The organism is Bacteroides sp. AF20-13LB (assembly GCF_003603065.1).
In the GTDB taxonomy this organism is placed as follows: Bacteria; Bacteroidota; Bacteroidia; order Bacteroidales; family Bacteroidaceae; genus Bacteroides; species Bacteroides uniformis.
The window spans coordinates 288,357-339,748 of the sequence record NZ_QTMH01000003.1; the positions used below are offsets into that span (position 1 = coordinate 288,357).

Annotated in this window: 31 protein-coding genes; 18 read left to right on the forward strand and 13 right to left on the reverse strand. The window is 46.7% G+C overall.

Annotated elements, in window-relative coordinates; translation table 11 throughout:
• Positions 1-29 precede the first annotated feature (29 nt).
• From DWX62_RS04785 to DWX62_RS04805, 5 genes are all read right to left on the reverse strand, one after another.
• Positions 30-986 carry a toprim domain-containing protein gene (locus DWX62_RS04785; RefSeq protein ID WP_117682177.1) on the reverse strand — a complete coding sequence of 319 codons (957 nt, stop codon included), beginning with the start codon at positions 984-986 and terminating at the stop codon, positions 30-32.
• Positions 987-1,218: 232 nt separating this feature from the next.
• Complete coding sequence (locus DWX62_RS04790; protein WP_004291344.1) at positions 1,219-2,409, reverse strand: primase-helicase family protein; 1,191 nt, start codon at positions 2,407-2,409, stop codon at positions 1,219-1,221.
• A gap of 4 nt (positions 2,410-2,413) precedes the next feature.
• The gene (locus tag DWX62_RS04795) at positions 2,414-2,728 is read right to left on the reverse strand and encodes a helix-turn-helix domain-containing protein (protein WP_004291341.1); all 315 of its coding nucleotides are present in this window, start codon (positions 2,726-2,728) and stop codon (positions 2,414-2,416) included.
• Positions 2,729-2,897: 169 nt separating this feature from the next.
• Positions 2,898-3,839, reverse strand: coding sequence for a DUF6043 family protein (locus DWX62_RS21860; protein WP_165859001.1), 942 nt, complete (start codon positions 3,837-3,839; stop codon positions 2,898-2,900).
• 7 nt (positions 3,840-3,846) lie between these two features.
• The gene (locus tag DWX62_RS04805) at positions 3,847-5,181 is read right to left on the reverse strand and encodes a site-specific integrase (protein ID WP_117682176.1); all 1,335 of its coding nucleotides are present in this window, start codon (positions 5,179-5,181) and stop codon (positions 3,847-3,849) included.
• A gap of 284 nt (positions 5,182-5,465) precedes the next feature.
• Here DWX62_RS04805 and DWX62_RS04810 point away from each other — a divergent pair, with 284 nt between their 5' ends.
• On the forward strand, positions 5,466-6,275 hold the full coding sequence (locus DWX62_RS04810; RefSeq protein ID WP_034525383.1) for a Fic family protein: 810 nt from the start codon (positions 5,466-5,468) through the stop codon (positions 6,273-6,275).
• A gap of 229 nt (positions 6,276-6,504) precedes the next feature.
• Complete coding sequence (locus DWX62_RS04815; RefSeq protein WP_005824402.1) at positions 6,505-7,893, forward strand: PAS domain-containing protein; 1,389 nt, start codon at positions 6,505-6,507, stop codon at positions 7,891-7,893.
• Positions 7,894-7,903: 10 nt separating this feature from the next.
• Here DWX62_RS04815 and DWX62_RS04820 read toward each other — a convergent pair whose 3' ends face one another.
• Complete coding sequence (locus tag DWX62_RS04820; protein ID WP_005833650.1) at positions 7,904-8,863, reverse strand: FimB/Mfa2 family fimbrial subunit; 960 nt, start codon at positions 8,861-8,863, stop codon at positions 7,904-7,906.
• Between the two features lie 347 nt (positions 8,864-9,210).
• Here DWX62_RS04820 and DWX62_RS04825 point away from each other — a divergent pair, with 347 nt between their 5' ends.
• The 4 genes from DWX62_RS04825 to DWX62_RS04840 are packed head-to-tail and all read left to right on the forward strand — an operon-like array spanning position 9,211 to position 18,740.
• The gene (locus DWX62_RS04825) at positions 9,211-12,405 is read left to right on the forward strand and encodes a TonB-dependent receptor (RefSeq protein ID WP_005824407.1); all 3,195 of its coding nucleotides are present in this window, start codon (positions 9,211-9,213) and stop codon (positions 12,403-12,405) included.
• 13 nt (positions 12,406-12,418) lie between these two features.
• Complete coding sequence (locus tag DWX62_RS04830; protein ID WP_009037356.1) at positions 12,419-14,098, forward strand: RagB/SusD family nutrient uptake outer membrane protein; 1,680 nt, start codon at positions 12,419-12,421, stop codon at positions 14,096-14,098.
• Between the two features lie 41 nt (positions 14,099-14,139).
• Positions 14,140-16,110 (forward strand): hypothetical protein, encoded by a 1,971-nt coding sequence (locus DWX62_RS04835; RefSeq protein ID WP_005824411.1) that lies wholly within the window; start codon positions 14,140-14,142, stop codon positions 16,108-16,110.
• Between the two features lie 8 nt (positions 16,111-16,118).
• On the forward strand, positions 16,119-18,740 hold the full coding sequence (locus DWX62_RS04840; RefSeq protein ID WP_057256747.1) for a hypothetical protein: 2,622 nt from the start codon (positions 16,119-16,121) through the stop codon (positions 18,738-18,740).
• 394 nt (positions 18,741-19,134) lie between these two features.
• Here the strand turns inward: DWX62_RS04840 and DWX62_RS04845 are convergent, their stop codons facing one another.
• Positions 19,135-20,703, reverse strand: coding sequence for a glycoside hydrolase family 43 protein (locus tag DWX62_RS04845; protein WP_057256746.1), 1,569 nt, complete (start codon positions 20,701-20,703; stop codon positions 19,135-19,137).
• Positions 20,704-20,955: 252 nt separating this feature from the next.
• Between DWX62_RS04845 and DWX62_RS04850 the strand changes: the two genes are divergently transcribed.
• The 11 genes from DWX62_RS04850 to DWX62_RS04900 all read left to right on the forward strand — a co-directional run bounded on the left by DWX62_RS04850 (position 20,956) and on the right by DWX62_RS04900 (position 43,488).
• Entirely contained in the window at positions 20,956-22,737 is a 1,782-nt protein-coding gene (locus DWX62_RS04850) for a cellulase family glycosylhydrolase (RefSeq protein ID WP_057256745.1), read from the forward strand.
• 220 nt (positions 22,738-22,957) lie between these two features.
• The gene (locus DWX62_RS04855; RefSeq protein ID WP_207806017.1) at positions 22,958-27,037 is read left to right on the forward strand and encodes a hybrid sensor histidine kinase/response regulator transcription factor; all 4,080 of its coding nucleotides are present in this window, start codon (positions 22,958-22,960) and stop codon (positions 27,035-27,037) included.
• 138 nt (positions 27,038-27,175) lie between these two features.
• The gene (locus DWX62_RS04860) at positions 27,176-30,058 is read left to right on the forward strand and encodes a TIM-barrel domain-containing protein (protein WP_120137831.1); all 2,883 of its coding nucleotides are present in this window, start codon (positions 27,176-27,178) and stop codon (positions 30,056-30,058) included.
• Positions 30,059-30,221: 163 nt separating this feature from the next.
• Positions 30,222-32,741, forward strand: a complete 2,520-nt coding sequence (locus DWX62_RS04865; RefSeq protein ID WP_120172618.1) for a glycoside hydrolase family 2 TIM barrel-domain containing protein — start codon at positions 30,222-30,224, stop codon at positions 32,739-32,741.
• Between the two features lie 47 nt (positions 32,742-32,788).
• The gene (locus DWX62_RS04870) at positions 32,789-35,002 is read left to right on the forward strand and encodes a glycoside hydrolase family 3 C-terminal domain-containing protein (protein WP_120172619.1); all 2,214 of its coding nucleotides are present in this window, start codon (positions 32,789-32,791) and stop codon (positions 35,000-35,002) included.
• A gap of 174 nt (positions 35,003-35,176) precedes the next feature.
• Positions 35,177-37,639, forward strand: coding sequence for a glycoside hydrolase family 95 protein (locus tag DWX62_RS04875; RefSeq protein WP_120172620.1), 2,463 nt, complete (start codon positions 35,177-35,179; stop codon positions 37,637-37,639).
• A 195-nt stretch (positions 37,640-37,834) separates the two neighbouring features.
• Positions 37,835-39,331: a 3-succinylated cholic acid synthase gene (gene bas-suc / locus DWX62_RS04880; protein WP_057258765.1), complete on the forward strand. Its 1,497-nt coding sequence runs from the start codon at positions 37,835-37,837 to the stop codon at positions 39,329-39,331.
• Between the two features lie 4 nt (positions 39,332-39,335).
• Positions 39,336-39,968: a hypothetical protein gene (locus tag DWX62_RS04885; RefSeq protein ID WP_008661954.1), complete on the forward strand. Its 633-nt coding sequence runs from the start codon at positions 39,336-39,338 to the stop codon at positions 39,966-39,968.
• A gap of 104 nt (positions 39,969-40,072) precedes the next feature.
• Positions 40,073-40,627 (forward strand): cob(I)yrinic acid a,c-diamide adenosyltransferase, encoded by a 555-nt coding sequence (locus DWX62_RS04890; protein WP_005824436.1) that lies wholly within the window; start codon positions 40,073-40,075, stop codon positions 40,625-40,627.
• 70 nt (positions 40,628-40,697) lie between these two features.
• Positions 40,698-40,919 carry a DUF2795 domain-containing protein gene (locus tag DWX62_RS04895; protein WP_002558131.1) on the forward strand — a complete coding sequence of 74 codons (222 nt, stop codon included), beginning with the start codon at positions 40,698-40,700 and terminating at the stop codon, positions 40,917-40,919.
• Between the two features lie 133 nt (positions 40,920-41,052).
• Complete coding sequence (locus DWX62_RS04900) at positions 41,053-43,488, forward strand: DEAD/DEAH box helicase (protein WP_009037345.1); 2,436 nt, start codon at positions 41,053-41,055, stop codon at positions 43,486-43,488.
• Positions 43,489-43,558: 70 nt separating this feature from the next.
• On the opposite strand, the gene DWX62_RS04905 is transcribed toward DWX62_RS04900, so the two are convergent.
• The 3 genes from DWX62_RS04905 to DWX62_RS04915 form a co-directional block, all read right to left on the reverse strand.
• Entirely contained in the window at positions 43,559-43,918 is a 360-nt protein-coding gene (locus DWX62_RS04905; RefSeq protein ID WP_035447724.1) for a DUF488 family protein, read from the reverse strand.
• Complete coding sequence (gene ric / locus DWX62_RS04910) at positions 43,915-44,643, reverse strand: iron-sulfur cluster repair di-iron protein (RefSeq protein ID WP_005824443.1); 729 nt, start codon at positions 44,641-44,643, stop codon at positions 43,915-43,917. Before ric ends, DWX62_RS04905 begins: the two co-directional genes overlap by 4 nt.
• A gap of 280 nt (positions 44,644-44,923) precedes the next feature.
• Entirely contained in the window at positions 44,924-45,421 is a 498-nt protein-coding gene (locus DWX62_RS04915; RefSeq protein ID WP_008661945.1) for a hypothetical protein, read from the reverse strand.
• Between the two features lie 161 nt (positions 45,422-45,582).
• Here DWX62_RS04915 and DWX62_RS04920 point away from each other — a divergent pair, with 161 nt between their 5' ends.
• Complete coding sequence (locus DWX62_RS04920) at positions 45,583-46,143, forward strand: porin family protein (RefSeq protein ID WP_035447725.1); 561 nt, start codon at positions 45,583-45,585, stop codon at positions 46,141-46,143.
• Between the two features lie 73 nt (positions 46,144-46,216).
• On the opposite strand, the gene DWX62_RS04925 is transcribed toward DWX62_RS04920, so the two are convergent.
• The 3 genes from DWX62_RS04925 to DWX62_RS04940 all read right to left on the reverse strand — a co-directional run.
• On the reverse strand, positions 46,217-46,777 hold the full coding sequence (locus DWX62_RS04925) for a hypothetical protein (protein WP_034532595.1): 561 nt from the start codon (positions 46,775-46,777) through the stop codon (positions 46,217-46,219).
• A 111-nt stretch (positions 46,778-46,888) separates the two neighbouring features.
• Positions 46,889-50,155 (reverse strand): PL29 family lyase N-terminal domain-containing protein, encoded by a 3,267-nt coding sequence (locus DWX62_RS04930; RefSeq protein ID WP_227212783.1) that lies wholly within the window; start codon positions 50,153-50,155, stop codon positions 46,889-46,891.
• Positions 50,156-50,590: 435 nt separating this feature from the next.
• Positions 50,591-51,392, reverse strand: an 802-nt coding sequence (locus DWX62_RS04940; protein ID WP_120172621.1) for a tyrosine-type recombinase/integrase, incomplete at its 5' end; no start/stop codon positions are given.

Here is a 51,392-nt window from a genome sequence, read left to right on the forward strand (position 1 = left end):
ACGAAAGCGGAGCGTGTAGTTATAGTGGGCTATAACCGAAAGCCGTTTTTCTTTTTCGGTGACTGGCTGCTCACTCCTTTGACGGATTGGACTTGCCTTTTTCTTTCAACCTGTTTCTGTAAGTATTCGTTCAAGTCCTTACATCCGCTGTAAGTCTGTGAAGCGTCACGGATGTATCGGTCTCTGCCGTATTCCTTGCGGATTTGTTGGAGGGCTTCCATGCCTGCATGGTCGTTGTCGAAAAAGCAGTGGATGCGTTCGTAATTGCCCAACGGATAGAGAGCCTTGTTTACATTCGATACGGAGTTCAATACGATGTAGTCCTGCCCGTCCAACTCCGGATAATTTGGGCAGCTCTCCTGTCTCAATGTCAGAAAGGAGAGGTAGTCCATAAATCCCTCGAACACATAACAGGTATTCCTCGCTTTCCCAGACTGTCTGATGTGGGAGATTTCCTTTGGAGCGATGCAGCCCTTGAAATAGCGGTTACGAACCTCAAACCCACCCGAAGCATTGAGAAAGGCGATGGCAAAGTACCGCTTGCCGTTGTGGGTGAAACGGGCTTCACTACATTCTCTTTTCGCCAGTTCTATGTTAATTCTTCTGCTTTGTAAGTAGGCAAGCAGGGCAGGAGATGACAGCGGAACAATCTCCAACTGTTGGAAGCTTGGCTCAGAAGAGCTTTGCTTGCCAAAAGAGAAAGATACCGGGCGCACGTGCGGTGTCTGCTCTGCTATCCGTTTCAAGATGTAAGGTATATGGTCGGTAGCGTACAGATGTGCAGCCAGTGCAATGATGTTTCCGCCCTTTCCCAAACCGAAGTCATACCATTGTTCACGTTCGGTATTCACTTTGAACGATGCTTCACTCTCTTCCCTAAACGGAGATTTGTACCAAAGGTTGATACCTTGTTGTTTTACTGGTGAATAACCTAAGCTGTATAGATAGTCGGCTATTCGTATGCTTTTAGCTTCTTCTATTGTCATTTTCTTGCGGATTTGTTGGTGAATGAAAAAATGATGATTTGATGAATTGGGAATTTAACACACTGTTAAACAGCGTTATATCGGCTCATCTTTTTCTCATTAGATTGCTTGCCAAAAGAGAAATGATGTTTTCTTTTTTCATCAGCAATCGTTGTTGATGAGTGTTTGATGAATACATATCTATCTGTAAGGCAATATATTACTTCCCTTATTCATCATTTCATCAAAATAATTAGATAGCGGTCAGTTGTTCTTTCGTTACCGTATAAAACCGACCAGTTTTCCTTTTCGGCTCATAGTGGCACTCACGATGGGGTGCGAACTCATAAGCGGTGTAGGATAACGAATTGTGTGCGGAAGTAAGTTTCCATACTTCCTGCACAACTTTCCTCACTTGATACTTTTCAACCTTGACCTGTGAATAGAGTAGCAAGGTTACAAGGTCGTTCAGGCAGAATGATACGCTTTCCACGTTCATGTTCGACATGATGTCAAGCAACAACTCGGTCATTTCTATTTCCAGTCGGTTGCGGTTGCTTCGGATTATTTTCTGCAAGGCTGCGGTATGTGTCAGTCTTGGGTTGAACCACATACGGCTTTCCTGTGTCGTGGATAGTTCCCTTTGGGTCAGGAAATAAAGAAATGCAGGTATTTCCGCTTTTAGCTTTTGCAGAAAGTTGGTATCATCACTCTGTAACGGCATTATCTTCCGCACCCAGTAGCGTGTTTCTCCTGCGTCTATGAGTATTGGCAGATATTCGTTGTTGGAACATAGCACGAACTTGGCAAAGAAAGCAATCTCCGTTCGGTCTTTGCCTTTGGCTTCCACCTTGTAGGTGAAAGTGGTGCTCAGGTTTTTCAACCGTTCGCTGTCTTCCCTGCGGTTGAGCAAAACTTCGTCCACAACGATTAGCAGCTTTCCTGCCCAGTCGGAATTGAACTGGCTGCGGAAATCTTCGTTGGTGTTGAAAGTCACGTTGTTCTCAAACACGGCTTTCAGGAAGTTCAAGAACGTGCTTTTGCCAGTGTTGCGTTCTTCTGAAACGAGCAGGACAATGGGCAACTTCTGTGTCGGCTGTAGATACAGCAGTTGCATATAATCCATGCCCAGCTCGTATTGCTCTCCGAAGATGTGCCGCATCAAGGATTGGATGTGGGAGAAGTCCCCCTGCTGCGGTTTATGCTCTATCGGCTCGTAAAGGTTCAGAAACCCCTCAATCTCCTTTTGGTAGTTCAGATGATTGGGAACGGTGCAAAAGCCGTCATACTTGGGGACGGTGGCAAGATAGTTCTTTCCATAGTCCTGCCGTAATGTGCTGTTGTTCCATACGACACGTTTCTTTTCATAACCGCCATTGGCGCATGGCTGATTGACCACCTTGTACAAAGTTGTTCCTACGCGCATATATTCTTCCTCCTTCATAGGCTTAGATTAAAGGGTTGTGTTCACCTAAGATTCTCTGAATGTCGGATTGTCGGTATCTGACCTTGTTCCCAACCTTTACAGGCTTCAGATAGTTTTTCTTAGACCAGTGCCAGAGTGTGGTATCACAAACACCACACATCTTTTTCACTTCCTCTTTGGTTAGATACTTCTCCTTTCTTGCTTCCGCAATGGCGGTAGAAAGTTCATGCTTCGCACGGCTGATTAACTGGTTGGAGAATAATAGCAAATCTTCTCCTGTTACTTCCAACTTGATGTTGCCGTTTCCGTTTTGGATAATTGCCAATATGTCTGTCATAGGCTTCTTGAAACTGCCGGTTGTAAGACTTCCCGTTTCGGCAGTATTATAAACGAAAAGCCACTACCCCGATTAGGATAGTGGCGCAAATATATAATGAAAATCAATCGTAAAGCAATGATATTCAATTCGTTAAATTCGTAAAAACGAAAAGCGAATTAAACGAACTTCAATTGGATAGATAGGCTTTCAATTCCTCGATGGCTTCATGGTCTTCACCAATGTCTTTTACCAGTTTCTTGCTGTTTCCAAACGGAGAAGTGAGATTTCTGTATGCTTTCTGGATGCCTCTTTCGTGGACGATTTCTTGTTCCTTGAACTGCTCGTGCAGTGCATTTCTGAAAGTCTTGATGGGACACTTCCGCATGAAGCGGTATTCCACCAGTGCGATAAACAGCCGTGCTATATCTGTTTCCGTAGCATGGGTTTTCAATCGTGTGCCAATTCTTTCAATCAGTATGTCATGCCTTTCTATCAGAAGTTCTGGCAACGTGCGTGTGTCGGCTTTGCGTCCTGCGGTCTTTGGCTGTTCTTCCTGCAACATATCTGTTTCTTCCTCGTCCATGTCTTCATCTTCTTCTATTGCCCATTCCACAAGAGAGTTTTCCTCAATGGCTTTCTGTTGCTTCCTGAACACTTGCCAATCCTCTTTGGTTCTCATGCCATTGGCGATGCTTTTTCTGATAATGAATTTGACCATGCCGGAAACAAGCCATTTGTATAAGGTGGGAATATCCTTTCTTTTGGTCAGTTCCTCACCCTGTTCCACCATGCACTCATAGCTTCGTCCGTAATAGAGCCATGCAAGCATGGCAGGAACAATGCTTCTCTTGTTCGGGGTATGAAACTCATTTACTATCTTCTCAGCAAGGTCTGATTGTAAAAGAACATTTTCCAGTTCCTCGAAATCAGGGTTTCTATCATCACCTATTCTCTTGCGTGCTGCTTCTTTATATTTCGGAACAAGCCTTACAGCCGTATTGAAAATATTGAAGAATCCTTTGAACTTCTTGTCGTTCATTTCTTCTACGAAATCGGCATATTCATCCGGATGGCTGTCGAGCCATTCCTTTATCAGTCTTTTGAAATTATCATATTCTTGTTGTCCCATACAAGTATCAATCTAATAGTTTTACAAGGTCTTTCTTCATTTCTTCGTCAATATCCCTGTATCGTCTGAAAGCTTTACTTCCCTCCTTGTGTCCCGACAGTGCGGAAACGAGGTTCGGGTCTTTCACTTTTTTATAGATATTGCCGATAAATGTACGTCTTGCCAGATGGCTACTTGCCACTTCATAAATTGGTCGTTTGATTTCGTTGTGCGTCAACGGATCTAAGATTGTTACGATGCGGTCAACTCCAGCCAACTTGAATATCTTTTTTATGGCGTCATTGTACTTTTGTTCGGATATGAATGGCAACAGTTTCCCCTCATATTCTTTGTAGCGTTCAAGGATTTCTTTCGCTTTGTCGTTAAGTGGAACACGTACCGTAACCGGATTCCCCTCTTTGGTTTTCTTGGGAATATACTCTATGGCTTCATTGACCACATTTAGTTTGGTCATTCGGTACAAGTCGCTCACTCTGCATCCTATCAGTGTCTGAAATATGAATATATCTCTCTGTATTGCCAGTTGTGGGGTAGCTGAAAGGTCGGCATTGAAAATTCTATCTCTCTCTTCAAGTGTTATATAATAAGGTGTACCGTATGTACATTCTTCTATCGGGAATTTGTCGAAAGGTCTGTTTGTGGTACGCTTGTTATCGAAGCACCACAGGAAGAATGTACGTATTCTTGAAAAACAGTCTATCAGCGTGTTCTTGCTTCTGGGCTGTGGTGTCCTCTTTTCGGGAATGGCTTCATAAATGCTCGGGTAAAGTTCATAGTACTGGTATTCGTTCTGAAAGAAATCCCACATATCCCGAAGCGTGTCAGGTGTTACCAAATCCACGTCAAGGATAAAGCCCTTTTGTCCTCTCTTCGTTGCCTTTACATATAGTTCATAACGTGCTAACGCACGTTGTACTACTCGAAAGTTCTTGATGCGAACTTCTGATAATTTATGCTTGACAAGAAATTCGGCAAACAAATCCAGCAAGGTGGGTTTGGTTTCCGCTGCAATCTCTTCTTCTGTTTTATATCTGTTTGGATGATGATATTTGTCTATGAGTGTGCTTAGCCATTCGCTGTCAGCTTCCGGTGTGTACTCTTGACTTATCAGGTTGATGATGTTCTGTACTTCGTTGTTCAGTGCCAGTTTCTTTTCTTCATGAACAAGGGCTACTCTGTCTTTATACCCTTGCTTCTCGCTACTCCAGTGATTTGGGTTAATTGTCAGCTCACTGGCAGCTTTAATGTCCTTTTTACCATCTCTTAATCGGAAATAGATTGTAGCTACACTATTGGTGTCGTTTTTACTTGCGGATTTTCGGATAAAGGCTGTTGCTTTCATAATCGGGATTTTTAGTAACGGTACAAATATATAAATTGTTCCCAAATTGTTCCCAATCATCCCGAATTTATTTCAATCCGATTAAATAGGATTAACTAAGTGTGTGTTTGTAATATATTGAATATTAGTGTATAATGCTTTATTTTTCTTTGATTTTCTATTTAATAGGATTGTTCCCAATTTATATATTTCAAATGCGGGTCTGGGTACGAAATAAAGAAGCGGGGAAAGTTTTAATGCTTTTCCCGCTTTCTTTTTATACTTATCTTTTATGCCCTTTGCTCATGGGAACAGATATCTGGCAAGAGATAGAAGTACTGAATCAAGAATTTGTGAGGCTTGGTATCAGTCAGTCGGTAGACTATGAAAAGTACTACCTCTATTCGCTTATTACCCATTCTACTGCTATTGAGGGCTCTACACTTACCGAATTGGATACCCAGTTGCTTTTTGATGAGGGGGTAACAGCCAAAGGAAAGCCGTTGGTCTATCATCTGATGAATGAGGATTTGAAGAAGGCATACGAACTCGCCAAAGAAGAAAGTGCACAAAATGCGGAAATTACGCCTGTTTTCTTACAAAAATTGAATGCTGCTCTAATGCGTACTACTGGGAGTGTATATAATGTAATGGGCGGTTCTTTTGATTCTTCTAAAGGTGAATTTCGTTTGTGCGGCGTTACTGCTGGGGTGGGCGGGTGTTCTTATATGAGCTATCCTAAAGTTCCCGCTAAAGTAGAAGAACTTTGTTCTATATTGAGAGAAAAGCAAAAGAATATGGAAACATTTCGGGAACGATATGAATTGAGTTTCAATGCTCATCTCAATTTGGTAACCGTTCATCCGTGGGTAGATGGCAATGGGAGAACGGCTCGTTTGTTGATGAACTATATCCAGTTCTGCCATCATCTTTTTCCGACGAAAATCTTTAAAGAAGATAGGGGCGACTATATTCTTTCTTTGCGGCAGTCGCAAGAAGATGAGAACAGTCAGCCTTTCTTGGACTTTATGGCAGCGCAGCTGAAAAAATCATTTGCGTCAGAGATTGAGAAATACAATACTGGACGTAAAAAAGGTTTTAATCTCATGTTTTGAAAAGCGACGATTCCTTCCTGATAAGCTCATATAGGCATTAGCTGATTGTGCTGTATCATCCTTTTGTATTGGGTTATTCTCAAAATATTCTCTTCTCGGCATTAAATACAAAATAATGGGTGTAAAATGCAAATTTATTTCGTAGATACTGTTTTCGCATTTATTTTTTTCTAAATTTGCAGTAGCTGGAATCTTATCTAACTATTTAATTATTAAATGTTTGCCAATTATGACAAAACATGTTCCTCTTTTTTTACCTCTCGGAAGTATTCGGTTACTGACGATATTCTTCTCTTTTTGTATAATCTTTGTTCATCCGGCATTGGCTGACAAAATGGCTGAAAGCCCCGAACTTTTCGATACTGCTTTCACCTTGCAGGAAAGGCTTGATATTCCCGACGGGTTTGTTCAAAGAGAGATGGTCTATATTTCCATTCTTTTAGGTACATTGGTGCTGTGCCTCTTCTTTTTCTTCATGCAGAGGCGGATGAAGAAATTGAGGGAAAGGGACCGGGAGAGGTATCTGCAACTGTTGGAAGGCATTCTTGATAATCTTCCCATTGCGGCAAAAGTGAAGGATGTGAATGATGGGATGCGCTATACTTTTTGGAATAAAAAGGCAGAGGAACTCTTTGAATGTTCGGCCAGAGAGGCTATAGGCAAGACGGATTTTGAAACAATGCCAGAGGCTGCGGCTTTAATTAGGAAGGAGGATGAAGAGTTGGTCAAGACGGGGATTCCACAAGAAGGTATACGACGTTTTTTTACCAAGAAGAACGAGGAGCGGTTTACCTTCCAGAACAATAATTTTATAAAGCTTTCTGATGGTCGCAAGTGGATTGTTTATACTGCTTGGGACATTACTGATTTGAAAATCATGGAGCGCAAACTACGTCTGGCCAAAGAGGAGGCTGAGGAGTCCAACCGGATAAAATCGGCTTTCCTGGCCAATATGAGTCATGAGATACGTACTCCGCTCAATGCAATAGTTGGTTTTTCGAGTATTTTGGCCACGGAAGTGTCTGAGGAAGAACGGGTGGAGTATCTCGATATTATAGAGCGGAATAATGAACTGCTGTTGCAGCTCATCAATGACATTCTGGATTTGTCGAAGATAGAAGCCGGTACATTGGAGTATGTCTATGCTAACGTGGATATCAATAAAATGGTGTCCGAGATAGAGCAGGCTACAAGTATCAGGCTGACCAATAAAGACGTGCGTCTGGTCACGGTTACGCCATTGCCCGGTTTGCTGCTGTATACCGATCAGCGCAGAATTACTCAGGTATTCAATAACTTCATCAGTAATGCGCTGAAGTTTACTGCTGCCGGTAGCATTACCATTGGTTACGGAATGCCCGAAAATAGCTATATCCGTTTTTATGTCACCGATACCGGGACGGGGATATCATCTGAGAATGCGCAGGGGATTTTTAACCGCTTTGTGAAGCTGGATTCCTTTAAGCAAGGTACCGGACTGGGACTGGCCATTTCGCAAAACATTGTGAAGGAACTGAAAGGAGAGATAGGGGTGGAGTCACAGTTGAGCAAGGGCTCCACTTTCTGGTTCACGTTGCCTTTTTATAAGATGGACGCGCACCGTTCTATCTTTCCTTGATGCTGCAAGCTCAATCCAATGAAGGGACATCGATTGTCTGGCTTTCCTCGTTCCAGTTGTCAAGGGTGAATTCTCCGGATGATTCTTCGGAAAAGATGTCTCCCAGAGTGAGGGTCAGGGTCAGTTTGGAGTTTGCTTCCAAAGGTCCGTTCAATGTTTGCTTGAAACTTTTCACGTTTCCATTTTTCAGTATGATGCTCATCTGGAATTCCGGTTTCCCGAAAGAAGGGAAGAGCATGACGGTGGCGTTGCTCATTTGTGTACCGTCGACGGAACGGACCAGAGGGAAGGCTACTGTGCGTGGGCTTCCTTGAGGAGCGGCGGTGTAGAAATTCAGTTCTCCAGCAATATTGGTGATGCGCACCACCATGCTGTCGATGCTCGAACTGAGGATGCCGTTGTTCTTGTCCTTGATGATTACTTTCAGTCCGGTCACTACCCGTTTGAGGGATGCTTTCAGGTCCTCACTTCCAATGTTGGCAGGCTGGACGGCGTGTACCAGGTCGAATACCGGATAATAGGTTGTGTCCGCTTCCATTTTGAATAGGGAGAAGTGTTGCCGGGACATGTCTTCGCCTAAGATGTAGACCGGGTCCCTCATGAGAGGATGTGCATAAATCGGCTCCTCGTATTTAGGGGTTCCCCAATAAATCATGTTATAGAGACCTGCGGGTAAGGATAACTCTCGATTGACGCCATCGTTATAGAAAGCTCCGTCTTTAACTTGGTAGTAACCGTAAAAAGGTGTCAGCTTCCGGTTTATGTAGTTTCCATAATAAATAGAGGTGCCCGCCTTGCAGGGCATGATGGTCAGTATGCCGGTCAGCGGGCTTTGTCCGCTTTCTGTGGACACGTCCATCAAAAGTCGTGGTGATACCAACTCACTGCTTTTTTCTATCTGGGGCGGATTGTCATCGGCGCAGCTTGCCACGATTGCGGCAAGTACTGCAAATACTACTAATTTTTTCATTATCTGTTAAGCTTTAGGTTGTTCTTCCTTGAGAACGTTTTTAGAAAGAAATGGTTCTTTGTACTCCGGAGAAAGTATATTGGGGATGGAAAAGTGAGGTGAAACCAATTCCGGTATTGAGGGGAATGGGAAGAATAGCCCCTCTTCAAAAGGCTTAGAGAAGGGATGGAAAACAAATTATACCTTTTTTAGTAACATTTTAGAAGCCTTGATTAACGAAATCATATACTCTTCGTAACAATTTCTCGACATTCTTTTCTTGTTCCTCCATACATTTGCATCCGAGTTCTTTGGTATTAATTGAAGAACACAATGAATCTTTGATATTAACCATTAAATAATGTACAATGAGAAAAACATTCTTGGAAAAGTGCATAAATCTGCGTTTATGCCGTGTTGCATTGGTACTTTTGTTTCTTGTACCTGCAATCAGTAGCCTGCAGGCTAATCCTTCTCAAAACAAGACCATTTCGGGTGTTGTGACATCGGCTACGGATAGTGAGCCGTTGATAGGTGTCAGCGTGCAGGTGAGAGAAACCGCTACGGGTGGAATTACCGACATTGATGGCCGGTATTCGGTAAGTGCCCAACAAGGACAGACACTGGTGTTTTCTTACATCGGTTATCAATCACAGGAAATCAAGGTAGGTACTTCTTCCGTCATCAATGTGGTGCTGAAGGAGGACACGGAAATGTTGGATGAAGTGGTTGTAGTGGGCTATGGTGTCCAGAAGAAGAAATTGGTGACGGGTGCCACTGTTCAGGTGAAGGGTGACGAAATAGCCAAGATGAATACAACCAATCCCTTGCAGGCTATGCAGGGACAGACACCGGGTGTAAGTATTGCTTCGACTTCCGGTCAACCGGGTGCTGACATGAAAGTGAGTATCCGTGGTCTTGGTACCGTGGGAAATAGTGCTCCTCTTTATCTGATTGATGGTGTGGGTGGTGATATTTCTACTTTGAATCCTGCCGATATTGAAAGTATAGATGTACTGAAAGATGCGGCTAGTGCGGCTATCTACGGTTCGGCCGGTGCTAATGGTGTAGTGCTTATTACTACCAAGCAAGGGCGCGAAGGTAAAGCGCAGATTAGTTTCGATGCTTATTATGGAATACAGAATGTAGCTCGTAAGGCTAATATGCTGAATGCAAAAGAGTATATGGCCATTATGGATGAGCAGGCTTTGAATAGCGGACTTTCGGCTTACGATTGGAGCCAATACCAGTCTATTTACGATGCCAATGGCAATGTGTATGATACGGATTGGGTAGATACTATGTTCAAAGATAATGCCACAACGGAGAGCTATACGCTGGGTGTCACTGGTGGAAGCGCAACTTCCACTTATGCCCTTTCGTTAGGATATATGAGTCAGGAAGGTATTGTCGGCGGTTCGGATGTGTCTAACTATTCGCGTTACAATTTCCGTGTGAACAGCGAGCACAAACTTTTCAAGGATATTTTGAAAGTGGGCGAGCAGGTGAGTTTTGTATATAAGATGAATAACGGTATCAGTGTAGGCAACCAATATAATAATACCTTACGCGGTGCATTCGGAACATCGCCTATCGCTCCTGTCTATAGCGATAATAATCTTTATGATTCGCCTTACAATGACACCAGTACCAGTGACTGGAATAAAGGTGATGGAAACCCTTATGGTTTAATGATGACCGACAGCAACAATGAGAACAAAACGGCTACTTTTTCCGGTAATGTTTATGCTGAATTGCAGCCTGTCAAGAATTTGAAGATAAAGTCTGTATTCGGTGTGGTTTATGGTTCCAGCGAATACCGTAGTTTCAAGCCTCTCTACAAGTTCAGCCAATATATATATAATGAAGAACGTACTACCGTATCTCAAAATGCCAATCACTCTTTGGGTATGACATGGACCAATACGGCTTCTTATGACTGGACTATGGGAGAACATTCGTTCAACGCCTTGCTGGGTATGGAAGCCTATCGTTACGAGGGCACTTATATCGAAGCTAAAAATGGTATGTTGAAAGAAGGTTTTGATGATTGGGAGCATGCTTTTGTGGGCAACGGAACGGCCTCCGATTCGACCAACGGCTTGGGTGCCAGTGGCAATCCGCATACCGAGAGCCGCAAGGTGTCCTATTTCGGCCGATTGGGTTGGAACTGGAAAGAAACTTATATGGTCAATGCTACTTTGCGTGCAGACGGTTCGAGCAACTTTGCCAAAGGCAACCGTTTTGGTTACTTCCCTTCGGTATCGGCAGGATGGACCATTACTAACGAAAAATTCATGGAAAGTACGCAAAACTGGCTCGACTTCCTGAAAATACGTGCCAGCTGGGGACAAGTGGGTAATGCCAACATTGACGCATTCCAATATCTGGCTCCTATCAAGAGTACCAATACACACTATCTTTTCGGCAGCGGTTACGGCGACTCGGATGCTGCGGCACAGCTCGGAACCAACTGGGGAGCTTACCCTAGTCGTCTGGCTAATGCTGACATCAAGTGGGAGACTTCACAGCAGACCAATATCGGTCTTGATGCCCGATTCCTCAACAGTCGCCTGGGTGTTAATTTCGATTTCTACATTAAAGATACTAAAGACTGGCTCGTGGTGGCTCCTATTCTTGCTACTGCCGGAGCAGGTGCTCCTTATATTAATGGCGGTGGAGTGAAAAACACCGGTGTGGAACTCAATCTTACTTGGAATGACCAAATAGGCAAAGACTTTAGTTACAATATCGGTATCAACGGTGCCTACAATAAGAATAAGGTCGGAGAGATTCCTAACGACGATGGTATCATTCATGGCTCTACCAACCAGTTGTATGACAATACTCCTGAATTCTATCGTGCCGAGAATGGTAAGCCTATCGGTTATTTCTATGGTTTCAAGACAGCAGGCATATTCCAAAACAATCAAGAAATAGAGGATTGGATTAAGGCTGGTAACGGTGTGCTGCAAGCTGACGTACAACCAGGTGACGTGAAGTTTGTGGACATCAACCATGACGGACGGGTGAACGAGCTTGACAAGACCGATCTTGGTAACGGTATTCCTGATTTCACTATGGGCTTCAATCTCGGTTTCAACTGGAAAGGACTTGATTTCTCTGTAGTGGCCAACGGTGCTTTCGGACAGCAGATTGTCCAGAGCTATCGTAACCATACCTCCAAGCAAGCCAATTATACTACTGCAATTTTAGGACGTTGGACAGGAGAGGGAACCAGCAATCGCATACCTCGTGTCACAGACCAGAATCTCAACTGGCAGTTCTCAGACCTCTATGTGCAGGATGGTGATTACCTGCGAATCAGTAACATTACTTTGGGCTACGACTTTGCCAAGCTACTGAGATGTAAGGTCATCAGTCAGTGTCGTATCTATGCTCAGGTACAGAATGCGTTCACATTTACCAAATATGACGGCATGGATCCGGAAATAGGTTATGGTCCCGAAGGAGATAACGGACAAGGTTGGGTGTCGGGCGTTGATTTAGGTTATTACCCCCGTCCCCGTACCGTATTGTTTGGTGTTAACTTGAAATTTTAAAATATAGACTGATATGAAGAAAAACAAAAATATATTTATGGCAAGTGTCCTGCTCCTGAGTTTGGGACTGGCTTCGTGTACCGACAGTTTTCTCGATGTTACGTCGAAGACTGAATCTTCAACCGGTACATTCTATAAGACTGAAAAAGATGCTTATCGTGCTCTGATAGGTTGTTATGATGGTTGGCGCCAGACTTCATCAGCCATGATGGTAGGGTTTTATATAGCTTCCGAGGTGATGAGTGCCGAGTGTTTTGGCGCTACCGGAAATGCCGATGGACGTGGCTATCAGGCCATTGACCGTTTTGACATCTCCCAATCGCCGGCTGACCTCAACCTATACGAAGGTGACTGGAAAAATTATTATGCGGGCGTCTATCGTTGCAACGAGCTGATAGCTCATGAAGAGCAGATTGTATGGAATGAATCGGATAGCAAACGTGGTATCTATATGGGCGAATGTCGTACGTTGCGTGCATTGCTTTATCTGGATATGGTTCGTTTATGGGGGAATATCCCACTCTTTCTGGAACCGGTAAACGAAAATCGCGCTCCTTCACCTGCCAAAGAGGTGTTCAGTGCCATATTTACTGACTTAAAATATGCTATCGAGAATATTCCCGGTGACGCTTATCCCAAGGCCGACTATACCAAGAACGACGGACATATTACAAAATATGCCGCCGAGGCTTTGCTGGCACGTGCCTATCTTTTCTATACCGGATATTACGGTGAAGAACCTGTAGAGGTGACTCGTGCCGAAGCTTTGGCTGCTGTAGAAGACGTAATCGCTTCAGGAGAATATGGTTTGGTACCGCAATTCAAGAATTTATGGCCGGCTTCTTCTGCAAAAGTGGCCGAAAAAGGAGACTATGAAACTTTGAAGGGTACATATGCCGGTGATGGAAACAAGGAAACCATTCTTGCGTTGAAATTTACCGCTACTCAGGATTATAACGGGAATAATGACTCCAACCGTTGGCAGGTGATGTTGGGTATGCGCCAGCTTAATGCTGCTCCCTATTGCAAGGGATGGGGCGCATTGACGGTAAATCCTGATTTTGTGGAAGCGTTTCCCACTGGTGACCTCCGCCGTTCGGCTTCTATCATTGATTTGGTAGGGGAAGGAATCACCGGTTCGGCCGACTTTACCACCAGTTTTAATGACTGGCGTGAATATACCGGCTATGCTGTGAAGAAGTATGCTCCCCTTTGCTATGCCGATGGAAGCCATGCCGGTAAGCAGGATGGTAGCGGTGACTTCCAGACACAGAACCGCCAAGACTACGTTATTATCCGTTATGCCGACGTATTGTTGATGGCCGCAGAACTGGGTAGCCCCAATGCGCAAACTTATTTCGACCAAGTGCGTAAGCGTGCTTATCAGGTTGATGACAACGGAACAGTATCGGCCAACTATCAAGCTAAGAGTGTGTCTCAACAAGCTATTATGGAAGAACGTCGTCTTGAATTTGCTTTTGAAAGCATTAATTATTGGGATCTCCTGCGTCAAGGTATAGACGTGGCAGCCGAGAAGCTCGCCTTGAATGGTGTCAAGGTGAAGAGTGGAGGCGCTGATGATGCAATAACCATACGGGTCGACCGTGTGAAAGCCACCAAAGGCTTGAGCCAGATTCCTTATAATCAAATTAACCTTTCACAGAGTGTACTTGTGCAGAATCCCGGATGGTGAGTACCATTAATAGAGTAAATAAAAAATAAAAACAATAAGATATGAGACTTAAATCATTCTTTTCCATATTGGCAGGAGCGGCTTTGATATTTTCCGCTTGCTCGCCCGAAGAGTACGAGATGGGGGCAAAAACCTATGTTTCCGATGATTTGGTGGAAGGTATCGCCTATACGGTGACCCCTGATGCCAATGATCCTAATACGATTCATCTGACTTCGCTCATCAAGGGAGCCACTCCCTTGTGGGTCACTCCAAGCGGTCCTTCTCAAAAGACCACTCTTGACTTGGCACTTCCTTTTGCCGGAGAATATAGCGTGACTTTCGGCGCTTCCACACCGGCAGGTCCGGTATATGGCGAACCATATACCTTCAAGGTAGAGACCAATAACTTTGCCATGCTCGAAGACCCTATCTGGGCTAACCTTGCTGGTGGAGTGGGCAAGAGCCGTAAGTGGGTTCCCATTGACAAGAACTTTGGTATTGGCCGTTGTTCGGGACCGGTGATGTACATGAGCCACACTGATGTGAAAAATGATGGAAGCAATATTACCGACCTTATGATTGGTAGCGCCAATTGGGCTCCCAACTGGGATCCGGGTATCCAATCGTGGCTCATTCCGGCAGACGACCCCTATTTCCAGTCGTACATCACTTTCGGCCTGGATGCTGTGAAAGGCTGTACGGTGGAACTTCATCGGGTGGCTGCTTCGGGCACGACGGATGCCACCGGAACTTTCAACTTGAATGTGTCTGACCCGAAACGCCCTGTCATATCTTTCTATGGCGGTACCTATTCATTGCATAACGAGGGTTTTGATGATGTCTGTTCCAACTATACCAACGACATCAAGATTATAGAATGTACTCCTTATCTGCTGCAGGTAGCTACGATGCGTACCAATAGCGAAGGTCCGTGGTGGCTGGTGTGGAACTTCATTTCCGAAGAGGCTTATAATGACCCCAGTATCATACCGACTGAAGATCCGGGTTTGCTTCAGCCTGCCGAAGTACAACAGCCTGCCATTGAAGATTTGGCAACCAAACTGTTCACTACTGAAATCAACGGTGTCACCTATGTGGGCAATGAGGCACGCTTCCTCATCAATGATGAAGAACCTTATGACTGGACATGGTGGAATGGTGGCTCTGCTGCTTGGGAAAGCGTAGTGAAGGGACAGTACGGTTCTTCATGGGCACCTGTGGCCGATGCTTCCATTGCCGACTATGAGCTGGTATTGAGCAGCACGGCCGATGGCTACAAATGGGATGACGGTACCAATGCCGGTAAGCTTGCCATTGAAGACGGCAAATTGAAATTTATGGATGCCGACGGCAATCCGGTTGAGATAACCGTCCTCACCGCTACCGGTGATAAGCGCACGGTGGAAGTGAAGGGAAGCGAGTTTACCGTAATGGCTTGCGATGTCACCAGCTCTTTCCAGATGGGTGTGCCTGCAACGACCAATGACAAGGGAGCCGTGGATTCTTATCTTTGTGCCAACCTCAACTACAAACCTATCGCTACCGGACCTACCGGGCCTACTGAAATCAAGGTAGACAACAGCAAGGTACAAATTCTTTTCGGTGACGGAAATCCCGATCGTTTGCGCTTGCAGTTCTACAATCCTTGGGGCGGTGGTGACGCGGGATGGCCGATCGACATCACGAAGGTGAAGTTGAAAAAGAACCAGACGCTGAAGATACAGTACAAAGTGCTGAGTGGAATCACTTGGAACGAGGGCGCGACTCCTAAGACCGTGATTATGGACAATAACATCGGAAATGCTTGGGAAGATGACTGCTACAACTTGGCTCATGCCGTGGCCTTTGATACTGCCGAAGGAGCTGTACAGACTGTGTCCGTGACCAATACCACCGGTGCCACTGTGACTTACGAAGGAAGCAGTTGTATCTGTATCGGTATCCAGAATAAGGGACTTGCTACTGTGGCTGCCACCGAAGACGGACAGCCGGATGTGAAGGTTGAGATAATTTCGATGACCATTGAATAACCACTTAAATGAATTTAGTATATATGAAGACAAAGATATATTTAGGAATACTTTCACTTGCACTGGGCCTTTCGCTGGCTTCGTGCAATGAAGATGACGACTATACTATCCACACCACCCCGATTCTGAACGAATCGTCGGTGGTGACGGGGTCGTCCGATGTGACCGCCACTACCGCTACACTCCATGCCACGCTCTCCGGGTTGGATGGCATGGATGCCGGAAGCTATAAGACCGGCTTCTTCTATGGTTTTGCGCAAGACAACCTGCCCGAGGACGTGCAGGCTGCTTATGACGGCAGCGCCTTCAGTGCTCAGTTGAACGGGTTGAACAATAACTCTACGCTCTATTATCAGGCTTATGTATGCTTGCAGGGTAAGGTGTATTACAAAGGTGAGGTGAAAAGCTTGCTCACCACCGATGCCAAGGTGGCTACTGCCGATGCCGCATCTGTCGACTTCGCCTCGGCTGTATTGGGTGGGACATTGACCGATGCTACGGCCGATGCTACTTGTGGTGTTGTTATCTCTACTTCATCCGATGTAGAAGCGGTTCGTGCAGGCCTTATAGTGAAGAGTGAGGAACTTAAGGACAGCTATTCATTCGTCCATGAAGGGTTGGTGCCCGAAACGCAATACTATTATGCGGCTTACCTCAATCTGGGTAGCGGCATTGTGTATGGTGAGGTGAAGAGCTTCACTACTCCTGCCTATGACTTCGATCTCGACAATGACCTTGTCGACCTGGGACTCTCCGTGAAGTGGGCTCGCTTCAATGTGGGTGCCAAGAGCGAGACTGGACTGGGTGGCCTTTTCGGATTCGGTGACCTGACCGGATGCAACAATAGCATCGACCCTGCCGACTATGCTTCGGCCGATACTTATAAAACGGCTTCCGACTTGGCTTTCCGTGCATTTCAAGGGCGTGCCACACTGCCTACTGCCGATGATTTCGAGGAACTCTTCACGTTGTGCCAGAAAGAGTGGACTGAGCAGAATGGAGTGACAGGTTTCAAGTTCACCGGTCCTAATGGTAATTCCATCTTCCTGCCTGCAGCCGGTACGCGTGTGGCAAACGATGTGACGGCGCTGGGTACTGAAGGATATTACCTCACCGGTACTGTCAACTCTTCCAATACAGAATTTGCGGTAGGTTACCAGTTTGCAGCTTCTGTCAATCACCGTATCACTGCCGCAGTTTATCAAGGTATGGCTGTACGCGCTGTTTCCACAGCCAAGAACGTACCGTTCAACAAGGCTCTGCTCTATCAGAAGTGGTATCTTGACAATGGCCAGGACGGTAAGCAGCACGTGTTTGAAGGACCTTTCACGCAGTGGGGTGTTACGGACAACTGGAGCACAGTTTCCAACGGACAACCCAACATTGAACAGCAGATTCATTGGGAGATGGGTACGGATAATGGCTGGATAGGTTATACTTACGGAAAGGACTATGGTTATATGGAGCTCAAGGAGGACGGTACGGTGAATATTCATCGTATTGCCGAAGACGGTACCGTGACCGATGAAACCGGTAAGTTTACGATTGACGAGGCGAATAAAGTGATTGACATCGACATAGATGTGCTTTGTGCCAATACTTGGATTGGCACGAAGAGTGGTAAGCTGAACATTCTGTCGTTGACTGCCGACGGCTTGCAGATTGCCCTGCCCGATGGCGACTATGGCTATTCGTTGAACTATTACAGCCAGGCCAAGGCCGATGCCGATGCGCAGGTTCCTGTATTGCTCAATATCGCCGATTCATCATGGGCAGGAAGTTGGGATGCACTGCTTGTAGCCATTTCACCCGAAGACTTGGCTGGACAGCACACGTTTGTTTTCGAGGGAACTTGTACCGATGCTATGGTGTTTACGCTTGACTTTGCCGGTATGGCGAAGCGCTATCCCAATTCGTTTGTACGCATTGACGACATCAAGCTGGACGGTACTTCCATCCGGTTTGATGCCAACCGCTTCTATTATGGCGACATTGAAGGAAACGGCAAGTACCGTGTTCAGTTGTTCAATGCTTATGGGGCGGGTTCTGTAGGCAATGCTGTTCCTCTCAGTCCGTTCAGCAATGTAGAAAATCAAGGTACCGAGCCTGCCATCCATTTCAAGGAGAAGCTTGAGATTGTCTGCACCGTCATTACCGACGGTACCGGTGCAGGTATTTATACGCCCAATCTGGTTACTGTCAATCCGGATTGGGGAAGTGCATGGGGATATAACGCAGGAGCTACGTTCGAGGTGAAATACGAGAACTTCCAGTACAGCCTTGTGGCTTCTCAGTTCGACATTAAGTACGAATCTGCCGACTATGCGGCAGGTTCCATCATGACCTTCGTTGAAGTGGCTGACATTTACAAGTATTTCCCCGGTTTACATGCCACACTTGACAACCTCTATCTGGATGGCAAGGAAGTGACATTTGATGCATCCAAAGTGCTCGATGCCAATGAATCCCCGAAGTATCGTCTGGAACTTTGGAATTGCTATGGGGCAACAAAGGATAAAGGGTGCGCTTTCGGTACTCCTGATGGTGATGTTATCAAGGAACTTGGTTTCAGCAGTTCTATGGAAGTGAAGTTCACGTTCCACACTCTTTTCTCTGTTCCTGAATGGTAAGAGGGATAGACGGAAATATACTGGTTAGATAGGAAATCCGGGATGCAGGCCATCCCGGATTTTTTGTTTTGCCCTCACCGGTGTGCATCGTTCTGATATAGATTGAAGAACCATAGAGAGAATAAAATAAAGGAGGTGGTCCGTAAGGCGGCGCTTTGATAGCTCTTTGCCTTGTACTTTGTTCGGACGGGATGGGTACTTATTGCGATAAACATAGTGATTTTATGGTATCTCCACTAAAGTGGTCCGCCTTGTTCATAGTAGTGAACAAATCAGCCCACTTAGGTGAACAAACTTGTTCACCTAAGTGGGCCGTTCATGAATCTTTGTACTGAACCGGACAGACAAAAGGGCGGAAGCGGAGAAAAGCAGGGGCTTTCTCTAAGATTGGCTGCTATTTTCCTTCGTAATCAAAGTATTCAAAGTCTGCATATGCTTTTGAGGTTTGAGAACCGGAGACGGCATACAATCCCAGCATGATTCCCGTAAAGCCACCGGCAGTTTCTGTACTGATATAGCGCGTATTCATTCGGCCCAGTTCTTTGAAGTCCTTTCCGTTTGTGGCATACTCGAACGAATAGATTTCGTTGCTGCCTTTTACACGGAGTTGTACTTTCCCCTGGGGCAGAATAACTTCCTTTTCCGTATGGGTCAATTCATTCAATTGGTAGCGCAATACTACAGCTTGTTTCCCGTCTGCCAATTGCTTGACTAATAAATCGTAATGGGACGATTCGAACATGTAGACCGTCAGGCCGGCTTCGTCGCCACTGGCGGCTTTTTTCAGTTGCATGGAAGTGGTGGCTGTGAAGTCGATATGTTCTTGCCGGCGGCCGGCAAAAGTAGGACTGCCTTTCCCGTTGTTCAGGTTTACGGGGGTTGCTTTCAGACGGAGGTTACCGGAAGCAAAGGTATAGTTTTCCGGATGATAGTTTCTGATATGAACCCATTCGGGACCTAATTTGCCGTTTTTGAAATCGGTGCGTGCAGGCTTGGGGGCAAGAGGATGTTGCGGTAGGGTTGGCACATCCATTTGCAGGGCTATTGTGCCATCTCCGTTTACTACCGGCCAGGCATTCTTGTCCCAGCGCACGGGAGCAAGGAACGTTTCGCGTCCCAGCAGGTGATGGTTGTCGCTTTGCGGACGGAAAGCGAGACACACCATCCACCACGAACCGTCAGGGGCTTGTATCAGGTCGGCATGGCCGGTTCCTTGTATCGGGCTGTTTTGTGCATTCTTGTTGATGTGGGTCAGGATGGGATTGGCGGGGTTCTCTTCGTACGGGCCGTCTATATCGCGGCTACGGGCTATTGTCACTTTGTGGCCGTATTCCGTGCCGCCTTCGGAAATCAGCAGATAATACCAGCCGTCTTTCTTGTAAATATGCGGCCCTTCAGGGTGCCGTCCGCCCGTGCCGTTCCAGATGCGTTTGGACTCGTTGAGTTGTTCGCCGGTTTTTGGGTTGATTTCGCACAGATAGATACCTACGCCCGGATTGCTGACGAGGTAACACTTGCCGTCTTCAAAATAGAGGGACGGGTCTATACCGCCTTGCTTGAGCCATACGGGTTCTGACCATTCGCCACGCGGGTCGGTAGTGTGTACAAGGAAGTTGCCTTTGTCGGACACGTTGGTGGTAATCATGTAGAATGTACCGCTGTTGTAGCGGATGGTAGGTGCATAGATTCCTCCCCATGGGCCGGCGTCGTGAAGCGGCAGTTGTGAGGGGCGCGTCAGGCAGTGTCCGATTTGTTCCCAGTTGATGAGGTCTTTGCTGTGGAACAACGGTACGCCCGGGAAATATTGGAAACTACTGTTGACCAGATAAAAGTCATCTCCTGCGCGGCAGATACTCGGGTCGGGATGGAAACCGGGAATAACGGGATTTTGATAACCTTGCCGGTTTTGTGAAAAGCAGGACAGGCTGAGCGCCAGTCCTAAAAGTAACATCATCTTTCTCATAAATACATTGTATTTTAAATAGTTTATCAGATATATGAATCAGGGTAGTTGAAGGAAGTGTTTATACACAAAAATAAAGTATTCTTTCGGTTCAAGCAAGCCGGATGTGTCTGATGTCATTCAATGATAACTTTTGAACCCTATTCGGAAACAAATGATACCGTTGCAGATAACATGGCATCGGTGTGTTTTCCGCCTTTTCCGCTACTTTTGCTCTCACTGATTTAACCATTATTTTTAATACGTAAAGACATGATGAAGAATATCATTGAAAAATTCCAAATTTGCCTGGTGCTGTCGGCACTGCTTTTCTCTTCTTTCGTTGCCGCATGTTCCGGCAATGATGATACTGTGACTCCAGAAATAACGATTCCCGCGAACATTCTGACGGATGGAATGACTTTCTCCAAGACCGGAGGAACAAGTACGCTGAACATCAAGTCGAACGTTGCATTGGAAGTTACCAGCAGTGCACCGGAGTGGTGTAAGGTTACTGCCGAAAGTTCTGCTTCGAGTAGTATTTTGAAGTATACCGTTATGGCAGAAGCCAATACGGACACGAGTGACCGTGAAGCCAAGGTAACGGTGAAAGCCGGAGGCAGCGAAGTAGGGAGCTTCACAGTGAAACAAACGGCTGCGGACGGATTAATCATATCCAACTCTACCTCTTTCGACCTGCCAGCTGCGGGAGGAGATGTTTCTGTAGTGGTGGAAACCAATGGTGACGTACAAGCCGTTTCCGATGTTTCTTGGATAAAGGCAGTCAATACCCGTGCCATGGAAGACAAGATTTTCAAGTTTACCGTCTCTCCCAATCCTTTGGGAGCGCGCGAAGGCCATATTTCTTTTACTTTGGGTAGCCTGACGGAGACTGTGACCGTAAAGCAGGGTGCGGGCGAAACCGGGAATATGGAAAGCGATGCCAGGACACTTGCCGCCAAGATGTATGCAGGTATCAATATCGGCAACACGCTGGAAGCTTGTGATAACAAGAACAAGATAGCGGGCGAAACGTTATGGGGAAATCCTAAAGTAAGCGAGGCATATGTCAAAGGGCTGAAGGCATTGGGATTTAATGCGGTACGCATCCCTTGTGCGTGGGATTATTACATTGTGAATCCATCGACCTATGAGATAGATGCTGTATGGCTCGACCGGGTGAGCGAAGTGGTGGGTTACTGTGTAGCCAATGATATGTATGCCATTGTCAATATCCATTGGGATGGCGGTTGGCTCGAAGAGAGTATCACTCATGGTTACAGCAGCGAAGTGGATGCCAAGCAGAAAGCTATCTGGACACAGATTGCCAATAAACTGAATGCTTATGACGAGCACCTGCTCTTTGCCGGATGTAACGAACCCGGACAGCAAGACCAGGGGAACGTTGGAACATCGGCAATAGATGTTATCTTGAAATATGAACAGACCTTCATTGATGCCGTGCGTGCCACCGGAGGAAATAATGCGAGCCGTTGTCTGATTGTGCAAGGCCCTTATACCAATATTGACAAGACGGTGAATGATTACACGATGCCCAAGGATGAGGTACCCGACCGTCTGATGGTGGAAGTTCACTTCTATGATCCCTATCAGTTCACCATGATGAACCATGACGAAACCTGGAGCAATGTATTCCTTTATTGGGGTAAGGATAATCATGTATCCGGTTCCATTCATAATGCCACCGGTTACGAAGAAGATTATGTGAAGCAGCAATTCCAGAAGATGAAAACGGCCTATGCAGATAAGGGAATTCCTGTGATTGTAGGCGAGTATAGCGCCATGAAGCGGACAAAAGAAGACAAGATAGAGGGGACTTCTGAACTTGCCTATCCTGATATTGACCAGGAGATGCATAACAAGAGCCGCGCCTATTGGAATGAGGTAGTCACCCGAGAGGCGAAAAACCACGGTTGTGTCCCCTTCTATTGGGAAACCGGCGGTGACATGAACCGTGGTACGGGTACGGCGAAGGAGGCTTATGCCATTGAGGGCATCATGAAGGGAGCCGCAGCCGGTCAATACCCTTACTGATTGAGTGGTGGATAGAATAAAAGACAGTTTTTAAAAGTATCATACAAATAGGTTTTATAGGTTACAAGGATTGTTGATATAGTTTTTTTTGATTGGTTACGGAGAAGTATGTCCGCGAGGGATATGCTTCTCCTTCTTTAAAAATCCTTGCCTTTTCTTGCTTTTCTGTTCGTTTTTCACTTCATTTGCAATAAAAATAACTTCCCTTAGCTCTGATAGTATGAAAAGACTGCAACTACTGCTCTTGTGGGTTTGGATGGTATGTTTCTCTGCTGCTTCACACGACTACATGTTTAAACATTTGGAAGTGAAAGACGGACTTTCCAATAATCAGGTTAATGCTATTTATAAAGATTCAAACGGATTCATGTGGTTTGGTACAGCTTCGGGGCTGAATCGCTATGATGGTTACAATATAAAGATTTATCGCAGCCAGAAAGATGATGAGAAATCTCTTCCCGATAGTTATGTCGAGGATATACAAGAAGATACGTCCGGTAATTTGTGGATACGTACGGGAGGTGGGTATGCCATTTACAACTCGGCTTCCGATGTTTTTGACCGTAATGTGGAAGCCTGGATGTGGAACATCGGTCTGACCGGAAATCCTTCACTTATCTATATTGATAAGGAAAAGACTTTCTGGATCTATATTAATGGTAAAGGTGTTTACAGCTATAGAGAGGAACAGAAAAATGCCGTAGCAGTAAAGGGGGCGGATGAACTGCTTGCGAAAGCCGAAGTGTCCGACATGAAAGAATGCGGCGAAGGAATCCTGCTGGTTCTGAGTAACGGTATCTTGGCTTGTATAGATGAGGAAAAGCAAAATATCAAGTGGACCAATCCGGACATTGCCGAAGATTGCAGGGAAGTAAAGAATGCTACCTTTGATTTGTTTGTCGACCATAGTGGGCGGGCGTGGATATTCAGTGTGGAGGGGATGTGGATTTATAGCCTTTCTCAGAAGGTTTGGGAACAGCGTTCTCCCCGAACGGACACCTACAATACCGTACGTGCAGTGGCACAGGATAAATACGGATGTATATGGGTAGGCAGGGATCAGGATGGCATTGAATTGATAGAACCGGCGGGACGGAAAATCCGTCTGGCGAACGATCCTAATAACGGGCGTACTCTGTCCAACAATACAATAACGGCTCTTTATGAAGATGAGGCCGGTACGATGTGGGTGGGAACCTACAAGAAGGGCGTCTCTTTCTATAATGAAAGTGTCTTCAAATTCGGCATTGCCGATGTAGGCGACATCAATTGTGTGGAGGACGGAGGCGGTGATATCGTATGGGTGGGGACCAACGACCGCGGGTTGATTCGCTGGAATAGCGTGACGGATGAACGTATGTTTTTTTCGCATACGGCAGATCCCCGCTCTATCTCGAGTGATGTCATAGTCTGCCTTCTTCGGGACAGTAGCGGCAGAGTGTGGGCTGGTACTTTCTGGGGCGGACTGAATTGTTATGATGGAAACCGCTTTATCCATTACCGGTCCCGTAAGGGAGACAGTAACTCGCTGGTCTATGACAATGTATGGGCATTGGCAGAAGATGCGGACAAAAATATCTGGATCGGTACGTTGGGGGGAGGATTGCAATGCCTGAATCCTCAGACGGGGATATTTACCACCTATTCTACAGGTAATTCAAACCTTGTGTCGGACTATATCTCATCCCTCTGCATCAGCTGTGACAATAATCTGATTATCGGTACTTCGGCAGGGATGGCTTTCATGGACCTGAGGACCGGCGAGATTACAAATTTTGCAGGTACAAAATCGGGTAAGACCAGACTTTCCAACCAAAATATCAATCAAGTTTACGAAGATAGTCGCGGTTTGTTATGGATAGCCACGCGTGAAGGCTTGAATGTATATGACAGCAAACGGGATGAATTGTACGAAGTGCCTATCAAACCCGGTTTCTCCAAACTATTGATATTAGGTATTACGGAAGATGAAAACAAAAGTATATGGATCAGCACCGGAGGAGAACTGATAAACGTGGTGTTGTCCGTTGACAGCAAGACGGAGCAGCCTGTGTTCCGTTGCTATACCTATAATGACAAGGACGGGTTGCAGAGTTGTGACTTCAACCAGCGTTCCCTCAAACGACTGCATACGGGCGAGATTGTAGTGGGAGGACTGTATGGGCTGAATCGCTTCCAGCCGGGCAACATAAAGTATAACCGTACGTTGCCCAAGGTCATGTTTACCGGTTTCCAGTTGTTCAATGAAGACGTGAAGGTGGGCAAGGAGTATGCAGGACGTGTCATCTTGAAGGAAGCTTTGAATGAAACAGAAGAAGTTGTCTTGGCTTATAAGCAGAATGTGTTCACGGTGCTGTTCGCGTCGGACAATTTCGTGCTGCCCGAAAAGACACAGTATTTCTATAAATTGGAAGGGTTTAATGAGAACTGGCTGACGAGTATGTCCGATATGCATCGCGTTACCTATACCAATTTGGCTCCGGGAACTTACATCTTAAGAGTGAAGGCTACAAACAGTGACGGATATGCGGGTACTGAAGAGGCTTCTTTGAAGATTGTCATTCTTCCACCTTTCTGGATGACTCCGTGGGCATATATTGTTTATGCCCTTCTGATAGTAGGAGTTGTCTTCTTTTCACTGTATGTCGTACAACGAAGGGAACGCAATAAGTTCAGAATCCGCCAGATAGAGGAAGATGCGAAGAAGAAGGAGGAGTTGAGCCAGATGAAATTCCGCTTCTTTACGAATGTCAGCCATGAGTTGCGTACGCCGCTTACGCTGATTATATCGCCGATGGAAAGTATGATGAAGGAGATTACGGACGAAAAGCTGCATGGCAAGCTGCAACTGATGTACCGCAACGCACAGCGTTTGTTGAATCTGGTCAACCAATTGCTCGATTTCCGTAAGAATGAGATGGCAGGACTGCATCTCACCTTGTCCGAGGGAGATATAGTGGCGTATGTGCGTAGCATCTGTACTTCTTTCCTGATGCTTTCTGAAAAGAAACATGTGCATCTGACATTCTTTTCGGCCATGGAATCGCTGAATATGTCATTCGACGAGGATAAAATTGGTAAAGTTGTGATGAATCTTCTGTCCAATGCTTTCAAATTTACTCCGGACGGGGGACGTGTGGATGTGGCATTGGAAATGTCGAAAGAGATGTCCGGAAGATTGCTGATAAAGGTATCGGATACCGGTGTCGGTATCAGGGATGAAGACAAGGAGCGGATTTTTGAACGTTTCTATCAGGTGGAGCAGGAAGAACCGGAGCACCAGTCAACGGGTAGCGGTATTGGCTTGAGCCTGGTACGCGACTTTGTGACGCTGCATGAGGGTACGGTGCGCGTTGTCGACAATGTGGGTTCCGGTAGTGTGTTTCTGGTTGAGCTCCCGGTTAAACATGTACGTGTAAGTCCTCCCAAGCCTGCACCGCTTACAGAAGAGGTGGAAGAGCATGAGGAACTTTTGCCGGGTATGGAAGAGGAAGCGCTTTCGGTTGATTTGCTGGACGATATGGAGGATAATGAAGATGAAAAAGAAAAGCCGTTGGCCCTGATTGTGGATGATAATGAAGATTTGGTTGCCTTCATGAAAGATAGTCTGAGCTTGTATTTCCGTATACAGTCAGCTTCCAATGGTCGGGAAGCTTGGCAGAAAATATCGGAACTGATGCCGGATATTATTGTCAGCGACGTAATGATGCCCGAGATGGATGGGAATGAATTGTGCCGCTGGGTGAAGACCGATAAACGCACGAGTGACATTCCGATGATATTGCTCACTGCACGGCAGGCTGTGGAAGATAAAGTGGAGGGGTTGACCATCGGTGCGGATGATTATGTGACGAAACCTTTCAATGTGGAAATCCTTATTCTGCGTATGCGCAAGTTGATTGACCTGAGCAAGAAGCGCAAGGCAAAGTCGCTCATTGACCCCGAACCAAGTGAAATAGCCATTACTTCGTTGGATGAAAAGCTGGTGGAAAATGCCATCAAATATGTGGAGGCGAACATCGGTCGGTGTGACTTGTCCGTAGAAGAGTTGAGTCGGGGGTTGGGTATGAGCCGGGTACATCTTTACAAGAAACTCTTGCAGATAACCGGTAAGACACCTATTGAATTTATCCGTGTCATCCGTCTGAAAAGAGCGGCGCAGATGCTGCGCGAGAGTCAGCAAAATGTATCGGAGATAGCGTATCAGTTGGGCTTTAACAACCCCAAGTATTTCAGCAAATATTTCAAGGATGAATTCGGTGTTTTGCCCTCTGTTTATCAGGAAAGAGAGGGTAGATAACAAAAGATACCCCTTACGGAAACATATTGTCTTTTAGGGTAATCAAAAGCGCCCTTTTGTTTCAACATCGGGAGGACTCGTTTTTGAAGTAAACTTTCTATTTTTGCATTGGAGAAAATTCACTTTAAAAACAGTAATATGAAATTGAAAAACACTTCAGTTTATTTGCTTGCCGGATGGATGCTCGCCGCATGTTCCGGAGGCGGATTCCAAAAGACCGAGAACGGTGTTGTTGTGGAAGTCAAGCAGCAGCAACCGACGGATGTGCGTAAAGTAAGATTAGAAGTAATGGGCGAGAAGCTCATTCATGTATCGGCTACTCCTGAGAAGGAATTTTCAAAGGAGCAGAGTCTCATTGTGATCCCTCAACAGAATAAGACCGACTTTAAGGTCGAAGAGCAGGGCGATGAAGTGACTGTCAAGACATCGGAATTATGTGCCATTGTGTCCAAGACAACGGGTGAGGTACGCTTCACGGATGCCGACGGCAAGCAGATTCTGGCTGAAGACTCTGACGGGCGGACCTTTACTCCGGTGGAAGTGGAAGGTACGAAAGGATATACAGTACGTCAGGTATTCCAGTCGGCAGGCAATGATGAGGCTTTCTATGGCTTGGGCCAGCACCAGGCGGATGAGTTCAACTATAAAGGTAAGAATGAGGAACTGTTCCAGTACAATACAAAGGTGTCTGTACCCTTCATCGTGTCTAATAAAAACTACGGTGTGCTTTGGGACAGCTATTCGCTCTGCCGTTTCGGTGACCCGCGTGACTACTCACAACTGGGTGATGTCTTCAAACTTTATGATAAAGAGGGCAAGGAAGGTGCTTTGACCGGTACATATATTCCGGGCAAGAAAGACGTGGAAACCCTTGTACGTCGTGAGGATTCTCTTTATTTTGAACATCTGGACCGTGCCGCACATCTGAGTAAGGTGGTTAATTTGCCTGCGGAGTTCCCGTTCGGAGGGTCCGACGTAGTTTATGAGGGAGAAATAGAACCGGCAGAAAGCGGCTTGTTCCGCTTCATCCTTTACTATGCAGGCTACATGAAAGTATATATTGATAATGAATTGGTGGTTCCCGAACGTTGGCGTACGGCTTGGAATCCTAACAGTTATAAGTTTGCTGTTAATCTGGAAGCGGGCAAGCGCGTTCCGTTGAAGATAGAGTGGAAGCCTGATGCCGGTGTTTCTTACTGCGGTCTGCGGGTATTGAGTCCGGTGGCTGATGAAGAACAGAACAAACTCTCTTGGTGGGGTGAAATGCAGAATGAAATAGACTACTACTTCGTTTATGGTGATGATATGGACGATGTGATTAGCGGCTACCGTACATTGACAGGTAAATCCCAGATTATGCCGAAATGGGCGATGGGTTACTGGCAGAGCCGTGAGAAGTACAATACGCGTGAGGAGGTTCTCTCCACCTTGAAGGAATTCCGTGAACGTCAGATTCCTATCGACAATATCGTAATCGACTGGCTGCACTGGAAGCAGAATGCATGGGGAAGCCATGAGTTCGACCCTGAACGTTTCCCCGACCCGAAAGGAATGGTCGACTCCATCCACGCCATGAACGGACGTCTGATGATTTCCGTATGGCCCAAGTTCTATGCTACGACCGAACACTTCAAGGAATTTGACGAAAAAGGTTGGATGTATCAGCAGGCTATCAAAGACAGCATCAAAGACTGGGTCGGTCCTGGCTATCTGGGCTCTTTCTATGACGCATACGATGCCGATGCACGCAAGCTCTTCTGGAAGCAGATGCAAGACCACTACTATCCTCTGGGTGTTGACGCTTGGTGGATGGATGCCAGCGAACCGAACATACGCGACTGTACGGATTTGCAATACCGCAAGGACCTTTGCGGTCCGACAGCACTCGGCCCCTCTGCCAAGTTCTTCAATGCATACGCACTGATGAATGCAGAAGCTATCTATGACGGACAGCGCGGCGTGGAACCGGACAAGCGCGTCTTCTTGTTGACACGTTCCGGCTTTGCAGGATTGCAGCGCTATTCTACCGCCACCTGGAGTGGTGACATCGCTACCCGTTGGGAAGATATGAAAGCGCAAATCTCTGCCGGCTTGAACTTTGCTGTCAGCGGTATCCCTTATTGGACTATGGACATCGGTGGATTCTGTGTAGAGAACCGTTATGTGGCTGGTCAGATGGAATTCAACAAGACCGGACGTGAAAATGCCGATTATAAGGAATGGAGAGAGTTGAATGCCCGTTGGTATCAGTTCGGCGCTTTCTGCCCGTTGTTCCGTGCACACGGCCAGTATCCGTACCGTGAGGTTTGGAACATTGCTCCGGCAGGACATCCGTGCTACAACTCCATCGTTTACTATACGAAGTTGCGTTACAACATGATGCCGTATATCTATTCTTTGGCTGGTATGACTTACTTCAATGATTATACCATCATGCGTCCGCTCGTAATGGACTTCACAGCTGATGCAAATGTCAACAATATAGGTGACCAGTTTATGTTCGGTTCTGCCCTGATGGTGGCTCCGGTTTACGAATACGGTGCACGCAGCCGCGAGGTTTATTTCCCGGTAAGCTGCGGTTGGTATGATTTCTACTCCGGTAAGTATGTGAACGGTGGCCAGAAGTTGACAGTGGATGCTCCTTATGAACGTATTCCGCTCTACGTTTGCGAAGGTGCCATTGTACCTTATGGTCCGGATATGCAATACAGTGATGAAAAACCGGCTTCGGAAATCACTCTCTATGTTTATACGGGTAAGGACGGCGCGTTTACGCTCTATGAGGATGAAGGTGTGAACTATAACTACGAGAAGGGACAATATGCCACTATACCGTTTGCCTATAACGATGCTGAGGGTACACTGGTTATCGGCGACCGTACGGGTGACTTCCCCGGTATGCTGAAGGAACGTACTTTCAATGTGGTGAAGGTAAGCAAAGACCAGCCGCAACCGTTCGATTTGAAGGCGAAAGGCATAACGGTGAAGTATGACGGAAAAGCACAAACCGTAAAATTATAATCAGAATGATAGACGACGGTGCCAGGGAGAGAAATCTTCCCGGTACCGTTCTCGTCGTTCCTCGGTGCCGAACGATGCCTTCCCCGGTGCCAGGAACTTCCCTACTTCTGAATAGCTGTGAGAGAGGAATAGGCACTCGATAATCTTTTAGATATTTATTACTATGAATAAAATCATATTGTCTTTGGCCATCGGGCTGTCCCTGCTGGCCGGTTGCAATGCTCCTAAAGAGGTAGCTGGCGATGACCGTAGCTTGGATTTTACTGCCGACTGGGCCTTTCGCTTGGGAGACGATACGGCGGCAGCCCGTCCGGATTATAATGACGCAGACTGGCGGAAACTGAACTTACCCCACGATTGGGCCATTGAAGGAGAATTCAGTAAAGACAATCCTTCGGGAACGGGTGGAGGTGCACTGCCTGGTGGTATAGGCTGGTATCGCAAGACTTTTACTGCCGATAAGGCCGATGAGGGCAAACGCTATCGCATAGATTTCGATGGTGCCTATATGAACTCCACCGTTTATATCAATGGCCATGAATTGGGGACACGTCCCTACGGGTACATCTCGTTCAGTTATGACCTGACTCCCTATATCAAGTGGGGAGTGGAGAATGTGTTGGCGGTTCGTGTGGACAATGCCGAACAGCCCAATTCGCGCTGGTATTCCGGTTGCGGCATCTACCGTAATGTATGGCTGACAAAGCTGAATCCAGCTCATATAGCGCAATGGGGTACCTATGTTACGGCAGAAGATGTGTCGAAGAACAGTGCCCAGTTGAAGATACGCACCAAACTACAGTACGATGCAGAAGCACAGATGGCCGATGTCGTCCTGCAATCCCGGTTAGTGGATGCTGACGGCAATGCGGTGGGTGAGGCTGTGTCGGAAGCGCAGTTGATGCCTCTTACTCCGGCAGAAGTGGAGCAGGAGATACACTTGAAGAATCCCCGTCTTTGGAGTATTGATACGCCCTATATGTATAGGGTAGAAAGCATCCTCAAGGATAAGCAGACCGGCGAGGTACTCGACCGTTACTATACTCCTACCGGCATCCGTACTTTCCGCTTCGATGCACAAAAAGGATTTATCCTGAATGGTGAACAAGTGAAGATAAATGGTGTCTGCATGCATCATGACTTGGGTTGCCTGGGAGCTGCGGTGAATACGCGCGCCATCGAGCGCCAGTTGGAGATTCTGAAAGAAATGGGTTGCAACGGCATCCGCTGCTCCCATAATCCTCCCGCACCGGAGTTGCTCGACCTTTGCGACCGTATGGGCTTCATCGTGATGGACGAGACCTTTGATATGTGGCGCAAGAAAAAGACCCGCCACGATTATTCACGCTATTTCAACGAATGGCACGAACGCGATTTGACTGACCTTATCGTGCGTGACCGCAATCATCCTTCCATCTTCATGTGGAGCATCGGCAACGAAGTGCTGGAGCAGTGGACGGATGCCAAAGCCGACACCTTGAGTCTGGAAGAGGCCAATCTGGTCTTGAACTTCGGTCACAGTGCGGATATGCTGGCAAAGGACGGAGAAATGTCCGTCAACTCACTGCTGACAAAGAAACTGGCGGATATGGTGAGAAAGCTCGATGCCACGCGCCCCGTGACGGCAGGCTGCAACGAGCCGAACCCGAACAATCATTTGTTCCGTTCCGGTGCGCTCGATATAATCGGTTTTAATTACCATGACAATTGGTTTGCAGGTGTTCCTCAGAACTTCCCCGGCAAGCCGTTCATCGTGACGGAAAGTGTTTCCGGCCTGATGACACGCGGTTACTACCGAATGCCGAGTGATTCGATGTTTGTCTGGCCCGCACGTTGGAATAAGCCTTTCTATGATGCCTCGTTCTCTTGCTCCTCCTACGACAACTGTCATGTTCCTTGGGGCAACCGTCACGAAGGTACTATGCGTCATGTGAAGAACAACGACTTTATCAGTGGACAATACGTCTGGACGGGCTTCGATTATATCGGTGAGCCTACTCCTTACGGTTGGCCGGCACGCAGCTCTTACTTTGGCATTATCGACTTGGCCGGTTTCCCGAAGGATGTCTACTACATGTATCAGTCCGAGTGGCGTCCGGATAAGGCGGTGTTGCATCTTTTCCCGCATTGGAATTGGACGGAGGGACAAGACATCGATTTGTGGGCATATTATAACAATGCCGACGAAGTGGAGCTTTTCGTGAATGGAAAATCGCAGGGTGTGCGCAGCAAGGGAAAAGACGATTTCCACGTCATGTGGCGCGTGAAGTATGAGCCGGGTACGGTAAAGGCTGTTTCCCGCAAGGAAGGAAAGACTGTGGCCGAGCAGGAAATCCGGACAGCGGGCGAACCTGCGCAGATTCGTCTCAGCCCCGACCGCAGTACCATTCAGGCAGATGGCAAAGACTTGAGTTTCATTACGGTTGAGATTCTGGACAAAGATGGAAATTTGTGTCCGAATGCCGAAAACGATGTGACCTTTGCCGTAGAAGGTGCCGGCTTCATTGCTGGAGTGGATAACGGAAGCCCCATCTCTATGGAGAAGTTCAAGGACAACCACCGCAAGGCTTTCTACGGAAAGTGCCTGGTGGTACTGCAGAACAACGGTGAACCGGGTGGTGTCAAGGTGACGGCTACGGCTGATGGACTGGAGAAGGCGACGACGGCGATTAAAGTTAAATGATAATTTGATGTGCTAATTGGCACATTAGCATATTAACCAATTAAGACATGAAGAATAAATTTTTAGCAACCTTATTTCTTGCATGCTCCATCAGTACCGTGTCTGCACAGACACCGGTCTATATGGACGATGCACAACCTATTGAAGCACGTGTAAAGGATGCTCTCAGCCGGATGACACTGGAAGAGAAGGTAGCCCTTTGCCATGCGCAGAGTAAATTCAGCAGTGCGGGTGTTCCGCGGCTCGGCATTCCCGAGCTTTGGATGAGCGACGGCCCTCACGGTGTCCGTGCCGAAATCAACTGGAATGACTGGGGATATGCCAACTGGACCAATGACAGCATTACCGCTTTCCCGGCTTTGACTTGTCTGGCCGCTACCTGGAATCCGGACATGTCTGCAAAGTATGGCAAGGCCATCGGTGAGGAAGCGCGCTATCGTGAAAAGGATGTGTTGCTGGGCCCCGGCGTCAACATCTACCGTACTCCGATGAACGGTCGTAATTTTGAATATATGGGCGAGGACCCTTATCTGGCCAGTGTGATGTGCGTACCTTACATCCAGGAGTTGCAGAAGAACGGAGTGGCAGCTTGTGTCAAGCACTATGCGCTGAACAACCAGGAACTGTGGCGCGGACATATTGATGTGAATCTTAGCGACCGTGCTCTGTATGAAATCTATCTGCCGGCATTCAAGGCTGCAGTAGAAGAGGGAGGTGCCTGGAGCATTATGGGCGCTTACAATAAGATTCGCGGCCAGCACGCCTGCCATAACGATTTCACACTGAACAAGATTCTGAAAGATGACTGGAAGTTCGACGGCTGTGTCATTACCGACTGGGGCGGTGCCCACGACACCTATGAAGCTGCCGTCAACGGTCTGGATATTGAAATGGGTTCTTACACCAACGGTCTGACGTCCGAGAGTGTATTTACCTATAACGATTATTACCTTGCCAGCCCTTACCTCCAGATGTTGAAGGATGGCAAAGTGCCGATGTCTACAATAGACGACAAGGCTTCCCGCATTCTTCGCTTGATATTCCGTACGGCGATGAACCGTCAGAAACCCTATGGTTCGGTAGCTACGGAAGAGCATTATGCCGCTGCCCGCGAGATAGGCAATGAGGGCATTGTGCTGTTGAAGAATGCTCCGGTGGTAAAGAAAGGTGCCCCGTTGCTGCCGATTGATGCAGCCAAGTATCAGAATATCCTGGTGGTGGGCGATAATGCCGTACGCTTGCTGAATCAGGGAGGAGGCTCTTCCGAACTGAAAGTGAAGGATATGGTATCTCCGCTGGATGGCTTGCGTGCCGCTTATGGCGATAAGGTAGCCTATGCGAAAGGCTATGCCGCCGGTCGTCCGATGTACGGCCGTGCAGATGAAATTCCGCAGAATGTGGTAGACTCACTCCGTGCAGAAGCCGTGGAAATGGCGAAAAAGGCAGACTTAGTGGTACTGGTAGGTGGATTGAACAAGAACCACTTTCAGGATTGTGAAGGTGGCGACCGTCTGGAATACGGCTTGCCTTTCGGGCAGGATGAACTGATTGAAGCTTTGCTGGGGGTAAACAAGAACCTGGTTCTGGTGCTTCTCAGTGGTAATGCGGTGGAAATGCCGTGGGTATCCCGGGTTCCTGCCATTGTGCAAGGCTGGTATTTAGGCTCCATGGGTGGCAAGTCTCTGGCTGACATCCTGAGTGGTGCGGTGAATCCAAGCGGAAAGTTGCCCTTCTCTTTCCCTGCCAAGTTGACGGATTGCGGTGCACATGCTTTTGATGAACTCAGTTATCCGGGCGACAGCATCAAGCAGGAGTATAAGGAGGATATTCTGGTGGGCTATCGTTGGCACGACACCAAGAAGATTCCGGCACTCTTCCCCTTCGGTCATGGCTTGAGCTATACTACCTTTACATATGGCAAACCGATGGCTTCTGCCAAGGCCATGGCTGCCGACGGTATGCTGACGGTGACAGTTGCCGTGAAGAATACGGGTAGCATTGCCGGAAAAGAGATTGTACAGCTTTATGTAGGCGATGATAAATGCAGTGTGCTTCGTCCTGTAAAGGAACTGAAACATTTTGCAAAAGTCGCTTTGGCGCCGGGCGAGGAGAAGAGCGTGACTTTCACCCTTACTCCGGATGATTTGAAGTTCTACGATGAGGCTTCCGCAGCTTGGAAGTACGAACCGGGTAAGTTCAAGGCATACGTTTGCGCTTCGTCTGCCGACGTCCGTGGTGTAGTTTCGTTCGAAATGCAATAATCTTATAATCAGTGCGTAACCACTGCAAAATCAGTGCAACTGTTTTGCAGTGGTACTGCATACCTTTTGCAGCGCTACTGCAATTGCTTTGCAGCGTCACTGCAAAAGGTATGCAGCAATGCTGCAAAGTGTATGCAGTAAGTTTGCAGCCTGAAATCAGAATCAAAAAACAATATGAAGACACTTGCCACTCTATTTCTGCTTGCAGCCTCGTTGCTGCTTCGTGCAGCCGATGCGCCTGCCGACAGTTGTAATCATCAGTTGTATTATACGTCACCTGCCGCTATTTGGGAGGAGACTCTTCCTTTGGGCAACGGACGCTTGGGCATGATGCCCGACGGAGGCATTCTCCGTGAGCACATTGTGCTGAATGAAATATCATTATGGAGCGGAATGGAGGCGGATTATAGCAATCCGGATGCTTCGAAGAGTCTGCCTGCCATCCGGCAACTGTTGTTTGAGGGAAAGAACCGAGAGGCACAGGAGCTGATGTACAGCAGTTTTGTTCCGAAGAAGCAGGAGACTGACGGGAGATATGGAACCTATCAGGTATTGGGCGATTTGGATATAGATTTTACCTACAATTCTTCATTATCCATTCTCAACTCTCCATTAAACAACTATCGCCGTTGGCTCAACTTGCGCGATGCGGTGGCATATACGGCTTTCAGGCTGGAAGATGTCGATTATCACCGTGAGTATTTTGTTTCCCATGACCGTGATGTCATGCTGATTCATCTGGTTGCCGGACGTGAAGGGGCTCTGAATTTCTCTGCCCGTTTGAGTCGTGCGGAACATAGCTCGGTGACTGTCCAAGGGAACACCCTTTTGATGGACGGCATGTTGGAAAGCGGTAAACCCGGTTTGGACGGTATGAAATACCGTGTGGCCATGCAACTCGTGCAGAACGGTGGTGAATCGTCTGTCAGCCTGGAAAACGGTATCCGCTTGAAGAACGGGCAGGAAGCCTGGTTGATACTTTCTGCCGCTACCTCCTATGCCGCTGCCGGTACCGACTTCCCGGGCGAACGCTATGCGGAAGTCTGCGACAGCTTGCTCCGTCCTTTCACCGCCCCCGCTAATTCTCCATGTGCCATTCTCCATTCTTCATTATCCAACCATGTCACCGCTCACCGTTCCCTCTACGACCGTGTTTCCTTGACGCTTCCTGCCACGCTGGATGATACGCTCCCGACGAACGAGCGCATCCTCCGCTTCACACAGCAGGAGTCGCCGGCATTGGCTGCTCTGTACTATAACTACGGACGCTATCTGCTCATCAGCAGTACCCGCCCCGGCAGCCTGCCGCCCAATCTGCAAGGACTCTGGGCAAATGGAGTATCGACTCCCTGGAACGGGGACTATCATACGAACATCAATATCCAGATGAACCACTGGCCTTTGGAACAAGCCGGCCTCTCCGAACTCTATCAGCCGCTGACGACGCTGATGGAGCGCCTTATCCCTTCGGGAGAGGCAAGTGCGCGTACTTTCTATGGCGATGAGGCAGATGGCTGGGTGCTCCACATGATGACCAACGTATGGAATTATACCGCTCCCGGTGAACATCCCTCCTGGGGAGCCACCAATACCGGTGGTGCCTGGTTGTGTGCCCATTTGTGGGAACACTATCTGTATACGCAGGACAAGGATTATCTGCGTCGTATCTATCCCGTCTTGAAAGGTGCCGCCCGGTTCTTTAGTTCCACTACGGTGCAGGAGCCTTCGCATGGCTGGCTGGTAACTGCCCCCACTTCTTCTCCGGAAAACAGTTTCTATGTGCCGGGTGACAGCGTGACTCCCGTCAGCATTTGTATGGGTCCCACTATGGATGTGCAACTGCTCACTGAGCTTTATACTAATGTCATCGCCGCCGCTCGCCTGCTGGATTGTGATGCGGATTATGTGGCGAAGCTTGAGGTGGACCTGAAGAGATTCCCGCCCATGCAAATCAGTAAGGAAGGATACTTGCAGGAATGGCTGGAAGATTATAAGGAAGTGGATGTACACCACCGCCACGTTTCCCATCTCTACGGCCTGCATCCGGGAAACCTGATTTCGCCGGAGTTTACCCCCGAGCTTGCCGAAGCCTGCCGGATGACCTTGAACCGTCGTGGAGACGAGGGTACTGGTTGGAGCCGTGCTTGGAAGATAAACTTCTGGGCTCGTTTGGGTGACGGAAACCGTGCTTGGAAACTCTTCAAGAGTTTGCTGCATCCTGCTGTCGATGCTGCGACGGGAGGTCATGGTAGCGGCACTTTCCCTAATTTGTTCTGTTCGCATCCTCCTTTCCAGATTGATGGCAACTACGGTGGTGCGGCGGGAGTCGGCGAAATGCTGCTGCAAAGTCATGAAGGCTTTATCCATCTGCTTCCTGCCCTGCCGGATAGCTGGACTACCGGCAACTTCCGTGGAATGCGCGTACGCGGCGGTGCTTCCATAGACCTGGACTGGAAGGATGGACGGGCAACGAGGGCTGTTGTTACCGCTCTTGTTCCGGGTAAATTTACAGTAAAGATGCCCGCAAGTGCTGTCCGTGCCGAAGTGACGGTAGGAGGACATACATATACTTACAAGAAACCGGCATTCTCGTTGGACTTGAACAAGGGAGAAGAAGCGACGGTGTGTTTCTTCTGATGATTCGGACAGAAGAACAGAAGATGTTTTAGACAGAAGAACAAAAGAACAGAAGAACAAAAGTCATAAAGTAAAATATGTCCTTTTGTTCTTCTGTCTAAAAATAGTTCCCCGACAAAATTATCAAGTAATTTGCCTTTCGCGCCCGAATGCTGTACATTTGCAGCGCATGTAGAACAAATATCTTAGATAATTATGAAAAATAGAGTACGTTTTTTCTTCTTGTTTCTCGGCTTGCTGGGAGCGTTGGCAGTTCATGCACAAATCAATGAGTTGCCACGTTCCACACCCGAGGCAGAAGGAGTCCCTTCCAAGGCTGTCACTGCCTTGTTTGATTCACTGATGGCATTGCCGAAAACAGACATCCACAGCGTGGTGGTGCTGCGTCACGGCAAGGTCATCGGAGAAATCTATCCGGCTCCGTTCGCGCCGGAATATCGCCATACCATGTATTCCTGCTCCAAAACCTTTGTCGGGGCTGCCGTAGGGCTTGCCATTGCAGACAACCGCTTGCGTTTGACAGACCGCGTCGCCGCTTTCTTCCCGGAATTTCTTCCGGATTCGGTTTCCGCTAATCTGGCAGACATGACTGTCCGTGACCTGCTTACCATGACGTCGGGTATCACTCCCGACTGGAATATGCGCAACCTCACTTCCGACTGGATACGTACCTTCCTTGCCAAACCGGTGAAAACTCCGGGCAAGAAGTTTGAATATGATTCGATTAGTACCTATATGCTTTCTGCCATTGTGCAGAAGGTGACGGGCATGACCTTGCTGGATTATCTGAAGCAGAAGCTTTTCATCCCGATGCATATCACGGACGTTGCGTGGGAGATAAGCCCCGAAGGCATCAATACCGGTGGCTGGGGACTGCATATCCAGAGCGAGTCATTGGCAAAATTCGGATTGCTGCTGCTGAACCGGGGTGTTTGGGAAGGCAGGCAGTTGCTTCCGGCTTCCTGGGTGGAGCAGATGATGACCAGACAGATAGGAGATTATGGCTATCAGATGTGGCTTTGCGAATATCCGGGTGCTGTACGTGCTGACGGGGCTTTGGGACAATACATTCTGATTGTTCCGGATAAGGATATGGTAGTGGTTATTACCGAATGTACATTGATAGACGGTCGTCGGCAGCGTCGTCTGGTCTGGAACCGCTTGTTGCCGGAGGTCGGTGACCAGGTATTAGCGCCCGGTAAGGACTACAAGCGCCTGCAGAAGAAACAGCGTTCTTATCAACTGCCGTTAGTGCAAGGAAAGGCTGCTTCCTCCCTTTCACAGAAATACGCAGGCAAGCGCATCCTGCTCGGAGAGAACAAATACGGATGGCAATCTATCGAGCTGCAATTCAAGCAGCAAGAAGTAGTGATGACTGTGGTGGAGAAAGACGGAAAGACATACAGTCTTCCGTTTGGCTATAAGCAATGGTCGAAAGCGGCAATTGATGGCTATCCTCCGTATTCGGTTGCTGCAAAGGGGCGTTTTAAGGGTATAGAAGGCCCTTTCCAGGTGGCAGGCAGTTATGCGTGGGCGTCACCTGATGCTTTGCAACTGAAAGTACATTATGTCAACTGGATAAGCGCTCTTGGGCTTACGCTCTGCTTTGAGGATAACAAGGTACTCCTGACTGTTACGGAGAATTATTCTTCGGGTGAAGGGGTGACTTTCGAAGGTACATTAGCGCATTAAAATAATGAATCGTATTTTGCTTACTCTAAAACGGCCTTTTATCTGGCTGTACCGTTTCCGGCACCGTTGCGGCTACGGTGTACATTCTCCTTTTGCCTTTAACCTGATTACGCATGTAATTTACGAAAGTACGGCTTATTATAAATATGAAGAGCTGGCCAAGGCCCAGAAGCAACTGGAGCTGGAGAAAGATAAACGTTGGAAGTACGAATCGAAGAAAGTAAAACGCCTTCTGTTCCGTCTGGTAAACTATACCCAGCCGGAGACTATTGTAGATGCCGGTACGCTTGCCGCTTCTGCCCTCTATCTGAAAGCGGGGAAGGAGGGGGCAGATTATACTTCGGCTTCCGACCTTTCCGAGCTCTTTCTGGAGAGTGGCGTTCCCGTTGATTTCCTTTATTTGCACGATTATCGTCATCCCGATTTTGTAGAGGAGGTCTTCCGCATCTGTTCCACCCGTACCAGGGGAAAGTCTGTTTTTGTGATTGAGGGTATCCGTTACACTCCGCAGATGTCTGCCCTCTGGAAACGTATGAAGCAGGACGGGCGGGCGGGTATTACGTTCGACCTTTATGACCTTGGTATCATATTCTTCGATAAAACAAAGATAAAACAAGACTATATTGTCAACTTTTGATTATCTTTAGGCGTTTCAATAGTGATTAGCGGTTAGTGATTAGTGCTTAGCTCCACTTACTGGCTGCTAAACATTAATCTCTAACCCCTAAACATTAATTCCTTATGAAGATATACACCAAAACCGGAGATAAAGGAACCACCTCTCTTGTAGGTGGAACCCGTGTACCTAAAACGCATATCCGCCTTGAGGCATACGGTACGGTGGATGAGCTAAATTCCAATCTGGGTCTTCTCATCACGTACCTGCTTGACGGAAAGGATAAAGATTTTCTGCAGCAAGTGCAAGACAGACTTTTTGCCGTAGGCTCTCATCTGGCCACAGACCGGGAGAAAATGGAGCTGAAAGAAGCCAGTATCATCAGCTCGGAGCAGGTGGAAATGGTGGAGCGGGAGATAGACCGTTTGGATACTCTTTTGCCTCCTCTTTCAGCCTTTATTCTTCCCGGCGGAAGTCGCGGTGCGGCAGTCTGCCACGTTTGCCGTACGGTTTGCCGTCGTGCAGAGCGTCGGATTCTTGCTCTGGCCGAACAAGTGGAAATCGCTTCGGAATTACTGGCTTACGTGAACCGCTTGTCTGATTATTTGTTCGTTCTTTCCCGTAAAATGAATCAAGACGACAAAAAAGGTGAAATATTTTGGAATAATAGTTGCAAGTGAAATAAATTGTTATACTTTTGCCGAAAAATAGAAATAGGACTTAATATTCACAATTTTAATACTAGAGACTATGTATTGGACATTGGAATTAGCATCTAAATTGGAAGATGCTCCTTGGCCGGCAACTAAGGATGAATTGATAGATTATGCCATGCGTTCGGGTGCTCCGCTTGAAGTGATTGAGAATCTGCAGGAAATGGAAGATGAAGGCGAGATTTATGAAAGCATAGAAGATATTTGGCCCGATTATCCCAGCAAAGAGGACTTTTTCTTTAACGAGGAGGAATATTGATACGCTTTAAAAGAAAAAACTTACCGGTATGTCTGGTAATATTTTGAAACATAGGGAGAAGTAATTCCAAAACCGATAACTATGGTTGAAGAATTACTTCTTTTCTTTTTAATATCCCCACACTACAATAATAATGAATGTACAAGAAGCAACAACACGCCGGTTACCGGATTTGAAGGAAAGGCATCTGCCTGAAAACTGCCGCGAAACCATAAACACGATTTTAAAGGAGACTTACGGCTACGAACAGTTTCGTAATCTTGAGATTTACGATGACTTGTCCAAGGGAAAAGAGAAACTCTGCATTTCGCAGGGACAGCTGATAGAGAACGTTATACTGGAGGCTGAAAAGGCTTGGAAAGGTGAAACGCAGGTAGACAATATCTTGCTGACTGCCCCTACCGGCTCCGGAAAATCTTTGTTGTTCCAGCTTCCTGCCATCTATCTGGGGAAGGAGTATAATCTGCTTACCATTGTGGTTTCCCCTTTGAAGGCGTTGATTGTAGACCAGGTGGAAAGTCTGCAAGAGCTGGGGTATATGCGTGTGGCATACGCCTCGTCCGATTTATCGCCGGAACAGAAGATGGAGGTTTACCGGCAGGTGCGTGAGGGGGAGATTGATTTGTTCTATCTCTCGCCGGAATTGCTTCTCTCTTACGACATTAAGCATTTTGTAGGCGAGCGCCGCATCGGTCTGGTGGTGGTCGATGAGGCGCATACGGTCACTACGTGGGGCAAGGAGTTCCGCGTGGACTATTGGTTCTTGGGGCGCTACCTGACTGCTTTGAAACAGACTCTCGGCTATAATTTCCCGTTGTTTGCATTGACTGCTACGGCTGTCTGGAACCCGAAAGGAGGTAATGACATGATATTCGAGACTATTCGTTCCTTGCAGATGGAGCCTTGCGTGCTTTATGTAGGTACAGTGAAGCGCCGGAATATTGGCTTTGACATCCGTCAGATGGAGATGGAGGACGGGGAGACATACGACAAGGCAAAGCAGCGCGTGGTGGCTGCGCGGGTGGAGGACTTCCTGGACGGGCACAAGACATTGCTCTATTATCCTTTTGCGGGTGGCATCGACATGCGCTTGAAGACGTGGGTGAAGCCGGCGGACTGGCGTCTGGTTGCCTCCTATTATGGCAAGAAGGACAAGGAACAGAAAGCTGCCATTGTACAAGAGTTCAAGGAAGGAACCAAGAAACTGATTGTGGCTACGAAAGCCTTTGGTATGGGAGTGGACATCAGTGATATAGACCGTGTATACCATGTGGCGCCATCCAGTACGTTTGTCGACTATATTCAGGAGATAGGGCGTGCCGCGCGTGATACGGAGATACAGGGTATTGCCGCTACCGACTACCATGAACGGGATTTCTATTATATGAAGCGTCTGCATCAGACAGGGAACATTGCCCAGGAACAGCTGGTGCTTATTCTGAGAAAACTCATGGAAGTGTACCGCATGAAAGGGGAAAAACCGGAAATCATGGTATCTTTGTCCGATTTCGAGTTTGTGGTGAAACTGCCGCGTACAAAGAACAAGCTGGAGTATGAAGCGGAGTTGGGACAGCTCATCAAGACCGCCTTGCTTTGGCTGGAAGACGATTTGATGCAGCGTTATGGAAGGCATCTGCTTGAAATCAGCCCCAAGAATCTGTTGACCGAAGGATATGTCCAGGACAAGACGGGTGATGTCTTTGCCCGTGAATTCCATAGCTATCTGACAAAGGTAGAAGGGGAGGACGGGGTTTACGTCGCACGTCTGGAAGCGCTTTGGGAAGAGCGTTTCCCTGAGCTTGGCTACAAGGAATTCAAACAGAAACTGAATAATGGAACGTTGTGGGAGGGAGCCCGTGCCGTGTCTGTAGGCAAGCATGAGGTGTTGTTGAAGGAAGATGCCACTGTCATCCGTGAGCGGATGGATGCCTTGTTCAAGAGCCTGACAACGATGCTGAAAACGTCATTGATAAAGTCGAAAGGACGTTTTGATGAAGAAGAATTGCGGGCTGTCTTTGCCGAGCATGGCATGGACGTGCGCTCTGCCAAACGCTTTATCGGTTCCCTGCTGGAGAGTCGCACGGAGGAAGGCCGCAGTGTAAGCTATATCAGCAGTGTGAAAAAGAAGGATTCCAATGAACTCTCTTTTACGGTGACCAAAGGCTTTGATTTGCTTTTGTCGCGCTATCAAAAACTGTTTAGCCAACGCATAGTGGGCAGTAAGGGAGACCGCCTGGTGTTTTATTGCACTCCTTTCTCGGACTTGAATATGCTGCTTAATCTGCTTTCTATGCTTGACTGCCTTTCGTTCAGTGTGGAGGGTGGCGGTACGCCTTGCGTATTTGTCCGTTTCAATGACCCCGAAACTCTGCAGGAACTTGCGCTTGGCGATGATTACCGCAATCTGATTCTGGATACCAACGGGCAGATATTCCAGGAGCAGATTGACTTGTTCTCTTTCTTCTTCGGAACAGATAAGCTGACGGATGAACAGCGCTGGGACTTTATAGAGGATTATTTTACGGGAATGGGAGTGGACGACTTGAAAAAGAAGTTTGTGTCCTTGTAGCACCAATTCGTTGAACAGCCTTTCCAGAGTTACAGTTCATCTTTGCTTTTACTGTAAAGATTGTGAGTAATTAGTCTAAGTGCTCCTGCAGAAACCGTTGCAGGATGCGTGCATGGTTGTATATCGGTGCTTTGGAAGCATATAGTAAGGTTATGGTATGGTGGTGTTTTATGGTGTCAATGAACCTAAGGGCGGCTTCCGAATTTTCCAGTTCCTTGCGATACATGGCTGCAAACCCCTCCCAGTGTTCCGCTTGGTCTTCGTGAAACCATTTTCTTAATTCAGGTGAAGGGGTAATATCCTTTTCCCAGACATCGTATTTCAGATGTTCCTTTTTTATGCCGCGAGGCCACAGCCGGTCCACCAATACACGGTAGCCGTCTGTTGCATTGGGTTCTTCATATACCCGTTTGATTCTGATTTGTGTCATGGCTGTTCTCTTAATTTTGCTTCCATTTTGATGGAGCGTGGGAAAACGATATTATTTTCCAGATGGATGTGCTGGTGCAAGGCCTCTTCAAATGCTTTAAGCTGTTGGAGTACGAGGCGGTAACTGTTGCAGGCATCTTCTGGAGCTGTATAGCCGTTGGTCAGATGCTCTATGTGGCGATAGCGTTCTCCTTCAATGTCATGTTCTGCCATCATGACGGATATGGGAGCTTCGATGCTTCCACAGTGGAATTCGGGCAGGGGAGTATTTTCCAGCTTAGCCTTTACCATCTCATAGATGTAGGGAAACAGTACCAGTTCCTCTTTGTCGAGATGGGCATTGAGGTCGGAGAGGGAATCATGAAAGAGAGCCTGCACATTGTAGAGTGACGGATGTTTTTCACCGTGTACGCGACATATTTTATCCAGCAGTTCTTCAATCTCGGGACCTTGTGTACGGATATTACGGTGGTGGATTTTGAGAATATAGTCCACCAATAAGTCCAGAGGCCAACTCTTGAAATCAATATTTTCGGAGGTTGTCGGAGCCAGATGCTCTATTTCTTCTATCACCTTCTCCATATCGGCTCCGGCAGTTTTACTGGCTTCGGGAAGCAGTGCGGAACCATGGCAGCAGAAATCAATGCCATATTTATCAAATATCCCGGCATTGTTGAAGTTGTCGGCTACGATTTCGCCGACTGTCATACGTTTATAATCCTTCATATGTTATCTTGTTTTTGTTTTCCACAACATTGTGGAAGCCTGCTATATATACAATTATATGGCAGATAATGTTTGAAGGGTTATGATTATTTGAGTTTTCTTGCCCGGTTCTTTCATTTAAAGGAATTGGAGGAGTTATCACTTCGCTCCGCTCCGTCAGGAGTTGAAGAAGTTAAAGCCGATACTTCTGTGAATACATACGCACGAGTATTGGCTTTAACTCCTAAGCCGACTTGTCGGCTGATAACTCCTTTAAATGAAAGATTCGTGGTTTCCTTGTCTATCCTTCTACTTTTTGGAATGCCAGCCGTTCGTCTCCATTGGCCAGAAGGATGATGCCGCAATATTTGAATCCGTGCTTCTTCAGTATGTATTGCAGGATATGATTGTCCCGGTGGGTATCTGCACGTAGGTTGGGTATTTGTTCGTAGCACCATTGCAGGCAGGCATTGGCCACTCCTTTGCTGTGTTCTGTACTTGCCAGCCGGTGAATGACGCCGTAAGGAAGCGTATCTTCCACCCATTTTCCTTCATAGATATGCGTATATGTGGGGTCGTTTCCACGGATAAAGGCGAAGGTTCCGATAATTTCTTCGGTATCGTCGGTGCACACATAGCTGTTTCCTTGTTCGATGTCTGCTATGACGATTTCCCTGGAAGGGTAGTTGCCTCTCCACTGCAGCATATTTCCGTCTTTCCGCATGATGTGCTTCGCTTGTTCAAAGATGTCCATAAGGATTGCAATGTCTGTGGGTTGCGTCTTTCTGATTTTTATCATAGCTTTTTATTTTATCTGTGTGGTATCTTTCTTTGATTCAGGTTGCAAAGGTAATGCGTTTTGTGATTCATTGTTCTCGTAAATGAACAAATGCTAACATACGTTGTTTCTTTAGGAAGAATTTGCATATATTTGTCCCGTAATATTAAACACAATTGATTATGAAAAAGATTTTTAGTGCTTTCGTGATAGCTGTATGCTGTATGTTTATGGCTATGCCTGCCCAGGCCCAACTATTGAAGTGGGGTGTTAAGGGTGGTGTGAATATGACGAAAATAGATTGGGATGGCGGATATAAGGGAAACAAGGATAATTCTACCGGTTTCTTTATTGGTCCGATGGCTGAGTTCACCATTCCCATTGTAGGCTTGGGTGTTGATGGTGCTTTGCTGTTCTCTCAGCGCGGCAAGGACGAGGTGAAGCAAACAGGACTGGAAGTACCCGTAAATCTGAAATATACCATTGGCTTGGGTAGTTTGTTGGGTATTTATGTGGCAGCCGGTCCCGATTTCTTCTTCGACTTCAAGAAGAAGGATTACGTAGACCGCAAGAAGGCTCAAGTGGCACTTAATCTGGGTGCCGGTGTGAAGCTGCTGAAGCATCTCCAGGTTGGCGTGACCTATCAGCTCCCGATGGGCGACTCATTTACGTGGAAGAATGCGGGTGATGCCATCGGTGCCAAGAATAAGACTTGGCAGGTGTCTGCGGCGTATCTCTTCTAAATGTAGTAAAACGATTTGTGGAATATAAAGAAAGGCTCTCCTACAAAAAGGAGGGCCTTTCTTGTGTTTTTGATTACTTTTCTACAATTACATCTACTGGGGCAGGTGCATCATCATGGAGTGGGGTAGCAGCTTCGCGACTAGGCTGTCTACCGTCTTTGATGGCGAGTACCCATTCCCCATTTGCTTTTATGGGGTTGAACATGAACCCCATACTACTACCTGGAGTGTCAGAATCTGAACGTGGCGTAAATTCTATTTTGTACTTCACGTCATTATTTCCTTGTGTAGAGAAGCTGAGGTAATCCAATCGATAACGAATTACCGGGAAACGCTGGAAACGTTTGGTCAGTGCTTCCCGTTGTTGTATCGTTAAGGGTTTGGCTATACCAGCGTCATCAATGGAGTAAAGCATATCAAGAGCCTTGTCAGTCTCTTTAGCTTTTAGAAGATCCATACACTGTGTACATAATGTAAGAACAGCGCTTGAGTCTGCAGCAGTCAAAGTGGCTACAAACTCATCTTCTGCCTCTTTCTGTGTCTTCATCTTCTCTTCGTGTCCTTTTGTTGAACATGCTCCGAGTAGAAAGCTTGCTGAGAGAAGAAGCATAAAAAGGATTTGTTTATTGTTCATTGTTGATATATTTATTAATCGTGCATTGTTAAATAAAAAGGTGCGTCACCTTATTATGACGCACCTTTATTATATTACCGCATTTTAGGATGCGATGAGTTCTTTACAAAATTATCTGTTGGCAATAGTACCATCAACAGCAATGGCAACTTTAGCACTTACTGTACCCCATGTGTATGTGACCTTTACAGGAACCATGATGGTGAAGTCTTTAGTGTTACCCATATTGTTCTTGTAGTTCAATACTACAGAGTTCAACTTGCTGATGTTGGTAGTTTTGATGTCAATCGGGTTAGAAATTGCAGTACCACCTACTTTATCAAGGATTGTCAGCTTGATAACGTCCTTGTTGATAGGCTTCTGTTCACCGATAACATTAACGTCACAAGTTGCATTGTCAATATCCAAAGTTATTGCGCTGATACCGTAGTATTCGTACAAGTTAACGTTGTTTTCTTTAGCAGCTTCATATACTTTGTCTTTATCATTGTATACGATAACCGGTTTGTCGCGCCAGTCGTTGGCCTTGAACAAGTTACCAAGTAATACGGAAGAACCGTTAGCCTCTGCATCCAAGAACTTGGCTTTGTCGTTGCTTTCAATATCCAGCGGACGCAAGAAGCGAGCGTTGAAGTTGTAAGCGGGAGCCAGTTCAATTTCGCAGTCACCATAAACAGCGGATACCTCGATGATGGCAAACTGTTGGTTAGGCTTGTTTTCGTTATGACCGAAAAGGTTCAAGAATACTTTTGCTTCATCGTTGTTTGCATAAGTAATTGTCTTGGCTGTCTTATCAAGAGTTGCGATGAGAGAAGCGGTTGCTCTCTTTTCACCCCAGTATAACTTAGTGCTGCTCTTGCTCTTGTCAGCTTCAACTGTACTTACAAACAACTTCTTTCCACCTATAGTCAGACCATCGTTCTTAGCAGAGAACAAGTAGCTGTACTTGATTTCCATACCTTTGTCTTTGTTGTTCCAGATTTCACCATAAACCGGCTTGGAAGCTTCTGATACAATGAATTCGATGCCTGATTTTTCAACTTCTTTTCCAGCTTCTGTTACGTAGTGATAGAAGTAGTCATCAAGATTCTTCACATAATTTGCTACATTGTTTGCTGCATCCGGAGCAGGAACATTGGTACGTACAGTATCTCTGTCAGCCAAAGCTGTTTCAGCAGGATACCAGAACGCATCACGTTTGTTACCATAACTTGCAGTAGTCGGCAATTCTGCTATGGAAATCTTGATACCTACGTAAATAGCGTAAGTTGTTCCACCTGCTACAGGTTTGTACTTGCCATAAAGTGTCAAGGCGCGATCTTTGTAATCCTTGATGAGTTGGTCTCTTTGAGTCTTATTGCTAGTCCAGTTCAGGATAGCATTTGTACTAGTGTTACCGTCAGGAGTTTCAGTAACTACACCGTAAGTATTGTCTGCTGCAAATTTATTAGCAGCTGTTACTTGAATGAAGCCACCCTTACCGTCTGCTACATAAGTTTCGTCTTTTACAAATGTATAACCCTTTGTGAATTCTTCCTTGGTCATACCCAGTTCTTCAAGAATCTTACCGGACATGTCTTTCCAAGTGATGGATACAGTTTGTTCACCACACAAGTACGGCAACTGCGGAGTGCTCTTGTCAATAACAATTGCATCAGGAGTAGCGGCTTTTTCAGTGATTTCCAACTTGATGTAACCTGCTAATACTACATTATTTGTTGCATCAACCAGTTTAACCAATACTGCCGGACGACGACCGATAGCACTTCTGCCAATCTTTTCTGTGCTTCCTTCAGGAATAACCACACTTTCTTCTTTGTCGTTTACATAGCAAGGAGTGAAAGTACCGTCTTCTTCCAATTGAGAGTAAGCATTTTCCTCTGTATCATTGTCACCGCTGATATAGTGAACAGCTTCAAACTTGAGAGTCAGATTATATAGCTGGGCAGCTTCAGCAAGACTCATGCTTTTGTGAGTGGTTGCAGTAATTTTCTCTCCAAAGTTTTCTACATGATGGATACACAGTAAATCTGCCAATTCAATAGAACCACCATTGTATTGTGCAGGAACAGTATATACGTTTTCGATAGCTTCCTTAGCTGTCTTATACAGTTCAGGTTTACAAGTGTTTTTTGTTACGATTTTGCTGTCATCGGTATACGCAATGGCTTTAAAACCTTGAATCATCGGCATGATGGCTGCATAGTCAGAAGTAACTGTAGACTTTTCTTCACCTTCTTTTTCGCCATTAACCAATGTTGCTTCCAGAGCTGCGATAGAAATATAGTTGTTTTCACCGGGAGTGCTCAAATTGCCCTTCTTCAAATCCTCTACAGAGAGTTTGTATGTAGCATACATTTTTTCGCCGTCAATGGTCTTACCTGCGTTTTGGAAGATAGGGGTTACCACAGCAGGAGTAGCTTTTGTAGCTACATATTCCGGAGTAGCTGCCAAGAATTTCCACTCAATATCTTTCAGCTTGGCATTTAGCGGGTTCAAGTGATAGTACATTGCGCTGGTTGAAGGCATCCAATAAGTTTTCTTAGTGGCATCTTTCAAAGTAATCCAATTGGTAGCACTTGTACCTTTCTTGATTACATAAGCTACATTGTGGTCATCTTTACTTTCTATTGCGTTCTTTTCAGCTTCGATGAAATCACCGTTGGCATATTTGTATTTAGTAGCTTCTACTCCGTCTTCATACAAATCAGGAATGAATACCAATGCTTTCAACTTAGTAGTCAGAGAAATAGTCTTTTCAACCAATTTGCCGTTCTCATCCTTCATGTTACCAAGGGTCAGAGTTTCATCTTTTGTATTCCAAACTGCTGAAAGAGTCCCTTCCGGTAACCATTTCGTAGTTTGTACTTCATATAAAGGATCTTTACCCTTCTCTTCTGTTACTTTCACCCAGTAGCCAGCTTCTGCTTGGCCATGCAACTTGCCAGTTTCTTCAGTACCTGGGTAGTAATAGATGGTTTTAGCGTCTTGACCAGCGCTACCGTTGCCCGGTTCACCTTTTTCACCGCGTGCAGGGAACTCTGTTTGTACATTGTCTTTAGCCCACCAATAGTCACCGTTAGCGTCTTTTACAATACTCCAAACGGGAGCGTTTGTGCCGTTTGTTCCGTTCTTGATAGGATAAGATTCGCCATTGCTTAATTTGATGACAATGCCATCTTCTGTTTTGTCAACGCCGGTAATGACCGATCCAGCGTCAATCTTAGCTTGAAGGTCACTTACCAGCTTTTCTACTGCTGATACGCGGTTGTCCAAGCTTTCGATGTCGTCATCATAGTCCTTACAAGACGTGAACGTTCCTGCAGTGCCCACCATTAAGGCGCTGAACAGGATCACACTTAGAAACTTTTTGTTCATAATTGAAAACTTTAAATTTATAAATTTAAAAAAATAAAAAGTGAATAATCTCTCATTTTGAACCCCTTTCGCATACTTGTTTTGTTACTAAGTATTCCGTTACTTCGCAGGTAATGAAATCCTGTTAATTTCGTTAATAATCAGGGAATAAGGAGAAAATAGACCGGTTTTGTTTGGAATAGTAAAAATCAGTCCGTTGGGATATTGGAAAGAGGATTGGAAGTCCAGAAAGATGACAGTGGGAAAGGGATGAAATGAGGCTTTTAAAGGATGAAAGTGTATATTTTTCGGTTCAAAGGCTTGAATGACAGTATATTGATAGCACCGATTAGAGCTCCGTAAAGACAACACCATTCCGTTCTTCAAAACTCATTTTGAAGATTCCGGAAAATGTGCGACAAATCTATTCTATCCTATCAAAAGAAGTAACGTCTTTTATACTGTACACGCTCCGCTTCTTACAAAAGAAATTACCCTTTGATTGGCCTCGTCAATCTTTCTGTTGCTAAAAGGCTTCAGATAGGTTTCCGTCACCGTGATGGAGGAGTGCCCCATGGCTTCCGATATGATTCCGGGGTGTATCTCGCAATGGTAGGCCATTGTGGCCCAGGTGTGTCTAGCTGCATAGGTACTGAGTGCCGACTGCATTCCCAGGCACTGCCTGAGTACTGCCAGCCGCTGGTTGAATCCCCTGAGTGCCGACTGGTATTCCCGGTATGCGGCTTCCGTGCCTTCCTCGCTCTGCAGGATGGGAAACAGATAGGGGGAGTCGGGGTTCCTGTTCGCCACCATCCTGACCATCTGCATGGCTTCGGGTGTGAGTGACACGGTCAGCGCCCGTCCCGTCTTCCGCCTTCTGTAAGACAGCACATTCCCCTGCAAGTCCCTTTTGTGCAGGTACGCCAGGTCCACGAAGGGTATGCCCCTGAGCATGAACATGAGTACGAAGAAAATCCTTGTTCTCTGCTGTGTGTTTGGGAGCGTCCCTCCTTGCAGGCTCCTTTCCGTCTCCCTTACCAGGCTGCTGATGTCGGATGCCTCGAGCGCCTTCTTCCTGTCCGCCCGTGTGCCGGTATATACATGCTCGAACAGTCTGGGTACATACCGTATGTACTTTCTGTCCACCGCCCGATGATACACCGAGCGTACCGTCTTGATGTAGGTGGATACGGTGTTCCAACTGCAGTTCCTCTGCCTGAGGTAGTTTTCGAATCTCTTCAGTACGGTCGGGCTCAGC

Excerpts from the sequence above, each read along its gene's own strand:
- DWX62_RS04785 (WP_117682177.1), bottom strand. The coding sequence starts at position 986 with ATGACAATAGAAGAAGCTAAAAGCATACGAATAGCCGACTATCTATAC.
- DWX62_RS04790 (WP_004291344.1), bottom strand. The coding sequence starts at position 2,409 with ATGAAGGAGGAAGAATATATGCGCGTAGGAACAACTTTGTACAAGGTG.
- DWX62_RS04795 (WP_004291341.1), bottom strand. The coding sequence starts at position 2,728 with ATGACAGACATATTGGCAATTATCCAAAACGGAAACGGCAACATCAAG.
- DWX62_RS21860 (WP_165859001.1), bottom strand. The coding sequence starts at position 3,839 with ATGGGACAACAAGAATATGATAATTTCAAAAGACTGATAAAGGAATGG.
- DWX62_RS04805 (WP_117682176.1), bottom strand. The coding sequence starts at position 5,181 with ATGAAAGCAACAGCCTTTATCCGAAAATCCGCAAGTAAAAACGACACC.
- DWX62_RS04810 (WP_034525383.1), top strand. The coding sequence starts at position 5,466 with ATGGGAACAGATATCTGGCAAGAGATAGAAGTACTGAATCAAGAATTT.
- DWX62_RS04815 (WP_005824402.1), top strand. The coding sequence starts at position 6,505 with ATGACAAAACATGTTCCTCTTTTTTTACCTCTCGGAAGTATTCGGTTA.
- DWX62_RS04820 (WP_005833650.1), bottom strand. The coding sequence starts at position 8,863 with ATGAAAAAATTAGTAGTATTTGCAGTACTTGCCGCAATCGTGGCAAGC.
- DWX62_RS04825 (WP_005824407.1), top strand. The coding sequence starts at position 9,211 with ATGAGAAAAACATTCTTGGAAAAGTGCATAAATCTGCGTTTATGCCGT.
- DWX62_RS04830 (WP_009037356.1), top strand. The coding sequence starts at position 12,419 with ATGAAGAAAAACAAAAATATATTTATGGCAAGTGTCCTGCTCCTGAGT.
- DWX62_RS04835 (WP_005824411.1), top strand. The coding sequence starts at position 14,140 with ATGAGACTTAAATCATTCTTTTCCATATTGGCAGGAGCGGCTTTGATA.
- DWX62_RS04840 (WP_057256747.1), top strand. The coding sequence starts at position 16,119 with ATGAATTTAGTATATATGAAGACAAAGATATATTTAGGAATACTTTCA.
- DWX62_RS04845 (WP_057256746.1), bottom strand. The coding sequence starts at position 20,703 with ATGAGAAAGATGATGTTACTTTTAGGACTGGCGCTCAGCCTGTCCTGC.
- DWX62_RS04850 (WP_057256745.1), top strand. The coding sequence starts at position 20,956 with ATGATGAAGAATATCATTGAAAAATTCCAAATTTGCCTGGTGCTGTCG.
- DWX62_RS04855 (WP_207806017.1), top strand. The coding sequence starts at position 22,958 with ATGAAAAGACTGCAACTACTGCTCTTGTGGGTTTGGATGGTATGTTTC.
- DWX62_RS04860 (WP_120137831.1), top strand. The coding sequence starts at position 27,176 with ATGAAATTGAAAAACACTTCAGTTTATTTGCTTGCCGGATGGATGCTC.
- DWX62_RS04865 (WP_120172618.1), top strand. The coding sequence starts at position 30,222 with ATGAATAAAATCATATTGTCTTTGGCCATCGGGCTGTCCCTGCTGGCC.
- DWX62_RS04870 (WP_120172619.1), top strand. The coding sequence starts at position 32,789 with ATGAAGAATAAATTTTTAGCAACCTTATTTCTTGCATGCTCCATCAGT.
- DWX62_RS04875 (WP_120172620.1), top strand. The coding sequence starts at position 35,177 with ATGAAGACACTTGCCACTCTATTTCTGCTTGCAGCCTCGTTGCTGCTT.
- bas-suc (WP_057258765.1), top strand. The coding sequence starts at position 37,835 with ATGAAAAATAGAGTACGTTTTTTCTTCTTGTTTCTCGGCTTGCTGGGA.
- DWX62_RS04885 (WP_008661954.1), top strand. The coding sequence starts at position 39,336 with ATGAATCGTATTTTGCTTACTCTAAAACGGCCTTTTATCTGGCTGTAC.
- DWX62_RS04890 (WP_005824436.1), top strand. The coding sequence starts at position 40,073 with ATGAAGATATACACCAAAACCGGAGATAAAGGAACCACCTCTCTTGTA.
- DWX62_RS04895 (WP_002558131.1), top strand. The coding sequence starts at position 40,698 with ATGTATTGGACATTGGAATTAGCATCTAAATTGGAAGATGCTCCTTGG.
- DWX62_RS04900 (WP_009037345.1), top strand. The coding sequence starts at position 41,053 with ATGAATGTACAAGAAGCAACAACACGCCGGTTACCGGATTTGAAGGAA.
- DWX62_RS04905 (WP_035447724.1), bottom strand. The coding sequence starts at position 43,918 with ATGACACAAATCAGAATCAAACGGGTATATGAAGAACCCAATGCAACA.
- ric (WP_005824443.1), bottom strand. The coding sequence starts at position 44,643 with ATGAAGGATTATAAACGTATGACAGTCGGCGAAATCGTAGCCGACAAC.
- DWX62_RS04915 (WP_008661945.1), bottom strand. The coding sequence starts at position 45,421 with ATGATAAAAATCAGAAAGACGCAACCCACAGACATTGCAATCCTTATG.
- DWX62_RS04920 (WP_035447725.1), top strand. The coding sequence starts at position 45,583 with ATGAAAAAGATTTTTAGTGCTTTCGTGATAGCTGTATGCTGTATGTTT.
- DWX62_RS04925 (WP_034532595.1), bottom strand. The coding sequence starts at position 46,777 with ATGAACAATAAACAAATCCTTTTTATGCTTCTTCTCTCAGCAAGCTTT.
- DWX62_RS04930 (WP_227212783.1), bottom strand. The coding sequence starts at position 50,155 with ATGAACAAAAAGTTTCTAAGTGTGATCCTGTTCAGCGCCTTAATGGTG.